The following is a 57,671-nucleotide window of genomic DNA, read 5'->3' as shown; positions in this document are numbered from 1 at the left end:
CGAGGTACACCTCCGCCAGCTCGTCCTTCTCCTCCCCGTCCAAGGCGGCAAGGTCGGGAACGTGGCGATGCGGCACCAAGTGGATCTCCAGGGGCCACCGGGCGGCGAAGGGCACATAGGCGCTGAAATGCGTCCCCTCCGCCACCATCCGGCTGCCGTCTTCGCGTTCTGCACGCAGCAGGGAGCCGGTCAGGGTTTCGCTCCCGTCCTTGGCGTCGTAGTACCTCCGGGCGGCAGCGCCCAGGACGCCGGCGCGGGGTGTGACGTAAGGGTAGGCGTAGATCTGTCCGTGTGGGTGATGCAGCGTCACGCCGATATCGGCGCCCCGGTTCTCAAACGGGAACACCTGCTTGATGCCGGCCATGGCGCTGAGCGCAGCGGTGCGCTGTGCCCACGCCTCGATCACCGTGCGGGACCGTTCCCGGGTCAGTCCGCTGAACGAACCGGTGTGTTCAGGAGTGAAGGAGACAACCTCGCAGCGGCCGTAGGCGGGACCTTTCGTTCCCCATCCCGGATCCGCCGGAACGGGCCCCAACGCAGGGCCGAGGGACGGGAAGCGGTTTTCGAATACCACCACGTCGTAGTCGGAAGCCGGAATCTCTGACGCGTTCGAGTCAGTGGTGGGGCAAATGGGGCATTGGTCCGCCGGAGGCAGGTGTGTCCGTGTCTGCCGGTGGGCAGCCACAGCCACCCATTCCCCGGTGAGGGCGTCGAACCGGATCTCGCCCGGTTCGCCCCTGGGCGGCAGCCCGCGATGGTCCGTGGTGAGTTCCGCGGTCCGGGGCGTGGTGCTGCCCGCATCGTCGAAGTACATCAGTTCCCGACCGTCGGAGAGCGTGGTGGTGGTCATCCCTGTCATGGCAAAAGTTTCTCATAACCGCTCAATAAAGAATAGTTAACAACAAAAAGTAACAGTGACGCTCATGCGGGTGCGGCGCCGCCCGTTGTACGGTAGGCCCATGACTGCCTCTTCCGAACCCGAAAACCAAGGTGCCGCGTCCCTCCCGTCCTGCGCGACCGGCCGCCAATACGAGCTGCGCCGCGGCGATGCCGCGGCCGTGGTCACCGAGCTGGCGGCAGGCCTGCGCTCGTACCACCGGGGCGGTGTCCTGCTCACGGAAACCTACGGCGATGACCAGATCGCTCCCGGCGCCACCGGGATTACGCTGGCGCCCTGGGCCAATCGGGTGGAGGACGGGACCTGGCTCCTGGACGGGAAGGAGCAACAGCTGGACATCACGGAAGTGTCCCGCAACAACGCCAGCCACGGACTCCTCCGGAACACCGGCTACTCCCTCGTGGGGAGGTCGGAACATTCGGTGGAACTTGAAGCCACCATCTTTCCGCAGCATGGGTACCCGTTCCTGGCCCGGCACCGGGTGCACTACCAGCTCACCGACGACTTGGGACTGCACGTCAGGCAGACGCTCATCAACGATTCCACGGCTCCGGCTCCCTTCGTCCTGGGCGCACACCCCTACCTGCGGGTCGGCGACACGCCGGTCGAGGACCTGAAGCTGACAGTCGCCGCCGAAACCCGGCTGGTGGCCGATGACCGCCTGATCCCGCGCAGCACGGCGCCGGTGGACGGAGATACCGACTTCCGCTCCGGCAGCGCGATTGCCAATCTCGCAGTGGATGTAGCCTTGACCGACCTGCGCTACGACGGGGGCAGGGCGCGGCACACCCTGGCCGCCGCCGACGGCGCCGCGGTGTCGCTCTGGCAGGACGAAGCCTGCCGCTATGTCCACGTTTTCGTCAGCACCGAATACCCCGGCCGGACCCGCGCCGTGGCCGTGGAACCGATGACCGGACCAGCGAACGCATTCAACTCCGGAGACGGCCTTCGCTGGCTGGCGCCGGGCGAATCCTTCAGCATCGAATGGGGGATCGACTATGTCCCGGCCCCGGCCGGGGCGTTGGTTTCCCATTAGCGCAAGGCTGCGGAAGTATTGGGTTATGACGCCACATGAGGACGCCGTAACCCAGGCAAACCAACCTTCTGCCCCCGCTGCCCCGCTGAGGGTGCTGACGGATCGTGAACTCGACAAGGACATTCCCTACGGCGTCCGCATTGCGGCGTCCTGGTCGTGGCGGCTGGGACTGATCCTGCTGATGGCAGGAACCCTCGTGTGGCTGCTGAGCAAGATCACGCTCCTGATCATTCCGATCATGGTGGCCGCGCTCCTTGCAGGACTCCTGAGTCCGGTCACGCACTGGTTGAAACGCCGGCGCCTGCCCGCCGGCCTCGCCGTGGCCGTGACGGTCCTGGGCTTTATCGGGGTCATCGCGGGTGCGCTGGCCCTGGTGGGCCGCCAGCTTGCGGTCGGGTTCGGAGAGCTCTGGTCACAGGCCCTCGAAGGCATACGGCAGGTCCAGGACTGGCTGTCCACGGGCCCCCTGCACCTCACGGACGCCCAGGTGGACCAGTACGTCAAGGACGCCAGTGACGCGCTGCAGAACAACAGCAGCAGCATCCTCAGCGGTGCGCTCTCCTTCGGCAGCACCGCCGGACACTTTGCGGCCGGGATGCTCCTGTCACTGTTCATCCTTATCTTCTTCCTGCTGGAAGGAGACCGGATCTGGGCTTTCCTGGTCAGGCTGCTGCCCCGAAAGGCACGGGCAGCGACGTTCGGTGCAGGCCGCAAGGGCTGGGCGTCAATGGTCAGCTATGCGCGCATCCAGATGTTCGTCGCTGCCGTCGACGCGATCGGTATCGGCGTAGGCGCGGCCATAATCGGTGTCCCGCTGGCGCTTCCGCTCGGCGTGCTGGTCTTCCTCGGCTCCTTCATCCCGGTGGTGGGCGCCCTGGTGACGGGCGCCGTCGCCATCCTGCTCGCCTTGGTGGCCAACGGCCCGGTCAACGCGCTGGTCATGCTGGCCATCGTCCTGCTGGTCCAGCAACTCGAGGGCCACATCCTGCAACCCCTGGTCATGGGCAAGGCCGTCTCGCTGCACCCTGTGGCGGTAATCCTCAGCGTTGCGGCGGGCTCGTACCTCGCCGGAATCCCCGGGGCGCTCTTTTCGGTACCCATCCTGGCCGTAGCAAACTCGGCCGTTCGCTACATTGCCGCAAGAACGTGGGAACATGAACAAGTGCCGGTCATCGCCGGAAAGCCCATCACAGCCGGAGCGGGCGGGGACAACACCATTGAGGACGTTGAACCGCAGGCTGCATCCGATGCGGGGCTGGAGGCGGCCGGCGCAACAGCCGAAAACCGCGATGCCCGCACCGCCTCCCGAGAGGGCACCGGAGCCGAATCCAGAGGAGAGTAGTCCGTGAAGATCCTTGAAACCCTTCCCGTCACACTGGACGATGTCCTTGAGGCGCAGAAGCTGCTTGACGGGATTATTGCGCGCACCCCCGTGGAATCGTCCCGCGCGCTGGGCGGCATGGTGGGCGGTGACGTCTACTTCAAATGCGAAAACCTGCAACGGGCCGGGTCATTCAAGGTGCGCGGCGCCTACGTCCGCATGGCGCGGCTCTCCGCGGACGAGAAGAAGCGCGGCGTGGTGGCAGCGTCCGCCGGCAACCACGCCCAGGGTGTAGCCGTTGCCGCCAAGAGCCTGGGCATCAAGGCCCGCATCTACATGCCCCTGGGAGTGGCTCTGCCCAAGCTCGCCGCGACCCGCAGCCATGGCGCCGAAGTGATCCTCCATGGACACAACGTTGACGAGGCGCTGGCCGAAGCACAGCGCTACAGCAATGAGACCGGAATGGTCTTCGTCCACCCGTTCGACAACGTGGACGTCGTGGCAGGGCAGGGGACCGTTGGCCTCGAAATCCTGGAGCAGGTGCCCACCGTCGACACCGTACTCATGGGCGTGGGTGGCGGAGGGCTCCTTGCGGGGGTCGCCGTCGCCATCAAGGCCCGGGCCAGGGAACTCGGCCGCGAGATCCGCATCATCGGCGTCCAGGCGGAGAATGCCGCCGCCTACCCGCCCTCGCTGGCCGCCGATGCCCTGGTGCCGCTGAAGAAGGTTTCCACCATGGCTGACGGCATCGCCGTGGGCCGCCCGGGGCAGTTGCCCTTCAGCATCATCCGCGAACTGGTCGATGACGTGGTCACCGTCAGCGAGGACTCCCTGGCCCGTGCCCTGATCTTCCTGCTGGAACGGGCCAAAATGGTGGTGGAGCCCGCAGGTGCGGTGGGCGTCGCGGCCCTGATGGACGGCAAGATCGAGAACCCTGGAACCACCGTGGCCGTCCTCTCCGGCGGCAACATCGATCCCATGCTGATGCTCAAGGTCATCCAGCGCGGCCTCTCCGCCGCCGGCCGCTACATGACCGTTCGAATGATGCTGGACGACCGTCCCGGCTCCCTGGCAACCATTGCGCGCATCATCGCCGAAAACGATGCGAACGTCACCGGTTTGGACCACACCCGCGTGGGTGGTTCCATCAGCATGGGCGACGTATCCATCACGGTGAACCTTGAGACCAAGGGCCACCAGCACGGTGAGCAGGTCCTCAGCGCACTCCGCGCTGAAGGTTTCCAGCCGATCGTGGTCCATTAGGACAGGGCATGGCCGGACCTGCTGGTAACGGACGCCACCCCGGGCGCCAAACCCTTGCGTCCCGCGCGAAGGGCGGCCTGGCGGTGCTGGGCGGCTTCCTTGCCCTGTTGTTCGCCCTGGAGGTGGCCAACTCGCTGATGATGGGCGCGCTGGTCAGGACATTCGGGCTGCGGCCCAGGAGCGCCGACGGGCTGCTGGACATCTTCACCTTCCCGCTGCTGCACGCCAACCTGAACCACCTGCTCTCCAACAGTTTTCCACTGGTTATCTTCGGGTTCCTGGTGTTCCTGTCCGGGCTGCGCGTCTTCCTGACCGCGCTTGCCTTCAGCTGGCTGGGCAGCGGCCTGACTGTGTGGCTCATTGGCGACGGCGTTACCGTGGGGGCATCCGGCCTGGTCTTCGGGTTGTTCTCATTCCTCCTGGTGCGAGGCTTCTTCAACCGGAGCTGGCGGCAGATCCTGCTCGCCGTGGTCCTGTTCATGGGCTACGGGAGCATCCTGTTGGGCGCCCTGCCGTTCGTTGCCGGTTACGTGAGCTGGCAAGCGCACCTGGGCGGTGCTGCCGGCGGTGTCGTGGCTGCGCTCCTGCTCCGGCCCCGCGTCCCGGCAACCGTGGGGCCCTGAGCAAAGCGCCTGTGTGCCGGCACGGTCGGCTTTAAAACACTGCGGCGGCCCGGCCAGGCCGGCGAAGGCTAGGCTGCGTAGGGCTTGGCGGAGAGGATCTCCACCTTGATGTCTTTGCCGTTCGGAGCGACGTAGCTGAGGGTGTCCCCCTCCTTGTGGCCCACGATGGCGGCACCCAGCGGCGACTTTTCACTGAAGACATCCAGATCCGAGTCGCCGGCGATTTCACGGGAGCCCAGCAGGAACGTCTCTTCGTCCCCGGCGATTTTGGCCACCACGATCATGCCCGGTTCCACGATGCCGTCATCGGCAGGTGCTTCGCCCACGTGGGCATCCCGAAGCAGCACGGTCAGCTGGCGGATGCGGGCTTCAATCTTGCCCTGCTCCTCCTTGGCTGCGTGGTAACCGCCGTTTTCCTTGAGGTCGCCCTCTTGCCGCGCTGCTTCAATCTTCTGGACGATCTCCGCCCGGCCTGCGCCGGAAAGGTGGTCCAGCTCTGCCTTCAGGCGGTCAAAAGCTTCCTGGGTGAGCCAGGCTGCAGAAGCGCTGTTGGTGGTAGACACGGACTTCTCCTCTGGTGGTCCTACATGCAAAAGACCCCGCCATGGTGGCCACTTGTGGAGCAGCAACCAGCTCAGCGGGGTAAAGGTATCTATCCAGTGTAGTCAATCACTTGGAGATAACCCAACCTGGACGAGTCGCCGGTCACATCCCTTATTGCGCCTGGCTGGGAATCCAGCAGCTGTCCACCAGGCCCGACACGGACTCCGACTCAGTGAGCACGGTGACGCGCTGGGCGACTGTCCTGCCGCCGTCGGCCGTTCCATCCGCCGCCGACGGCGGGATGTCGACCACCTTCCAGCCCACGACGGCGAACTTGGAATCCAGTGCCTTGACGGCGCACTTCACGGCGTTTCCGGGCTCGCGGGTGACCTGGAAGTCGACCTCGGCAACGGTGGAATCGGTGGTGCTGTAGCCGATGTCCTTGTACGTCACCCCGGACAGGGAATTCGACGTCGAAACCCATGCCAGGAACCCGATTCCGGCCGCGAGGGCGATGCCGATGCCGGTGCGGGTGGCCTTGGGAGTGAACCGGCGCTTTTTAGCACCATACCGATTGGCTAGGCTAGTGTCTGCGGGCGCGGGTTGGGCCGGCTGGTCCGGGGAAGTCACCAGACCAGTTTAGTGCCCTTTCCGCCGGCTCTCTGCGGCGGCCGTGGCCGCCGGTGGGGCACGACGCCCGCTTCAACATCCTTCGGCTGCCACAAGCCGCGAAACAAGAATAAGGAGCCGTCCTTTCCATGACAGCGTCCAGCAACTCCCAGGTGCCGCTCCGGCTGCTCGCAGTCCATGCCCACCCGGACGACGAATCCAGCAAGGGCGCTGCGACCATGGCCATGTACGCAGCCACGGGCGTGGATGTCATGGTGGCAACCTGCACGGACGGGTCGCGCGGCGACATCCAGAACCCGGCAGTCGAAGGCGAACCACACCCGAAGCGGGACATGGCCGGTGCCCGCAGGCTGGAAATGGCCAACGCAGCCTCCATCCTTGGCATCAAGCAGGCGTGGCTTGGATTTGTCGACTCCGGACTTCCCGAAGGCGATCCCCTTCCGCCGCTTCCGGCCGGTTCGTTCGCCACCTTGCCCCTGGAACGGGCTGCGGCGCCGCTGGTGCGGCTGGTCCGTTCGTTCAAACCGCACGTCATCCTCAGCTACGACGAAAACGGCGGCTACCCCCACCCTGACCACATCATGGCCCACCGTGTGGCTGTGGAAGCTTTCGAAGCCGCCGGCGATCCGGGACGCTACCCGGACGCGGGGGAGGCGTGGGAGCCGAGCAAGCTCTACTACGACCGCGCCTTCAGCCCCGAACGGTTCCGGGCACTGCACTTTGCGCTGGAAGAGGCGGGCCTCCAGTCCCCGTATGCCGAGCGTTTGGCCGCGTGGCTCGAATCCGACGCCGAGGGCCACACCCCGCCGCCGGCGCCGCACCCCACCACCACACAGATCGACTGCGGCGACTACTTCGAAGTTCGTGACGACGCCCTGCGCGCCCACCGGACGCAGGTGGACCCGCTGGGGTTCTTCTTCGCCGTCTCACCCGACATGCAGCGCCGGACCTGGCCCTGGGAGGACTACTCCCTGATCCATTCGAGGGTGCCGTCCGAGCTCCCGGAGAAGGACCTGTTCGCCGGGCTAAGATAGTCAGAGCAGGCTTTTTCTATCAAGCGTAGAAGTCGGGTGCGTCCCAGGCCCGTGCTGTCCGCCTCCTGCTGCATCCGTTCCACCAAAAGGTATCAATCGTGCATTCACTGCTCCTCCGCCTCGCCACCACGCCGACCCCGTTGCCCACTCCAACGCTTCGGGACGGGATCTCCGAGGACCAGGTGACCCCCGGCCTGCTGGGGTTCGTCATGACGGCTTTCTTCGTGGTGGCCACGGCCTTGCTGATCGTCGATATGGTGCGCCGGATCCGCCGGGTGCGCTACCGCGCCCAGGTGGAGGAAGAACGCATGGCGGCCGCAACCGCGGCAGACGTGGAGGCGGCTGACGCGCAGGACGGGCTCGACGACGGCCCGCGCCCGGCAGCGCCGGAGTCCAACGGAAACGGGCTCCAGCGGCCGGGGGAGTAAACCGGCGTCAGGCCAGGACGGCCAGTGCGATGGCAACGAAGTGCGCTGCGAAAGCCAGCACCGTCAGTGCATGGAACAGTTCGTGGAAGCCGAAGTGGTGGTAGCTGAAGTTTGGCTTCTTCAGGGCGTAGAAGACGGCGCCGGTGATGTAGAGAACTCCGCCCACGCAGATCAGGACCGCTGAAGCCGGGCTCGCCTGGAAGAACTGCGGCAGGTAGAACAGGGCGCCACAGCCCAGCGCGATGTAGATGGGCACGTACAGCCAGCGGGGCGCATCGGTCCACAACAGCCGGAACAGCACGCCAAGGATGGCACCGGACCAGATGACCCACAGGAGGATCACCGCCTGCGGGCGTTCCAGGAGCGTCCATGCCAGCGGCGTGTAGGTGCCGGCGATGACGAGCATGATGTTGGTGTGGTCCAGCCGCTTGAGGACCAGCTTGACCCGTGGGGACCAATTTCCGCGATGGTAGACGGCACTAACACCGAACAGCAGCACGCCGGTGGCCGCAAAGACGGCAGAGGTGATCCGCCGGTCCGCGGTAGGGGCCAGCACAACCAGGACGATGCCCGCGGCAAGCGCCAGCGGGGCGGTGACGGTGTGGATCCAACCCCGCCATTTCGGTTTGATCATCAGCAGTTCCGCCAGGCGGACGGCAGCATCATCCACTGCGTTGGGCCCGGGCCCGTCGCCGGGGTTGCTGCCCTCCGGCCCGGACGGCCGGGAACTGTGCGGAGCGTCGCTGTTCATTGGTCCAGAATAACTTACGCATCGGTAAGTTACTCGTTGGTAACTTAGCGTCGGATCCGCCTCCCGGACCCCGGCGCGTCCCGGAGCGCTGCTGGCGGTAGCCTAGGATGTGGATGTACGTACGGCAGGAAAGTCAGGTGAGTGGACGCGTGGAGTTGCCCGGGTTCCTCTATGGCTACTACGAACGCCGGCTGCTGAAGGATCTCCCGCGCGACCGGATTCCCCGCCACATTGGCGTCATGGTGGACGGCAACCGGCGCTGGGCCAAGCAGTTCAACGCCCCCACCAGCCAGGGCCACCAGGCGGGCGCGGACAAGATCCATGAGTTCCTCGGCTGGTGCCAGGAACTCGGCGTCAAGGTGGTCACGCTGTACATGCTGTCCACTGACAACATGAACCGGTCCAGCGAGGAGTTGGACCTCCTGATGGGCATCATCGCCAACACGCTGGACCGGCTCGATGACGACGCCAATATTTCCGTCCACGCGATGGGTGCCCCTGAACTGCTTCCGGACTACTTGGCTGAGCGGCTCAACAAGCTGACTGCGCGGACTCCGGTGCGGGAAAAGATCCACGTCAACGTCGCCGTCGGGTACGGAGGAAGGCGGGAAATTGTCGACGCCGTCCGCGAACTCCTGCACGACGCCGTCGCCAAGGGCATGGACATTTCCAAGCTCGCCGACGACCTGTGCGTCGATGACATCTCGCGCTTCCTCTACACCCGCGGCCAGCCTGACCCGGACCTGGTGATCAGGACATCGGGGGAGCAGCGGCTCTCCGGCTTCCTCATGTGGCAGAGCGCCTACAGCGAGTTCTATTTCTGCGAGGCCCTGTGGCCCGCCTTCCGAAAAGTCGATTTCCTCCGTGCCCTGCGTGACTACGCCGGCCGGCAGCGGCGCTTCGGCGCCTGACACCCCCGGTTCAGCACGAGTTAATCGACGCGCAACGGGAATCGCCGCGTAATGGTTGCGGAAACTTGGCCGGGTGGATTTACGTTATATCCATCAGCAGGCAAAACCGCCGGCTGATCGGGGAGGCCAATACATGGAGCGAAACATCGCACCGGTTGTATGGGAGGCCGGACCCGGCCTCGTGGCCGAGCCGCCTCACCAATAACAATTCCGGGCTGGTGCCCGGGGCTGGAGTCGATGTGGCTACTTCTGAACGACTGCCCGAGGTCCTGGCTGGACAGGGCGGAAAAGCTACCTCTCGCGCCGAGCGCGCCACTTTTGAAACCGGCGCAGCAACTGATGCTGCGGCCGGTTTCGCTGTCTCCGGAAGGGAAGCCGACATCCACACCTTCGTCATCGACACGTCAGTCCTGCTCTCGGACCCCCGGGCACTCCTGCGGTTCGCCGAGCATGAAGTCGTGGTGCCAATCGTTGTGATCACCGAACTTGAGGCAAAACGGCACGACCCCGAACTGGGCTACTTCGCCCGGAAGGCCCTGCGGCTCCTGGACGACCTCCGGGTCAAGCACGGCGGACTGAACCAGGCCATTCCCATTGGTGACGACGGCGGCACCCTGGTGGTGGAGCTCAACCACATTTCGGCGGAGGTACTGCCACTGGGCTTCCGCAGCGGTGACAACGACAGCCGGATCCTTGCCGTCGCCAAGAACCTGGCCAACGAGGGCCGCAATGTCACCGTGGTCTCCAAGGACCTCCCCATGCGGGTCAAAGCGTCCGCCATGGGCCTCACCGCCGACGAATACCGCAACGAGCTCGTCAAGGACTCGGGCTGGACCGGCGTCGCCGAAATCGAAGCCGACGAACAGGAAATCTCTACCCTGTACGGGCACGAACCCGTGTTCATCCCCGCCGCGGCGGAACTGCCCGTCAACACCGGCCTGGTCCTGCTTTCCAACCGCGGCTCGGCCCTGGGCCGGGTGGGGGCGGACAAGCAGGTGCGCCTGGTCAAGGGCGATCGAGATGTCTTCGGCCTCCACGGCCGGTCCGCCGAGCAGCGGCTCGCCATCGACATGCTGATGGATCCGGGCGTCGGCATCGTGTCCATTGGCGGACGCGCCGGCACCGGAAAATCGGCGCTCGCCCTTTGTGCGGGCCTCGAAGCCGTACTCGAACGCCGCGAACACCGGAAGGTGATTGTGTTCCGGCCGCTCTACGCCGTGGGCGGCCAGGAACTTGGCTACCTGCCCGGTTCGGAATCCGAAAAGATGAACCCCTGGGCGCAGGCGGTCTTCGACACGCTCGGGGCCTTGGTCAGCCAGGAAGTGGTGGAGGAAGTCATGGACCGCGGCATGCTCGAGGTCATGCCGCTCACGCACATCCGCGGCCGCTCCCTGCACGACGCCTTCGTGATCGTGGACGAGGCGCAGTCACTGGAGAAGAACGTGCTGCTGACGGTGATGAGCCGAATGGGCCAGAACTCCAAGATCGTCCTTACCCACGACGTCGCCCAGCGGGACAACCTCCGCGTCGGGCGCCACGACGGAATCGCCGCCGTCGTCGAAACCCTGAAGGGACACCCGCTCTTCGGCCACGTCACCCTCACCCGCTCAGAGCGCTCGCCCATCGCAGCGCTGGTGACAGAGCTGCTAGAGGGCTGACCTCACCTAATTAAGGGCCGTGGCCGGGTTCGTCGGGCCACGGCCCTTCGCCGTCGCTTAGACACGACGCATAGGGGCACCTGCGGTCGTTCGGCGAGCTGCGCACATGTCCGGTTCGAGTCCTTCGCGTAGGAGCGCATCGCCGACCAGAGCGTTGCGCAGGTCGCCCAGCGACCGTAGCGGCGCGCCGGGAGGTGTCTAAGCGACGGCGAAGGGCTCGAACCGGACGAACCCGGCCACTGCCCGGCCAACCCAGCCCGGACTTACGCGACCTTCAGGAACTTTGCCGCTGCTTCGTGGCCCTCCACCTTCAGCTTCCATTCGGGGCGATTGAAGGTTTCGGGGGTGAGGCGGACGTGCTGGAGCGTTTCGACCTTGGTACCCCAGGCTTTGCGGGTGATCCCGTTCAGTTCGTAGCCAAGGGAGCGCGAGACGCCCAGGGAGGCGTCGTTCCAGGATGCGGCCTCGGATTCGGCCACGTCGGCGCCCAGCCAGTCAAAGGCCCAGAGCACGACGGCGGCACGCATCTCCGTGCCCAGTCCGCGCCCTTGGACGGACTGCTGAAGCCAGGAGCCGGTGCTGACGGTCTTGAGGCTTGCGAAGTCCTTGGCACCAATGTCCTGGCAGCCGACAAAACGTCCCTCGTGCCAGATGCCAAGCAGCAACGTCCAGTTTTCCGGGGAGCATTCGGCCCTGCACCGCCAGTACCAGCGGGCCATGTTCGGGCCCAGTTCGTCGTCCGGAAGTTCCGTCCAGGGCATACTGAACGGGTTGCGGCCGGCCTCGTGGATGCCGCTGCGGGCCGCTGCCACGGCGGCGGGCACGTCCTGATCGGTGATGGGCCGGAGCTCAAGCCGGGGTGTGGCCAGCCGAAGGTCGAACAGGGGCCAGATGGAACTCAGGGAAGTCATCCGCGAAGCCTAGCTGATCGTCACCGCCGGTACCTGTCACGCTCAGGCGGGGAGGTCCCAGGTGATGTGCCGCCGGACGTCCGTGAGGTTCATGGACTGGGCCAGGAACAGGTCATCAAGCATGTATTCGTCCACGGCAATGATGCGGATCCAATGCCCGTAATCACCGGTCCCCGGTTCCAGTGACCGGCTGGCGACGCAGACCCCGGTGCCCGCGTCCACGCGGAGGCGCGTGCGCCCGGGAAGGCACAGCGGAGCAGCGGCATCCCCCGGGTGGTATGCGGCGTTAGGGACCACCACCGCTTCCAGGGCGGCCCTGCCTTCGTGCTCGACATGGTGGATGTCCTTGATGTCCAGTGCGTTGCTGCCCGGGAATTCGATGGGAACCGGAGCGTTGCCGGCGAGCTCAACGGGGTCCAGGGCGGCCGAGAAGCGTCCGTTGCCGAAACCTGGTTCGCCGTACGCTGCCTCAGGCCTGCGGCGGACTTGTCCGGCGTCGTCATAGACGGGGGTGACCAGATGGGGCGGCAGGAGCCAGGACTTGCGGGTGGAGCTGACGTAGAAGTCACCACGGGAATCGTTGATTCCGGTGGTGCTGTGCAGCACCAGGCCATCCGGACTCTCCAGCCGGAGCGCCCCGGGCCGCCGCAGCCATGCCCGGACGAACGGCGCCCCCGGTCCGGGAGCCGCATCGAATGGCTGGTCCCAGTACTCGAACCTCAGGGACTGCCACTTCCAGGGGGATGACCGGCACAGGTTCCGGAACGCGGCAGCCGGATCCGCGGGTGTGCCAGGAGGGTCCGGAACCGTCCGGCGCCGGGACTCCCAGGTCGACATATCCACAGTTTACGCGGCGGCGCTACGGCCGGTACTGCCGGATCCAGTAGCATCCGAGGGGTGATCGGACGACTGGGCGACCTGTGGCAGTACACCCCCGTGGCCTTCTGGCTGGTGCTGGCCGCCTGCCTCTACTTTGTGGTGATGGCTGTGCGGCTCACCGTTATCGATGTCCGGCACCATCTCCTGCCCAACCGAATCGTGTTTCCCTCCTATGCCGTGGCAGGATTCCTTCTCCTGGCCGCAGCGGCGACGGGCTGGGGCGGGGCGGTGACGGCCGCGGGGGATCCGAACGGCAACCCCATCATGCCTGTTGTCAGGGTGCTGGCGGGGGCCGCGATCCTCTGGCTTTTCTACTTCGTCCTTCGCCTTGCCTATCCGCCCGGGATGGGATTCGGCGATGTGAAGCTGGCGGGCGTGCTGGGCATGTACCTTGGCTACCTCAGTTGGGGACATCTCTTCGCCGGCACCTTCCTCGCGTTCCTGCTCGGCGGCCTTTGGTCGCTGGCGCTCCTGGCGGCCCGCAGGGGAACGCTGAAGTCCGCCATCCCGTTTGGCCCGTTCATGCTTGCCGGGGCCGCGGCCGCCATGCTGCTGCCGGCTTAGGTTTACGGCCTTGGGACGTCTTTGGCCTTGGGTAGGCTGGCATTATGCCTGCACCTGAATACGTCCTGAAACTGCGCAAGAAGATCGGCAACGACCCCCTCTGGGTTCCCGGCGTACGGGGCGTGGTGGTCGATGACGGGGGCAGGATCCTGCTGGCCCAGCGGGCGGACAACCGGCAGTGGGCCCTGATCAGCGGGATGCTGGACCCGGGGGAGCAGCCTGCCCGGGGCCTGGTCCGGGAGATCTTTGAGGAAACGGCCGTGGTGGCGGAAGCCGAACGCGTGGTATCCGTGGGGGCGGTAGGTCCGGTGACCTACCCGAACGGCGACGTCTGCGAATTCCTCGACGTCGTGTTCTTGTGCCGCTACGTGTCCGGCGACGCCAGGGTGAACGATGACGAGTCCCTGGCGGTTGGCTGGTTCGGACTGGACGAGCTTCCCGAGCTCATGCCGGGCCACCTGACCAGCATCCGTCAGGCGCTGACGCCGGCAGGAGCCGTCTACTTCGAGCCGTAGGAGTGCCAAACCCTGTTGGTCTCAGGCGGCCCTGCGGGCCCCGGCCCGCCAGGGCTTCCCCGGGCCTCCGACGACGGTCAGCGGCCCGGGGAGACCAGCTCGCCGTCGTCGTCCTTGGCATGCTCGTCCACACCGGCCTCCGCAGCGCGGGCCGCGGAGCTGGCGGGCAGCCCGGCAGCGAGCCGTTCTGCTTCCTCCCCGCCGACTGCCTCGCCGCGTGCCACCATACCGGCGGTATCCGACAACGGGATCTGCTTGAGCGTCAGGGCCAGCAGCAGTGCCACGGCAATGAACGGCAGCAGATACCAGAACACGGGTGCCAGCGAATCGGCGTAGGCGTTCACGATGGCGTCGCGCAACTGTGAGGGAAGCTGGCTCAACGCCTGCGGGTCCAAGGTCCGGGTGGACTGCCCGGCCTGCTCGGCGGAGGCTCCCGCCCCCGTGAAGGCAGCGGTCAAGGCCTCGGAGAGGCGCGTGGTGAAGATCGACCCGAAGACGGCGACGCCCATGGCGGCGCCAACCTCGCGGAAATAGTTGTTGGTGCTGGTGGCGGTGCCGATCTGGTCCGCAGGGACGGAGTTCTGGACCACCAGGACCACTACCTGCATGATCAGGCCCAGCCCGGCGCCGAACACGAACAGCTGGAGGCAGATGACCCAGATGGGGGTGCTGGCGGCAAGGGTGGTCATCCACAGCATGGCGGCCATGGTGAAGGCGGCACCCAGGATGGGGAACATCTTGTATTTGCCGGTCTTGGAGATCCGGATGCCTGAGTAGATGGACGTGCCCATGAGGCCGGCCATCATGGGCAGCATCAGCAGCCCGGATTCGGCGGCCGACGTGCCCGAGGACATCTGCAGGAACGTCGGGACGAAGGCGATGGCGGAGAACATGCCAAGGCCAAGGGTGAAGCCGATGGCTGTGGCGTTGATGAAGATCCGGTTCCGGAACAGGCTCAGCGGGATGATCGGATCCTCGGCGCGCCGCTCCACCAGCACGAACGCGGCGGCGGAGACCAGCAGGCCGGCGCCGAATGCCCAGGTGAGGGGTGAATCCCAGCCTTCGTCCTTCTTGCCGCCGAAGTCGGTGAAGAAGATCAGGCAGGTGGTGGCCGCGGAGAGCAGGACCACGCCCAGGATGTCGATCCGCTTGTCGGCCTTCTTGTTGGGCAGCGTCAGGGCGAACCAGGCGATGGCGAACGCGGCAACGCCCACCGGAATGTTGATGTAGAAGGCCCACTCCCAGGTGAGGTGGTCAACGAAGAAGCCGCCCAGCAGCGGGCCGGCCACGGCCGACAGGCCGAAGATGGCGCCCAGCGGGCCCATGTACTTGCCGCGCTCCTTGGCGGGCACGATGTCGGCGATGATGGCCTGGGACAGGATCATCAGGCCGCCGCCGCCCAGGCCCTGGATGGCGCGGAAGATGACGAAGCCCCAGAAATCCGTGGCCAGTGCGCAGCCCACGGACGCGAGGGTGAAGAGTGCGATGGCCACCAAAAACAGGTTGCGGCGGCCCAGGATGTCCCCGAATTTGCCGTAGATGGGCATGACGATGGTGGTGGCCAGCAGGTAGGCCGTGGTGATCCAGGCCTGGTGTTCCACGCCGCCCAGCTTGCCCACGATGGTGGGCATGGCGGTGGAAACGATGGTTTGGTCCAGGCTGGACAACAGCATTCCGGCGATCAGCGCGGAAAAGATGATCCAGATGCGTTTTTGCGTCAGCAGGAGTGGGCCTGCCGGCGCCTTGGTGGTGGCGGTACTCATGATTGTCCTTCTGCGGCGGTGGGGTCCGGAATGTCGAATGGCTGGGAGAAGAGCAGGCTGGCAGCGGAGATGTTCTCCAGGAGCAGGTCCCGGTACGGGCGTGTGTTGCCGTCGGAGAAATAGGCCATGCTGCTCTTGCGGGCGATGGTGCTCAGGAGGACCACGGCCATCTGCACCACCGGGTGGTCCGGGGCCACGCCTTCGCGCCGTGCCACGTCCTTGGCGAACTGGGCTTCCCGCTGCTCGGTGACGCCGATGATGCGGAGGATGAGCTGCGGTTCCTTGCGGACCACGCCTATCAGTTGCCGGGTATCTTCCTCGGACTCCGTCATGTCCTCGGCCAGGCGCAGGGAGAGCCGGACAAGGTCCCAGAAGAGGGTGGGTGAGATGGCACCGGCGGGTGAATCCGAACCGCCGGCCACGAATTCGTCGATGACCGCCGACGGGACGTCATCGTCCGCGTGGCCGATGATGGCGTCTTCCTTGGTGGGAAAGTAGTTGAAAAAAGTCCGGCGTGAGATATCCGCCGCCTCGCAGACTTCCTCCACGGTGTAACCGTTGAGCCCGTGCTCGGCGGTCATGCTGCGGGCAGCGGCGGTGATGGCGCGCCGGGTGGCGGCCCGTTTGCGTTCGCGGAGTCCGGGATCCGAAGTTGCACTGTTACTCACAAAGTAAAGTTTTGCACTAAGTGAAAACAAGTGCAAGTTTTTCTGGGAGTCGGCAGGGGCTTAAACGGACGACGGCGGCCGGCACCTTTCCTGCGAAAGGTGCCGGCCGCCGTCGGACGCCACCTTTCCTGCGAAAGGTGCCGGCCGCCGTCGGACGCTGCGGCGGGTTATGCCTTGTGCGCCGGAGCCGTCATGGTGGTGACGTCCAGGGCCTTGTCCAGGTCTGCCTCTGAAACCTTCCCGTCGCCCTCGCCCACGAAGCCAAGCTGCTCGGTGGCCTGGCGGATGGTCAGGCCCTCCTTGACGGCGGTCTTGGCGATCTTGGCGGCGTTCTCGTAGCCGATGTACTTGTTCAGCGGGGTCACGATCGAGGGGGAGGCCTCGGCCAGGAAGCGGGCGCGCTCCACGTTGGCGGTGATGCCGTCGATCATCTTGTCCGCCATGACCCGGCTGGTGTTGGCCAGCAGCCGGATGGACTCAAGCAGGTTGGCGGCCATGACCGGGATGCCCACGTTGAGCTCAAACGCGCCGTTGGTGCCGGACCAGGCGATGGCGGTGTCGTTGCCGATGACCTGGGCTGCCACCATGATGGACGCCTCGCAGATGACCGGGTTGACCTTGCCCGGCATGATGGAGGAGCCTGGCTGCAGGTCCGGGATGGCGATTTCGCCGAGGCCGGTATTGGGGCCCGAGCCCATCCAGCGGAGGTCGTTGTTGATCTTCATGAACGAGATGGCGATGTTGCGCAGCTGGCTGGAGGCCTCGATCAGGCCGTCGCGGTTTGCCTGTGCTTCGAAGTGGTCGCGCGCCTCGGTCAGCGGCAGGCCGGTGTCCGTGGCGAGCAGTTCGATGACGCGCTCCGGGAAGCCTGCGGGGGTGTTGATGCCGGTCCCCACGGCGGTACCGCCCAGCGGAACCTCGGCGACGCGGGGGAGCGAGGCGTTGATCCGCTCGATGCCGTAGCGCACCTGCGCGGCGTAGCCGCCGAACTCCTGGCCCAGGGTGACCGGGGTGGCGTCCATGAGGTGGGTGCGGCCGGACTTGACCACGTCCTTGAACTCGACGGCCTTGCGCTCCAGCGACTCGGCCAGGTAACCCAGTGCGGGGATCAGGTCGTTGATAAGCGCGGAGGTGGCGGCGACGTGGACCGAGGTGGGAAACACGTCGTTGGAGGACTGTGAAGCGTTGACGTGGTCGTTCGGGTGGACCACCTTGTCACTGCCGGCAGCCTTCAGGGCGCGGGTGGCCAGCTCTGCCAGGACCTCGTTGGTGTTCATGTTCGAGGAGGTGCCGGAGCCGGTCTGGAAAACATCGATGGGGAAGTCGCCGTCGTACTTGCCGGCGGCCACCTCGTCGGCAGCGTCTGCAATCGCCTTGGCCAGCTCGCCGTCGAGCACGCCCAGTTCTGCGTTGGCCTGGGCGGCAGCCTTCTTGACCCGGGCCAGCGCCTCAATGTGGGTGCGTTCCAGGGTCTTGCCGGAAATGGGGAAGTTCTCCACTGCCCGCTGCGTCTGCGCGCGGTACAGTGCGTTCACGGGGACGCGGACTTCGCCCATCGTGTCATGTTCAATGCGGAACTCTTCAGTGGAAGTCATGGGGCTAGCTTATGGCGATCAGGGGCCCCATCGAAAACCGTTAAGGGGGCCGCACGGAGGTCCCGTGCAGCCCCCTTGGCGGTGTGGCTACAGCTCGCCGATTCCGTAAACCAGGTCAGCGCGGCCTTCCGCCAAGCGGTAGGAAAGGCCGACGACGGCGGTGCGGCCGCCCTCGATTGCGTCGGAAATCACACGGGAGCTGTCCGCCAGGCGCTGCGAGGTCTGCTTGACGTGCTCCACCACCATGTCGTTGACCTCGTGCTGGTCGTTGCGCAGCGAGGTCAGGACAGAGGGCGTGATGCGCTCGACGAGGTCGCGGATGAAGCCTGCCGGCATCTCGCCGGTTTCCACGGCGTCCTTGGTGGCTGTCACGGCGCCGCAGCTGTCGTGGCCGAGGATGACAATCAGGGGCACGTTGAGCACTCCTACGCTGTACTCCAGGGAGCCCAGGACGGCGTCGTCGATCACTTGGCCGGCGGTGCGGACCACGAAGACGTCGCCCAGGCCGACGTCGAAGATGATTTCCGCCGCGAGCCGGGAGTCGGAGCAGCCGAAGATCACCGCGAACGGATTCTGCGTCTCCACCAGCGATGAGCGGCGGGATGCGTTCTGGTTCGGATGGGAGGACTCGCCGTTTACGAAACGTTCGTTGCCTTCGCGCAGGCGGCGCCAGGCCAGTGCAGGGGTCAGGTTAGTCGTCACGGCCCCACCTTACGGCGTGGGGGCCGCCGAGGGTGAAACTGTGACGGCCGGGCTGCTGTCCAGGGAGGTCACGACGGCGGCCGCCAGCGTGGAGAATTCGTCCAGTTGGGCGGCGCCGGAGAGGATGACGGTGCTGCCCCGGTAGTTCAGGATCATCGACTTTTCGCCCTTGCCGGTGTCACGCAGCTCCCAGTCCTGGCCGCCGGCGTTCCGGGTACCCGTCACGGGGGCGTTCTTGGTCTGCTGGAGGAGCCAGGTGGGGTTGGAACTCTTGGTCTGTACGAGGGCGATGAATGAGGTCTTGGGCGTCAGGTAGCCGACTTCCCACGTGGGCACGCCGCTGCCCGTCCCGGCCTCCCACCGCGCGTAGTTGGCGCGGAAGGCGTTGCCGGTATCCGGTGCGACGGGTGTGAATCCGGCCACATCCGCGGCGTTCCGGGCCACCGACGCGACGTCGATGTCCGGCCGGTAGCCGTCACTTTTCGGTTGCGGGTTCATGAGGACCACGGGCAGGAACGCGGCAATGCTGAGGACCAGGGCAATGATCATTCCGATCACCGAGGCGTTGGCCCGTTTGGCGGCCGCCGCCGGAATGACGGGCTTTACGGGGGTTTCCGCACCGGCCTTTGCTGCCTCGGGCCGCCCTTCGGGCTGTGCCTGGCCGGAATTGGGGCTGGTGGCTTCCTGCATGTCATTCACTTCTCTATAGTCGCCCATCCCGGAGCCGTAGTTCCATTCGGGGGTCAGCAGGCCGCGGAGGCGGATGTCCGGGCACATTGCGCCGCAGCGTCATGGGCCGCCCGCCGAGCGGCGCCGCGACTATGATCGGTACCAGAGGAATCACCGCTCTGCTGCACCGGCAAGCGGGTTCAATGATCGCCACTCGAAGAAGAGGTTCACGTGTCACCAGCGTCCATGACCCAGAAGTACTCCACGATTTCACCGTCCCTTGCGGTGGGCCACGACGAGCCGGACCGCAACCTTGCCCTTGAACTCGTCCGCGTCACCGAGGCCGCGGCCATTGCCGGCGGCCACTGGGTTGGCTTCGGCGACAAGAACACCGCTGACGGTGCGGCCGTCGATGCCATGCGCTCCTTCCTGCAGACGGTCCACTTCAACGGCGTTGTGGTCATCGGCGAAGGTGAAAAAGACGAAGCCCCCATGCTGTTCAACGGCGAACGCGTCGGCGACGGCACCGGCCCCGAGGTGGACGTGGCCGTGGACCCCATTGATGGAACACGGCTGACCGCCCTGGGCATCAACAATGCGCTGGCCGTCCTGGCCGTCGCCGAGCGGGGCTCCATGTTCGACCCCTCCGCCGTGTTCTACATGGAAAAGCTCGTCACCGGTCCCGAAGCGGCGGACATGGTTGACCTGCGCCTGCCGGTCAAGCAGAACCTGCACCTGATCGCCAAGGCCAAGGGCGTGAAGGTGAACCAGCTCAACGTCATGATCCTGGACCGGGACCGGCACCGCCCGCTGGTGGAGGAAATCCGCGAAGCCGGCGCACGCACCAAGTTCATCATGGACGGCGACGTCGCCGGGGCCATCGCGGCGGCCCGCTCCGGCACCGGCGTGGACGCCCTGATGGGCATCGGCGGTACCCCTGAGGGCATCGTGGCCGCCTGCGCCATCAAGTCCCTCGGCGGCGTCATCCAGGGCCGCCTCTGGCCCACCAGCGACGAAGAGAAGCAGAAGGCCATCGACGCCGGCCACGACCTGGAGCGCGTGCTTTCCACCAATGACCTCGTCTCCAGCGACAACTGCTACTTCGCCGCGACGGGCATCACCGACGGAGACCTGCTCAAGGGCGTCCGCTACTCCAAGGACAAGGTCCTGACCCAGTCCATCGTGATGCGTTCAAAGTCGGGAACCATCCGCTTCGTGGACGGCGAGCACCAGGCCAGCAAGTGGGAGGGCTACGCCCGCAAGAGCTGATCCGCATCCGGAAACGGATACCAGGGCCCCGGGGCGCCATGCGCGCTGCCGGGGCTTTGGCGTTAACGCCTTGGTATAGGGTTTAAGCCATGATTCCTGCCGTTGTGCCCTGTATTGACCGCGCCCTCTGGGACGAATATGTCGACCGGTTCCAGGGCCACCCGCAGCAGCTGTGGGGCTGGGGAGAGACCAAGGCGATGCACGGCTGGTCCGTGGACCGGGTCCTCGTCAAGGCCGGCGACGAAACCATTGGCTGTGCCCAGCTCCTGGTCCGGAAGCTGCCTGCACCCTTCCGCGCCCTGGTCTACATCCCGCGCGGTCCGATGTGCACCGTGGAGAATGCGCAGGAGGTGCTCAACCGGCTGGCCGAGCACGCAGCTCTTCGGCACCGCGGCGTTGCCCTCAGCATCGAACCCGACTGGGACCGCGGCTCTGCCTTCGCCGGTGCCGTCGCCGCAGCCGGCTTCCGGGAATCGGCCAACACCGTCCTGATCCCCAGGACACTGATCCTGGACCTCACCCGGTCAGACGATGAACTGATGGCGGAGATGTCCAAGTCAACGCGGGCCAACATCCGCAAGGCGATGCGCAGCGACGTGGAATTCCGCAAGGTCAAGAACGACTCCGAGCTGGAGCAGGTGCTTGCGATCTACCACGACACGGCGGAACGTGCCGGGTTCGGCATCCACGAGGACCAGTACTATCGCGACATCTTCCGGAACCTGGGGGACGCCTCGCCCATCGTCGCAGCCTTCGACGGCGAACAGATGCTTGCTTTCACGTGGCTTTCCCGCAGCGGCACCACCGCGTTCGAACTTTATGGCGGCGTGTCCGCCGAGGGCCAGAAGCAGCGCGTGAACTACGGGGTCAAGTGGGCGGCATTGCAGTTGATGCGGGAAGACGGCTGCAGCCGGTATGACTTCAACGGCCTCCTCAACGACGGCATCTCCGACTTCAAGAAGCAGTTCGCCAAGCATGAGGACATGCTCCTGGGGACCTGGGAAAAGCCGTTGTCGCCGTTCTACCCCGCGTACTCCACAGCCATGCCGCTGGCCCGCAAAGGCCTCCAGGCGGCCCGCCGGCTGGTCAAGGGCGCGGCGGGCCGGGCGCAGGGGCTGATGAAGCGGCGCTAGAGTCCGGTAGTCACGGCGAAGGCCAGGGCAGGCTCGCTGCTGCCTGCTGCCCGGTGGACGTTGACCGGGGCCTCGGCAGCGGCCACGAACGCGCTGGAACCGCGGGACAGTTCCAGGTCGCCCTTGGGTGAGTCCAGGTAGACGGCACCGGCCACCACTATGACCACGGCGGCGCCGGACTGGGCCAACGGGACGGGGCCGGAGTCCGGGCCCAACTCGATGCGCTGAAGCTGGAACTCCCCGAACGGCGGCCGGTACACCTCCTGGTCCATCATGGTCCTCCCGGCGTCCAGCATCGGAACGGCCACCGGGTGGAAGTCGATGGTCTTCAGGAGCTCCGGCACATCGATGTGCTTGGGGGTCAGGCCGCCGCGCAGGACGTTGTCCGAGGACGCCATGACCTCCACGCCGAGGCCATGGAGGTACGCGTGGACGTTTCCTGCCGGCAGGTAGACGGCCTCGCCGGGCTGCAGGGAGATCCTGTTCAACAGCAGCGAGATCAGGACTCCGGGATCGCCGGGGTACTTCTCATTGAGGCTGATGACGGTTCCGAGCTCGGCCTCGTACGGCGCCAGGGGAGCTCCTGAAAGCAATGCTGCCACCACCAGGGCCGTAGCCTCGGCCACGGCCTGCCCGCCGGTGATGAGCCGTTCGAAGGCATCGTGCAGGCCGGCGCCTTCATCTCCCGCGGAGAGGTCGGACAAGAGGTCCTGCACCAGGACAGGGCACTCATCCGGTGACGGGAAGGTCCCGGCAACGTGGTCCAGGATCTTCCGGGTCTCGGCCGCCGGGCGGAACCCGCACAACGCCTCGAACGGCGTGAGGGCGAAGATCATTTCCGGCTTGTGGTTGTCGTCCTTGTAGTTCCGGTTGGCGGCATGGGGGTCGAGCCCTGCATCCTTTTCCCGCGCGAACCCGGCCCTTGCCTGCTCCAGGCTGGGATGGACCTGGAGGGACAGCGGCTGGGCTGCGGCCAGGATCTTGGCCAGGAAAGGCAGCCGCGGGCCAAATGCGGCCACTGATTCCGCACCCAGGAAATGCTCAGGGTCGGTGGCGATCAGGTCGTCGAGCGGGCGTCGTCCGCCGTCCTCGGAAATGTGGGCCACCGACGGCGAATCAGGGTGCGCGCCGATCCACAGTTCGGCCTCGGGCCGCCCGGATTCGGGGCGGCCGAGCAGCGAGGCGATCGCCGTCGTCGAGCCCCATGCGTAATCCCGAAGGACGTTCTCGATCTCGTACAAGGATGTTCCGTTTCCCTAGGTGTGATGGGACGGCTACAGTGCGGCGCACTGGCCGTTGGTGGCCACGAGGTTGCGGATGGCCTGCTCGTTGCCCTGGCGCTTGAAATCGTCCAGCATCTGCTCCGTGATCGGCTCACCGTCGGGGGTGGTGGTCACCGGTGTGAAGTCCGACGGCGCCGTGGACTCCTGCGGCAGTCCTCCGGTCATTGCCCGGGAAAGCCCGGCCGGTCCTGCCGCCTGGACGTGCCCGGCACCGGCTGCCGGTGCGTTGATCGTGTCGTCGGACGCCCCTGTTGCCTGGGCTCCTGACGCCGACGCCAGCAGCTGGTCCACACGGTCGTGGATCTGGTCGAAATCGGGGTTGGTGGAGAATGCGGGGTCGAAGTCCGGCGGCCCGATGGTGAGCCGCTTGACCTCCTTGCCCTTGGCCTTGATGGCCAGGTCCACAAAACTGCCCAGCTGGGTGGAGGAAATGTTGGACTCCACAACCTTGGTGCCGGCGTTGGCAATGTCCTCGAATTTTGACAGCAGGGTGGCCGGGTCCAGCTGCTTGAGCATGGCCTGCTGCACGCACTGTTGGCGGGCGATGCGGGCGTAGTCGTCCACGAACTCGCGTGAGCGCCCGTACCAGAGGGCGTGGTAGCCGTCCAGGGTGTTGTCGCCGGCCGGTATCCAGCCCAAGGGCATGCCGTGGATACCGTTGGCTTCATCGATGGTTTCACCGCTGATGGGCACCCAGCCGCCCGCCTTGATCCTGATGCCGCCCATGGCATCGATCAACTTGGAAAAGCCGTCCATGTCCACCAGGACGTAAGCCTGGATGTCCATGCCAAGCGTGCCGGATACTGCCTCCAGGGTGGCCTGCGCCCCAGGGTCCGCCACGCCCGGGTAGAGATTGGCGTGCTCGTTGGTGACCTCGGTGTTGATGGCGTTGATCAGGCATTCGTCCCCGCAGTCGTAGCCGTCGGGGTAGATGGCGCGCATGGGCGAGTTTGCGCTGAATTGGGCGTTCTGGAAGTTCCGGGGGATGGAAATGATGGCTGTCTGGCCGGTCTTGGCGTCAACGCTCAGCACGGAAAGGCTGTCGGGGCGGCGACCGGTGCGGTCGTCTCCGGCGTCGCCGCCCATCATCAGGAAGTTGTACCTGCCGTCCACTGGCTCAATGGCGGGCCCGGACGAGAAAATGCTGCCGATCGCATTACGGCCCACGTTCAGAAGGTAGGCGGCGTAGCCCAGGGACCCGCTGCCAAGGACCAAGGCCAGCACCAGGGCGATCCCGACGGCGGGGCGGGCCGGCGGTGCCAGCAGGACCGGGCGGATGATTCGCAGGGTGTTGACGAACAGCAGGGCCCAGCCAACAGCCAGGGCCGTCAGCAGGATCACCAGGACCAGTGACGTGACGGGGTTGGTGAACACGTTGATCACCAGCGTCCGGTCCAGCATTAGGAGGACCACTGCCAGGACCAGGAGTGCCCAGACGCAGAGCGTGGTGCGCAGCGCGATCCTGCCCAGCTTCCGGTCGCCGGCCACGAGCTGGGCGCTCCCCGGTACCAGCAGCGTCAGGAGGACCAACACGAAGGCCCGTTTGGTGCGGACTGCCGGGGAAGCGCCGGCCGGGTAACGGACCGGATCAGTCAAAACCGCTCCGGTGCCCGGCTGCTGCGTGCTGCTGGCCATGCCCGCCGCCCTAACGGCTGCCCCGAAGTGAGCCGGACACGTCAGGGAAGACTTCGCTGACTTTCTGCCGCAGGTTGGCGCCCTTGCGCGAGGCGACGGCGTTGAGGTCGGCAGCGAAATCCAGGAGGTCGGCGCGCAGTGACGCAGCGAGTTCGTCCGTACCGGAGGCAAGCATCCGCACGGCCAGGAGGCCCGCATTGCGTGCACCGCCGATGGATACCGTTGCCACCGGCACACCCGCGGGCATCTGGACGATGGACAGCAGGGAGTCCATGCCGTCAAGGGTCTTGAGCGGGACGGGGACGCCGATGACCGGCAGGGGAGTAACGCTGGCCAGCATGCCCGGCAGGTGCGCGGCGCCGCCGGCCCCGGCGATGATGACGCGCAGCCCCCGCTCGTGAGCCGTCTGGCCGTAGCGGATCATCTCGGTCGGCATCCGGTGGGCGGAGACGACGTCAGCTTCGAACGGGATGCCGAATTCGGCGAGGGCCTCGGCCGCCGCCTCCATGACGGGCCAGTCCGAGTCGGAGCCCATGACCAGGCCCACCAGGGGGCTGGCACCGGGACCGGCGGCTGGGGTGGCTTCGGCGCTCATGCGTTCTCCTCGAAGATAGGTGATGGTTCCTCGGCGCCGGCACGTCCATCACGGATGATGGCCGCCACCGCCGTTGCCCGGCGCCTGACCGAGTCAACGTCCGTCGTCGAACTTCCCACCAGGTTGACATGGCCGATCTTACGTCCGGGCCGCACGGATTTGCCGTAGCAATGGACCTTGGCGGCCGGCTCGCTGGCCAGGGCCATCGGGTAGGCGGAGAAGAGGTCCTGGTTTTCCCCGCCCAGGAAATTCTTCATCACGGTGACGGGGGCCAATGCGTCGGTGGCGCCGAGTGGGAGGTTGAGGATGGCGCGCAGATGCTGTTCGAACTGGCTGGTGATGGAGCCATCCTGGGTCCAGTGGCCGGTGTTGTGTGGCCGCATGGCCAGTTCGTTGACCAGGAAGCCGGCGCCCGAGCCCGGCGTCTCGAAAAGTTCAACAGCGAGGACGCCGGTGACGTTGAGCTCCGCTGCGATACGCAATGCGGCGTCCTCGGCGGCTGCGGCCACCTCCAGCGGGATGTCCAGCGCGGGTGCGATCACCTCGTCACAGACACCATCCACCTGGATGGTGTGGACCACCGGCCAGGCCCGGGCTTCGCCATCAGGTGTCCGCGCCACCAGGGCGGACAGTTCGCGGGTGAACTCCACCTTCGCTTCGGCCAGCAAGGGGCTCATGGCGGCGAACCATTCGGCGGCGCCGGCAGCTTCCTCTGCGGAGGCAATAATCCGGACGCCCTTGCCGTCGTAGCCTCCGCGCGGCATTTTCAGCACCACGGGCCAGCCCGTTTCCTCGCCGAAGCTGACCAGGTCTGCGACATTGGCCACTGACGCCCAGGCGGGGTTGGGTAGTTCCAACCGGTCGATGGCGGCGCGCATGACCAGCTTGTCCTGTGCATGGACCAGGGCGTCCGGTCCGGGCTGTACATTGACCCCCGCTTCCTGGAGCGCCCTGAGGTGCGCCGTGGGCACGTGCTCGTGGTCAAACGTCATCACGTCCAGGCCCCGGGAAAATTCCAGGAGGGTCTGCAGGTCCTTGTAATCGCCCACCGGCGTAGCCGGTACGGCAGAGACCGCGGAAACGTCCTCGCCTTCGGCGAGGACACGGAGTTCGAAGCCGAGTGCTGTAGCGGCAGGGGCCATCATTCGCGCAAGCTGGCCGCCGCCAACTACACCTATTACTGGAAAAGTCACGTATGCCAGCCTACCGAAGACGCACCATATCGCGCTTTTACGGCCCGGCGGGAGCGTGACATTTTCTGCTGCGGGCCGGCAACGGGGGCAGTCCGGGGCCAGTCCAAAGCTTTGGGGGCTAAAATGGGTCCTTGGCCGAGTGGCCCACAGTTCGGACGGCCATGGAGGGTCATGTTTAGCGCACTTGCAGATCGTATCCGGGGGCTTGCCTCGCTCTTCTGGCGGGAAGTGGCCAAATTCGGGGCCGTGGGCGGTGTGGCATTCGTCATCGACAACGGGCTGACGTACTACCTGATGCACGGCCCGATGTCGGACAGCGAAGCGAAGGCGCGCTTCGTGGGCGCCACCGTGGCCACGGTCTTCTCGTGGATCGCAAACCGTTTTTGGACTTTCCGGCACCGGCGCCAGGCCAATGTTCTTCGCGAGTTCGTCATGTTCGTCATCATCAATGGCATCGGGATCGGGATCTCCACCGGATTCACCGCGCTGGCCAAGTACGGGATGGGTATCGACGACAAGAACCTGCTCTTCCTGGCAGGGGTCGCGGGCATCCTCGTCGCCACTGTTGTCCGGTTCTTCGCGTACCGCTTCCTGGTGTTCAACCAGGAGCTGGACCAGGAGCCGGAGTTCTCGCACGACCACGAACTCATCGAAGCGCACCCGCACCGGGAGTCCGCGCGCGCCGAACGTCCCGCTTCCGCCCCTGTCGACGGTGGCCCGAAGGCCTAGGACCCGCGCCTGCTAGCTGCCGTGGATGCGTTCGTCGGCCAGCAGTTTGTCCGTGAGTTCAACATCCGGGTGGGTCAGGACCACGGAGCCGCCGTGCTGCCAGGCGCCCAGCGCGTTGGACAGCGCTGACTCGAGGCCGTTGCCCGCCGGAATGTGGAGGCGGACGCCCTCCCCATGGGATGCACCAAAGTCCGTGAGCAGGTCCTTGTGCTCCACCGGGCGCCCGTCGCCCGTCAGGAGCGCGCGGGCTGAGGGATCAGGATCCGTGTGCGGCATGAACACGTCCGCGTGGGACCGTACCTCTGCCGCGTAGTCGATGCAGCCACCCGGAAGTTCCCCTGGCCAGCGCATGGCGAGGGCGGGCAGCGCGACGGCGATCACGGCGCCGTGCCCGCTTGTCGCCTCACCAGGGGCGGCTGTCACCGTAAAGTCCGCCGGTCCGCCGTCGAACACTGCTTCCAGGCCAAGCTGCCAGCTGGCCAGCGCCCAGACCAAGGCCTTCCAGTGCGCCGGAAGCGCAAGTCCGAGGCGCATGCCCGGCTCCGCGTCGAGCTCGTCCTGGAGCAGGTTGCTGGTCTTGGCCACCCAGTTGTCCAGGACCCGGCCCGACAATTCAACCCGTTCCGAGTCCGGCCCGTACCAGGTCAGGCGCGGTGCCGTGGAGTTGCCGGAACGGAGGTTGCGCATCAGGGTGATGGCGGGGATCGATGTCATGGCTTCATCCTGCCATCCTGGCATCCCCGGGTCACCAGCACCTGGACGCTGCGTCCCCATCCGCAGGCGGAGTGATGTTTATCACGTGGCCTACTAAGGGTGCTTGCCATTTTGGCACTTAGCGGGTATTTTTCCCGTCGTGGCGCTGTTTTTGCGGCTTTCACGGCCGGAATATGCTGCTTCCGGCCCGCGCCACGCCGAAGCCGGCAAAAAACCCGGGCGTGGCGTGCGCAAAGTTCTTGGGTCTCACTGTCTATTATCCCGGCTACGGCTTGACTCACCCTAGTTACACGCGTGTAATTAGGTATCTAAAGCAATTGCGTAAATACCGGCACACAACCGAGTGTCCACGTATCAAGGCAGTGGCTGCAACGTCAGGAGGGTCGCCGTGGGGCAAGCAGAGCGTATCCAGGAAGATGCCGTCGTAGCCGGCCAGGCAACGGCAAAGTACCGTGCGCGGGGGGTGCCAAGCGATTGGTACGTTGACCCCGCCGATCCTGATGCTGCGGAACGGTACAAAAGGAACTCCGGCAGTGTCCTCGAGGATCAGGCCACGGCGTTCCTCGCGGCGCACGAGGCCCTGCTGGACGGCGCGGAACCGGAGGACGACCTGGATCCGCCCATGGAGCTGGCCGCCGGCGGAAGCGTGCAACCGGTGTGGATCGGACTGCCGCTCCAACAGGACTTCGATGACGAAGGCGAACTGGGCTGGCAGACTGACGCTTTGTGCGCCCAGACTGACCCGGAGGCGTTCTTCCCGGAAAAGGGCGGTTCCACCCGCGACGCCAAGAAGGTGTGCGGCGCCTGCAACGTACGGTCGCAATGCCTGGAGTACGCGCTGGCCAACGACGAACGGTTCGGCATCTGGGGAGGCCTTTCCGAGCGTGAGCGCCGGCGGCTTAGGAAGCGAGCGATCTAATTCTTCAGGATGTCCATGTCACTGCCGTTGTGGTCGCCCACAACGGAAGTGCCTATCTGCCCAGAACCCTGTCAGCCCTGGCTGGCCAGACCCGGCCTGTCGACCGTGCCATCGGCGTTGATGCCGGTTCTGCCGACGACTCCCACAGCCTGCTTCGGGAATCCCTGGGCGACGCCAGCGTCCTGGCCTACCCCCGGACCAAGGGCGGTATGGGTGCGGCCATCTCCGCGGGCCTCGCCGGTTTGGTTCCTAAAGCCGGGTCGGGCGGCGACAGGACGGAATGGATCTGGCTGCTGCACGACGACGCGGCCCCGGCCCCGGATGCCCTCGCTGAACTCCTCGGCGCCGTGGAGCGTGCGCCTTCCGTGACCGTGGCCGGCTGCAAGCAGCTCGACTGGCACTCGCCGCGCCGGCTCATCGACGTCGGGCTTTCCACCAGCCGGTGGGCTGAGCGGCTCACCCTGATCGACGCCGATGAGCTGGACCAAGGCCAGTACGACGGCCGCACCGACACTTTCGCCGTCAATTCCGCGGGCATGCTGGTCCGCCGGGACGTTTGGGAGCAACTGGGCGGTTTCGATCCCGCCCTGCCTGGCAGCGGCGACGACGTTGACTTCTGCTGGCGGAACCGGCTGGCCGGCCACCGCGTCGTGGTAGTCCCCGCGGCCCGCATGTTCCACGTCGCGCACCGGCCCCACGCGTTGGGCAACCCCGCAGCAGCCCGCAAGGCACAGGTACACCTGCGGCTCAAGCACAGCCCCCTCTGGATGGTGCCGGTCCACGGCCTTGGAGCGTTGCTGGGCAGCCTCTTCAAACTCGTCCTGAGCATCGTGGTCAAGGATCCCGGCCACGGCATTTCACAGCTCCTGGCCACCTGTGCGGCCCTGGGCCGTCCACGGTCGGTGGCAAAAGCCCGAAGGGCGGCCAAACGGACCCGGCGGATCCGCCGCTCGGTGATCCGCAAGCTGCAAACACCACGCCGTGAAGTGTGGAGCCACCGCCGGTCCCTGATGGAGGCACTGGGATCGGACGGATCCGGCGCTGACCACCTGGTGCAGGATCCGCTCGCCCACCAGCCCACCGGTGACGCCGCTGATGACTTCGCCGCCCTCGCCACCGCCAAGAGGGGATGGGTGGGCAACGGCGCCCTCGCTGCCGTCATCATTGCGTCAATCGCCTCGCTCCTCGCCCTCACCGGATTGTTCCGGGCCAATGCCGTCACCGGCGGCGGCCTGATCCCGGTATCGGCGGGTTTGGGCGACATCTGGCACAACGCCTCCGGCTGGTGGATCAGCCTGGGAGCCGGACTTCCCGGCCATGGCGACCCCTTTGACTATGTGCTGTGGATTATCGGTGTCCTGGGTGGCGGCGATGCCAACCCGGCCATGGCGTGGCTCCTCCTCCTGGGCGCCCCGCTCTCCGGCCTTACCGCCTGGTTTGCGGCAGGCGGCCTGACGGCCCGGCGCCGGCTCCGGCTCGCAGCCGCCATTTTCTGGGCGGCTGCCCCGGCACTGCAGGTTGCCCTCAACCAAGGCCGCGCCGGCGCACTCATAGCGCACATGATGATTCCGCTGGTGGTCCTGGGCCTGCTGCGGGCTACTGGTTCAGCCGTGGGCCATGGCAGCTTCAGCCTGGAAGCCCCCGCTGATGCACGTCCGGCCGACCAAGCGCCTGCCAAACCCGGCGTCAACGGCATGCCATCCTGGACTGCCTCCGCCGCAGCCGGCCTGGCGCTGGCCGTCACGACGGCCTCCGCCCCTTCCCTGCTTGTCCCGGCCGTTGTGCTCATAGTCCTCTGCGGCGTCCTGTTGGGCCGGCGGGGGAGGACCGTGTGGTGGGCCCTGCTGCCCAGTGCGGCCCTGTTCGTGCCGTTCGGCCTTTCCACCATCGACCGGCCGCGCGCACTCCTGGCCGACCCCGGACTCCCGCTTGGCTTCGATGCCGCGCCTCTGTGGCAGCAAATTATCGGACAGCCCCTGGCGTTTGACCCTGCGGGCGGGCTGCAGGGGCTTGGCCTGTTCTCCGGCGGACCGGTGCCGTGGGCGCTGCTGATGGCACTCCTGATCTCGGTCCCGGTCGTGGCCCTGGCCATCGTTGGCCTCTTCGTCGCGGGACGCCCGGTCCGGGCCGTTCGCTGGTTCTGGATCGTGGCACTGGTGTCACTGGCCAGCGGATGGCTGACCAGCCACGTGGCCACGGGCATCAACGCCGAGTCCCTGGTAACCCCCTTCCCGGGACCGGCGGTTTCGGCTGCCTCCTTCGCCCTGCTGTCCGCGGCAATCCTGGGCGCCGGCCAGGTCATGTCTGCCGTTGACCGCAGATCCGCTGCCGGGTCCAAGGCCACCACTGCGGCACGCGCCGGGCTGGCAGTGGGCCTGGTGATGCTTCTGGCCGGACCTTTGGCCGGGATGGCTGCGTGGTCCGCCCAAAACCTCCTGCGTCCGGCCGCCGCCCCCGCGCCTGCAGCACCGGCCGGCACTCCCGGCCCATCCGGCTCCGGGACCGACCGAGCACTGGGCTCCGCCCGGCTGGTGGAGGCCGCGAACGCACGGTCCCTGCCTGCTACGGCGATCGACCGCGGTACCGGACCCGAACAGACCCGCACCCTGATCATCAGCACCAATGAGGACGGCACCTATAAGGCTTCCCTGATGCGGGGGGCCGGTACCACCCTGGACAACCTCTCGGCCATTGCCTCCGCCCGCACCATCATCGGCGCCCCGGGCGCGGAAGAGGTCCGCGACGACGACGACGTCACAGGCTCCGTCCGCCGTGTCGTCGCCACGCTGGTTGCCGGCCAGGGAGTGGATCCCCGTGCCGACCTCGAACAACTGGGCGTCGGCTTCGTGGTGCTGCGGGCCGCAGACACGGCAGCCCAACTGACAGCCAGCCGCATGGATGCCGTACCCGGCCTGGTGGCAGTGGGTCAGACGGACGTCGGCTGGCTCTGGCGCATCAGCCCATCGAACCAGGCGGTCCTGCAGGCTGCGGACGTCGCCCACCGCGTCCGTATCGTGGATCCGCGCGGTGCCACCACAACCTCCGTCCCCTCCAACAAGGACGGCGTTGACGCTGCCGTCCCAACCGGTCCGGAGGGCCGTCTGGTGGTGCTTGCCGAGCGGGCGGACCCGGGCTGGAGCGCCTGGCTCGACGGCCGCAAGCTGACCTCCACCACGTCCGGCTGGGCCCAGGCCTTCACCCTTCCGGCCTCGGCCGGCCAGCTCACGGTCCGCTACGACAACCCGTGGGCTTTCTGGGCCGCTGCAGGCCAAATCACGGTGATCGGCCTGACCGTCATCCTCGCTGTCCCGATGCCGACGCAACGGCCGCGGACCGGCCTCTCACGCGACGAGGGCTCCCTGCGTAAGGAACACCAAAATGCATGAGCACACCCCGCCGGCGGATTCCGGGGCTCCCGCGCCGGTCCAGGCACCGGCTCCAGTCCACAGCGAAAACGGTGGTAACGCCAAACGGACCGGCCGCGGTTCCACCCGGGTGCCTCGCGTCAGCGGGCGGGCAGCGGCGGTAGCCGGAGCAGCCGCAGGGGTGCTCATCCTCGCGGGTGGTGGAGCCGTAGTGGCTGCGGGGTCGCTGGTGCAGGGGCCGGCGTCGAGCCGTGTCCTTCCGGTGGTGCGGGCAGCTGTTCCGGCAGGAGCCAGTGTTGGCGTGTGCCCGGGCCCGGCGAGGCTGCTGGAGGGTACGGGCACAGGCACCGACGCCCAGTTCCGGCCGGAGTCGGCCACCGCCGCAACCAAGGTCACCGCGGCCGTGCTGGGCGCCGGCGGCGTTCTGCCTGCGAGCCGCCTGACCCGCCTGGACGGGACGGCCGTCGTTGAGATCGCCAAGGACGCCGGGAAGCCTCCGGCGGCCGGCGCACCACAGGAGCTCCTCGCCGGAGTGGTGGCGGACCGGGCCGCAGACCAGGTCAACGTCCTCAGCGCCGACGCCGTGGCCAACCAGAACGCGTCCGCGGCCGGTGCCATGAAATACACCGCCACCGACGGCGACTTGCAGGGGAGTGCGGCAGCCACCTGCGGACAACCTTCCAACGACCAGTGGCTGGGAGGTGCCAGCACCACAGTGGGCCGCACTTCCGTCCTGGCATTGACCAACGCTTCCAGCACCCCTGCCACGGTAAGCCTGGAACTGTACGGTGGCGCAGGGCAGATCCAGGCGCCGGGCAGCCGAGGCCTGCTGGTGGCTCCCGGCACCACCCGCAGCGTCGTCCTTGCCGGCCTGGCCCCCAACGTTCCCCAGCTCAGCGTGCGCGTACGCAGCGCCGGCGGACCCGTGGCCGCCTCGATCCAGCAAAGCGTCCTGCGCGGCCTGACCCCGGGCGGCGTGGACTTCATTGCGCCCGGGGCGGCACCGGCCGTCCGCCAGGTCGTGCCAGGAGTGGATATCCAGGATCCGGCCGGGCTTGCCGCGCTGACGTCCCGCAACGGTTACGGGGATGCCGCCCCGGCGCTCCAACTGACGGTTCCGGGCGCTTCGGACGCCGTGGTGGAGATCAAGCTTTATGGACGGGACGGCCAAACCGCGCTCCCAGCCGGCGGAGTGGTCACCGCCAAGGCCGGCTCCGTCACGGAAGTGTCCCTGGCCGGGGTTCCGGCGGGCCAGTACACCATTGCCGCCTCATCGGACGTTTCCTTCGTGGCAGCCGCCCGAATGAGCCGCGGCCTTCAAGCCGGGCAACCCTCGGATGTGGCGTGGGCGGGATCCGCCGTGCGGCTGGGCAGCCAGCATGTTGTTCCCGTCCCCAAGGGCGGCTTGCGCCAGCTGGTGTTCGGGGCCCTGGACACGCGGGCCACCATTACCTACGCGCCAATCACCGCCGATGGCAAGGTCAGGCCGGCCGCCACCGCGGACATCGCCGGCGGAACCACCGCCACCATTACCGTTCCGGACCAGGCTGACGGTGCCGACGTCGTCGGGTATGTGGTGTCGGCGTCGGGGGATGCCGCCTACGGTTCCGTGCTGTTGGGCCAGGACGGTCGCAACGACGTCTCAACCCTGGCTTTCCTGCCGGCTGCCGCCGGACAGGAAACCGTCCCGGTTACCCTGGGCTACTAGGATTCCTGACAGCCGGCACGCCCGGTGGAGACCCGGGTGGCGGGCTCAGTAGCGGCGGCGGTAGACCGGGTCCAGGGTCTCCGGGGCTACGCCGAGCATCTCCGCGGTGTGCTCCACCACGACGTCGTGGACCAGGTCCTGGAGCTCCTCCACGCTGGAGCAGGCGTTCTCAACAACGCGGCGGTACACCGTAATCATGGGCCCCTCGCCACCAGCGGCGGGCGTATAGGCCCCCATGGGGGCAGTGCTGCCCTTGGCGGCCAACTGTTCGAGGTCCGGCGGGATTTCGTCGACGCCGAACCGGACGCCGTCAAGGGTCTTGCCCCAAATGTCATGGAGCCGCTGCGCTGAGTCCAGGACCAGATCGTCGAAGCGGTCGCCGCGGGTCCGGTAGCCGGGGTGGGTGGGGAGCATTACTTCGCCGCGCAGGCCGCGTCCGTGGCGGTTCCGGCGCCGCCGCAGGAAGCTCCTGCCGGTGGTTTCCACGCCCGGCGCAGCCGACGCGTCCGGGTCAGCCAACCGGACCGAAAAACCTGATTCATGGTTCGATGACTGCATATACCGACTCTAAACCCGGGGGCGGATTTACGCGATATATTCCCCCGGCGGCCCGTCCGCGTCGGGGACCGCAGCCAATGCACGGCTTTCGAGGGATATAAGGGTAGTCTGTGATGTCGTGGGAGCTATCCGTCAATGTTCAAGGTCCGCCTGCCGCCAGTCGGCGGTAGCCACCCTGACGTACGTGTATGCGGACTCCACGGCCGTGCTCGGTCCACTGGCCACCTACGCCGAGCCGCACTGCTACGACCTCTGTGAACAGCATGCGGGCTCGTTGACCGTTCCGCGCGGTTGGGAAGTTTTGCGGCTGGCTATGCCGTCCACCCCACAGCAGCCCGGCCCGGACGACCTCCTGGCCCTCGCCAACGCCGTCCGTGATGCCGCGGCGCGCCCGTCGGAGCCACAGCCGCCCACCCAGCGCGGGCACCATTCCGCCCTCGAAGCGCCGGCCGGAACCGAAGGAACCCGGCGGGGCCACCTGCGCGTCCTTCGGGAACCTTCCTGACCTGGATCTGGCGGTAGGCTGGTTGCTGCACATCTTTTCCGCTACCGGCGCGAGCGCGCCCGCCAGGGAGCAAGAACACATGCCAAAGATCAGTCCCGAGCTGTTGTCCGTCCTGCGCTGCCCCGTGACCGGCTCGCCCTTGGTCCAGGAAGGCGAAGAACTGGTGGCCACCACGGCAGATGAAGCAGGCGTCAAGAACCGGTACGCCATCGAAGACGGTATTCCGTTGCTCCTTCCGCCGGAACTGCTGGCGGCAGCGGCAACGGCGGGCTCGGACCAGCACGATCCTACCGCGGCCGGGCAATAGATCCACCTGCACCAGCCCGCACCGAGAAACAGCAGAACGGGGACCAGGACCCCGCCTCAAGCAAAGGACCATTCATGACTTTTGAGTACAAAGTTGCCGATATCTCCCTGGCGGAAGCCGGGCGGCACCAGATCCGCCTGGCGGAGCACGAAATGCCCGGCCTCATGTCCCTGCGCGAAGAATTCGGGCCAACGCAGCCGCTCAAGGGCGCCCGGATCGCAGGCTCCCTGCACATGACGGTGCAGACCGCGGTGCTGATCGAAACCCTCACCGCGCTGGGCGCCGAGGTCCGCTGGGCCTCCTGCAACATCTTCTCCACCCAGGACGAGGCCGCAGCGGCAGTTGTCGTGGGCAAGGGCACCGTCGAGGATCCGCAGGGCGTGCCCGTTTTCGCCTGGAAGGGCGAGACCCTCGAAGAATACTGGTGGACGGCCGAACAGATCCTCACCTGGCCCGGTGCCGAGTCCAACCCCGAACTGGGTCCCAACATGATCCTGGATGACGGCGGCGACGCCACCATGCTGGTCCACAAGGGTGTCGAGTTCGAGGCCGCGGGCAACGTCCCCTCCGCCGACCCCGAAGATTCCGAGGAGTACGGTATCTTCCTCGAGGTGCTCCGCCGCTCCCTCGCCGCGGACCCGCAGAAGTGGACCCGCACGGCGGCCACCATCAAGGGTGTCAGCGAAGAGACCACCACCGGTGTCCACCGCCTGTACCAGCTCGCGGACCAGGGCAAGCTGCTGTTCCCGGCCATCAACGTCAATGACTCCGTCACCAAGAGCAAGTTCGATAACAAGTACGGCATCCGACACTCCCTGCCCGACGGCATCAACCGTGCCACCGACGTGCTCATGGGCGGCAAGGTCGCCGTCGTCTGCGGGTACGGCGACGTCGGCAAGGGCGCCGCAGAGGCCCTCCGCGGCCAAGGCTCACGGGTGATCGTCACCGAGATCGATCCCATCTGCGCGCTTCAGGCAGCCATGGACGGCTACCAGGTGGCCAAGCTGGAATCAGTCCTGGCACAGGGCGACATCTTCATCACCACCACGGGCAACAAGGATGTCATCATGGCCGAGCACATGGCGGGCATGAAGAACAAGGCCATCGTGGGCAACATCGGCCACTTCGACAACGAAATCGACATTGCCGGCCTTGCCCGCGTTCCCGGCGTGAAGAAGGTTGAGATCAAGCCGCAGGTCCATGAGTGGGTCTTCGACGCCGGCAGCGACGCCGAGCGCTCCATCATCGTGCTGTCCGAGGGCCGGCTCCTCAACCTGGGCAACGCCACGGGCCACCCGTCCTTCGTGATGAGCAACTCGTTCGCGAACCAGACCATCGCGCAGATCGAGCTGTGGACCAAGAAGGACCAGGACGAGTACGGAAACAAGGTGTACGTCCTGCCCAAGGTCCTGGACGAAAAGGTCGCCCGCCTGCACCTGGACGCTCTGGGCGTGGAGCTCACCGAGCTGACCAAGGACCAGGCTGAATACCTGGACATCGACGCGGCCGGCCCCTACAAGCCTGAGCACTATCGTTACTGACACGTGAGGGCCCGGGCGCAGCAACGCGCCCGGGCCGTTATTTTCTGCACGTAGGATCGACACTATGGAGCCTGAGGAAAAGCCCCGCCGCCGGGGGAGCGTAAAGAAGATTCTCGCCGTAGCAGCCGTCTGTGTCCTGGCTGCCGTGGGCGGGGTTTTCGCCGCCGTCGCACCGGGCCTTGCTGGGGGTCCGCTCGAATCTGAAGCCTCCTCCGCACTGCGGACGTCCCCCGGAATCGCTTCCCCCATCGTGCCCCCGGTGACCCTGGATGCATCGCCGGCCAACGGCGCCAAGCAGGTCAACCCCGCGGCGCCGGTTTCCCTGAAAGTGGCCAACGGGACCATCCAGCGCGTCACCCTTACCAGTACTGCCGGGAAAATCGTCGAAGGCAGCATCGACCCCAACGGGACGGCATGGTCCGCCTCCGGCCCCCTGGAGTTCAACACGGACTACAGCTACACGTACGTGGTCAAGGACTCGGCCGGACGCGAAACCAGCACCACCCAGGCCTTCAACACAGTGTCCAGCTCGCATGAGGCAGATGCCGCCATCTACCCGCTCAACGGCATGAAGGTGGGCGTCGGGCAGCCCTTGCAGATCATCTTCAGCGAGCCGGTAGTCAACCGCGACGCCGTCGAAAAGGCCATCAAGGTCACCACCACGGCAGGCCAGAGTGGTGCGTTCCACTGGTACAGCGACACCATGGTCCGGTACCGGCCGGAAAACTTCTGGGCAGCCAATTCCACCATCACCATGGACATGCAGCTCTTTGGTGTCGACCTGGGCAACGGCCAGATCGCGAACTTCAACAAGAAGGTCAACGTCTCGATCGGAGACAAGAAGGTGGCGGTCGCGGATGCTACCGCGCACACGTTCACGCTCAGCGTCAACGACCAGCCGGTCAAGACGCTGCCGGTCAGCATGGGGGACAAACGGTTCCCTTCGGCCAAGGGATACGCGGTGCTGATGGAGAAGAACAGGTTTGACCATTTCCGGGCCTCGACCATCGGGCTGAAACCCGGTGACCCCGCCTACTACGGTGAAGCCGACGTCGAATACACCATCCGCCTCACCCTGAGCGGCGCCTACATCCACCAGGCGCTCGAATCCGCCTACCCCTACATCGGGAACACCAACGTCTCCCACGGCTGCATCGGATTCCTGCCCGATGGCGCAGCCTGGGTGTTCGACAACATGGGAACCGGAGACGTGGTCCAGATCATCAACACCGAGGGCGACTACGCGGCCAACACTGACGGCTACGGCGACTGGAACATCCCGTGGAACGAGTACGCCAACTGAGTCAGCCGTTGAACGGCAGCCGCTGGAGCCGTTGACCCACCGAGGAATTTCGGCGGCGCGATTCAGAAAGCCTGGTGAACTCCCGGTTCCGGCGCTCGGCGACGACGGCGGCCAGGAAGTGGTCAGGGCCGGTCCCCGGGGGCGGTGCGGGGGATACGTGCGACGACAGTTCGGAGGCGATCGCCGCGGCCATCTGCGCCCTGGACTGCGGCGCCATCCGGCCGGCCTGGCGAATGAACTGCGCCGCCCTGCGGGCCGTGGCGTCCGGAATCCGGCCGATGTCCGCGGCCGCTGCCCAGGGCTGCAGGTGCGGCGGCACGAACACGCGGATTGCTTCGTCGGCAGGCACCCGGCTGCGGACCGCGTAGGTGCCGGCCAACATATCGCCCAGGCGGCGGGATTTGTCGTTGAAGAGCGCCACCGCGCATGCCAGGCCGCCGAACGTCAGGTAGATTTCGAGGAATCCCGTCAGTCCCCGGATCAGCGCGTGCCGGAACCTGATACTGCCGCCGTCCTCGCGGACAACCCGTAGGCCGGTGGCTAACTTGCCCAGCGACCTGCCCCGGCTCAGGGTCTCGACCCCCACCGGGACGACGACGAGGCAGAACACCGCGGCGGTCAGGGCCAGCGCACGCGCGGCGGCCTCATCCAGGTCCCTGCCGGCGGCGGCCAGGCCAAACATGAATCCCACCAGCAGGACCACGTGGAAGACGACGTCGATGACCAGGCCCAGAGCGCGGGCGGCGAAGGTGGCCGGCCGAAGTTCGAGGACGACTGCTTCGCCGGTGATGATTGGACTCACTGCGTCCCTGCCCTTCGCAGCTGGTGATGCGGACGACCGCATGGGTGCGGACGGTCAAAGTCTAATGCCGGGCGCTAGGCTGTAGCCGTGGATATGGACGCCTTCTCCGCCGTGAACGCGGACAAGTGGTCGCGGCTGAAGGAGCTCGCTGCCAAACGCAGGCTCACGGGTGCCGAGGCCGATGAACTGCTGGCCCTGTACCAATCCGTGTCCGGGCACCTGTCACTGGTTCGTTCCATTGCACCCGAGAGTGCATTGTCGGCCTCGCTCTCCGCCACGCTCGCCTCGGCCAGGACCCGCTTCACCGGTGCCCGGTCCAACGCGATGGCAGACCTTGCGAGGTTCTTCGTGGCGGCACTGCCGGCTGCGCTGTACCGGCTGAGGTGGCTCACGATGGCCTGCGGGGCAGTCTTCGTCCTCGTCGCTGCCGCCTACGCGGCGTGGATCGGAACGTCCCCGGATGCCCTCCGTGCGGTGGCATCCGAATCCGCCGCCGCGCAGTATGTCGACCAGGACTTCATCAACTATTACTCGGAAAATCCGGCAGCATCCTTCGCCGGGGCCGTGTGGACCAACAACGCCTGGATCTGCGCCCAGGCGGTGGCCCTCGGAATTACCGGCGTCTGGGTGCCGATGATCCTGTTCAACAACGCACAGGGCGTGGGAATTGCGGCCGGGATCTTCGCATCTGCCGGCAAATCCGATGTTTTCTTCAGCTACATCCTGCCGCACGGCCTGATGGAGCTCACTGCCGTCTTTGTGGCCTCCGCTGCCGGCCTGCGCATCTTTTGGGCAATGGTCTCACCGGGTCCGCGGACCAGGAGCCGCGCCGTGGCGGAAGAGGGCAGGTCGCTGGTTACGGTGGCCCTGGGGTTGGTCCTGGTGCTGTTCGTCTCGGGCCTCGTGGAAGGTTTCGTGACGCCCAGCCCGCTGCCGGCTTGGGCCAGGATCGGCATCGGCGCGGCGGTTCTTGCTGCGTACTGGCTTTATGTCCTGGTGTGGGGCCGTCGGGCTTACCTGGCAGGGGAACGCGGCGACCTTCGCAGCGAAGACGCGGGCTATACGGAAATCGCTGCCTGAATCGTTGTAATCCAGACGGGGTGGTTCCTCGCCCAGCCGAAGTTCCGGACGGTAGGCTCGAGGGCAGAATGAATCGCGCCGGCAGACTTGGACCGGTGCGGAACCTGACGGAAGTGACGCTGCTGTGAACGACGAAACACCGGCCCGCGCCAAAAGCGAAGCGCCGCAGCCGGAACCGATCCTGGACACCTCCGGGGATTCCGACGAGCCCGCGTTTTCCTGGCTGACACCTGCCGGTGGTAAGACTTCCGGCCGGGAAGACGCTGTACAGGAAACCAAAGCACCGCAGGCGGACAGCAGGGCGGGCCGCCGGGCGGCGGAATCCGCCGTCGGCTCCTCCGGCACGGGATCTTCGGCCGACGGTTCCTCGCAGGCGGCGGCCGGGACATCCGTTAAGGAGCCGCGCGGCTCAGCCGGCCAGGTCTTCAAGGAACCGCTTCCCACCTCCGCCCTGCACGTCCGTCCGCCCGAGGAAGAAGTGGAGCGCCGCAACGCCCAACGCGAAAGCGCCGCGAACGCCAAACCGGTTGCCCCCCGCGTCATGCAGGTCCTGCTGGCCGTCATCTACCCCTTCATCCTCCTCATCCTGGCCGTCCGGGCAGTGACCAGCCCGCTCTTCCTCTGGGTGGAATACAACCGTCCCGGTTTCCCCGGCGACGGATACGGCTTCAGCACTGACGACAGGATGACCTACGGCTCCTACGCCGTTGACTACCTGAGTAACTGGGCCGGCCCGCGGTACCTGGGAGACCTGGTGCAGCGCGGCGGCGAAAAGCTCTTCAAGGACGGCGAGGTCAGCCACATGGCTGACGTCAAGACGGTCATCCTCTCCACCTTCGGCGCCGGCACCGCGCTGCTCATCCTCGCCCTGATCGCCCTCGTGTACCTGCGCAGGCGCAGCACCGGCGGAATCCGGCGCGCCCTCTTCGCCGGTTCGATCATTACCCTCGTCCTGATCCTGGGCCTGGGCACGCTGGCAGCCTTGGGCTGGCAGCAGTTCTTCACCGAATTCCACCGGATCTTCTTTGCCGACGGGTCCTGGACCTTCAGCCTGGATGACACCCTGATCCGGCTGTTCCCGAGCCAGTTCTGGATCGACGCCGGCATCGGCATCGGCGGCATGGTGCTCCTGGCATCCATCATCACGCTGGTGCTCACCTGGCCCACGCGTCGCCGCCGCGGTATTGTCCGGGAGGACACGGACGCCGAGGAGCCGGTGCCGGCGGATCAGCCGTAAATCCTGGCGATCTCCGCCTCATACTGCTGGACCACGGCGGCCCGCTTGAGTTTCAGTGATGGCGTCAGGTGTCCGGACTCCACCGTGAACTCGGTGTTGAGAAGCGTAAAGGTGCGCACTGACTCGGCTTTGGACACCAGCTGGTTGGCCAGGTCCACCGCTTCCTGGACGGCGGCGAGGACCTGGGGATCGCTGGTTGCCTCGCTGAGGGGGAGCGGCGGGAGGCCACGCTCCTCCCGCCAGTTGGCCACGCCTTCCGGGTCAAGGGTAAGCAAAGCGGACACGAACGGCTTCCCGTCTCCCACCAGCACCGCATGCCCCACCAGCTGATGGGTCCGGATCTTCTCTTCCAGCGGCCCAGGCGCCACATTCTTGCCGCCCGCGGTGACCAGCAGGTCCTTTTTCCGGCCGGTGACGGTGAGGAAACCGTCCTTATCCAGCACACCAAGGTCCCCGGTCCGGAAGAAACCATCCACGAACGCCTCCGCGTTCGCGGCCGGGTTTGCGTGATAGCCACGGAACACGCCAATTCCCTTGACCAGGATCTCTCCGTCTTCGGCCACCCGGATGGTGGTACCCGGAACGGGGATCCCCACCGTTCCCACCTTGGTGCGGGTCGGCGTGTTGGCCGTGCACGGTGCCGTGGTTTCGGTCAGCCCGTAGCCTTCCAGGACGGGAATGCCCACGCCCCGGAAGAAGTGTGCGTCCTCCAAAGCCAGGGGACTGGCCCCCGACACCGTGTATCCCACCTCGCCGCCCAGCGCCTGCCGCAGCCGGGGATAGACCAGCCGGTCAAACAGTCCGTGCCGCACGCGGTTGAGCAGGCCAGGGCCCGGTCCCTCGCCCCGGTTCTGCCGGTCTTGCTCCTTTGAGTATTCGATTGCTGCCGCCGAGGCCGCGTCGAACAGCCGGCCCTTGCCCGCAACCGCGGCCTTATGGGCCGCCGTTGCCCGGACCTTCTCGAAGATCCGCGGCACCACCAAAAGGAACGTCGGCCGGAACGAACCCAGGTCCTCCAGCAGCTGCGCCGCGCCCGGGGTGTGCCCCAGGGTTGCCCCTGCGGTGAGGCACACCACCTGCACAGCCCGAGCCAGCACATGGGCCAACGGAAGGAACATCAGTGTGCGAGGCTGGCCTTGCTGCAGGATTTCCGGCAGGAAAGCGACGATGTTCTTGGCCACCAGCGCGAAGTTCCCATGCGTGATTTCACATCCTTTGGGCTTGCCGGTGGTGCCCGACGTGTACACCAGGGACGCGAGATCGGCCAGGCCGGCATGGCTGCGCTGCCTTTCCAGCTCGGTGTCGCTGACGCCGGCACCGGCCGCGGCAAGGCTGGCAAGGTCCGGGGCCTCGCCGTCGTAATCCATCCGCACCACGTTGACCAGGCGGTCCCTGAGGACGTCGGAACCTGCCAGGACTCCGGCCACAAGCTGCACCGTCGCACGGTCGCCGGCGAACACGCGGCGGACCCCTGCGTCCTGGATGATCCACTCCACCTGGCTGGCGGATGACGTTTCGTAGATCGGCACCGTAACGCCGCCGGCGAACCAGATGGCGAAGTCCACCAGGGTCCACTCGTAGGAGGTGCGGGCCATCACCGCTACCGTGTCGCCGGGTTCAAGGCCGCCGGCGATGAGCCCCTTGGCCAGCGCGCTGACGTCCTGGAGGAACTTCTGCGCGGAAACGTCCACCCAACCGTTTGGGCCCTTGCGCCGGTACAGCGCGTGGGCGGGGTTTGCGGCATGCTGCTCCAGCAGCAGGTCAGTCACGTTGCTGTTGGCATCAAGCTCAACCAGCAGTTCCGTGCTCGCTTCTCTCACAGCAGGTCTCCGTTTCCGCTGCCACGCCGCGGCGGCGGCTCCAACAGGTCTCTAGTGCCATCCTGCCCTAGATCCAGGACGGCATCCACATCCGGACTTTCCAGTCGACATAGGGGATGACCTCGGCGGTCCAGATCGGGTAGAAGAACGCCGACAGCAGGATTGCGGCGGCCAGGTAGAGCGCCACCAGGTACAGGCCCGAGCGCCGCCGCCAGGGCGGGTCCGTGGCGCGGCCCAGCACCAAGCCCAGGCAATACACCAGGGCGAGGATCAGGAACGGCTCAAAGGACACCGCGTAGAAGTAGAACATGGTGCGCCCGGGGTACATGAACCACGGCAGGTATCCGGCTGCCACGCCCGCCAGTACTGCGCCCGCGCGCCAGTCCCGGCGGCCCGCCCACCAGAACAGCAGGACCACCAGCGAGATGGCCGCCGCCCACCAGATCAGGGGGTTGCCCACAGACAGGATGGCCGAGGTGCACTTCTCCACAGTGCAGCCCGGGGTGCCCTGTGGCGGGGATTCATAGAAGAACGACGTCGGCCGTCCCATCACCAGCCAGCTCCAGGGACTCGCCTGGTACGGGTGCTCGGAGCTCAGGCCCTGATGGAACTTGTACGCTTCGAGGTGGTAGTGGATGAGGGACCTGACGGAGTCCGGGAGCCAGCCCCATTCGGTGGAAGGGTTGCTCTCGGCCCAATGGCGGAAGTAGGCGTTGTCCGAGAGGAACCAGCCCGTCCACGTGGCCGAGTAGACGATGCCGGCAACGGGTACCAACGCGCCGAAGGCCGGAATGCCGTCCCGGATGACACCGCCACTGATCCAGCCGCGGATGCCCGCGACCCGGCGTGCGTTCAGGTCCCACAGCACCGTGAGGATGCCGAACCCTGCGAGGAAGAAGAGGCCGGACCACTTGGTGCCCACTGCCAGGCCAAGGCAGATCCCGGCGGCGATCCGCCACCAGCGGACGCCAAGCCATGGCCCGGCCAGCAGTGCCCCGCCCGGCGGCTGTCCGCCGTGCGCGGCAGCAATCCGCGCCAGCCGGGCCGCCAGCCGGCGGCGCCCGTCGTCCCGGTCCATGAGCAGGGCGCCGAATGCTGCAAGGATCCAGAACGCCAGGAAGACGTCCAGCAGCGATGTGCGGGACATGACAAGGTGGTGGCCGTCGACGGCGAGGAGCAGTCCGGCCGCGCCCGCCAGCGGAAGCGAACGGAACAGTTTCAAGGCGATCAGCGAGACGAGCAACACCGTGAGGGTTCCCGTGAGCGCCGCGGCGAAGCGCCAGCCGAACGGATTCTCCGGCCCGAAGAGCCACATACCTGCCGCGATCATCCACTTGCCCACCGGCGGGTGCACCACGTATTCGGGCGTATTCAGCAGGACGTCCGGATTGCCGGTATTGAACGAGTCGTTGGCTTTGTCCGGCCAGCTGCGCTCATAGCCGCTGATGAGGTAGGAGTAGGCGTCCTTGACGTAGTAGGTCTCGTCGAAGACCAGCTTGTGCGGTACCTCGAGCCGCACGAACCGGAGGACCCCGCCGATGAGCGCCGTCAGGACCGGAACCAGGATGAACCACAGTCGCAGGGACGCCGGGTGGTCCCGCCAGGATGCGTGTGCGCCCAGGAGCCGTGCCGTCAGGGCCTGGACGGTGAACGCCTCCTCCGGCCGGCTGACCCACCGAAGGGCGTGTTCCCCGCGCTCCGTAGCAGTCACCGCGGCTGCGGCCGGGGAGGGCGGCGGGGTGGGTTCACCGGCGCCGGCCGGCCGCGTCGAGGTCTGCGTCACGAGCCCCATGCTACCTTTTGCGGCTGGAAGACCCGGCAGCAGTAGGCTTGACGGGTGGACCCGAACCCCAGCCCCCTTCCTGATCCAGGCCCGTCAACGACGGGACGGATCGTCCTTGCCGCCACCCCGATCGGGAATACCGGTGATGCCTCTGCCCGGCTCGTGGAACTGCTGGGTACCGCCGACATCGTGGCGGCAGAGGACACCCGACGCTTGCACCGCCTGGTCCAGAGCCTGGGCGTGGAAGTGTCCGGCCGCGTCATCAGCTACCACGAGCACAATGAGGCGACCAGGACGGCAGAGCTCCTTGACCAGGTGCGGGCCGGCAGCACGCTGGTCATGGTGACCGACGCAGGCATGCCGGCCGTCTCGGACCCCGGCTTCCGGCTGGTGGAGGGCGCCATCGCGGCCGGGCTTCCAGTCACCGCCGTCCCGGGTCCCTCCGCGGTCCTCACGGCACTGGCCCTGTCCGGCCTGCCCACGGACAGGTTCTGCTTTGAAGGTTTCCTCCCACGTAAGGCCGGCGAACGCGCGTCGCGCCTGGCCGACCTCGCCGCGGAACGCCGCACCATGGTGTTCTTCGAAGCTCCGCACCGCCTCGAAGCCATGCTCCGGGCGCTGCGCGAACGGTTCGGTCCGGACCGGCCTATCGCTGTGTGCCGGGAACTGACCAAGACGTACGAGGAAGTGATCCGGGGAACCACCGGCGAACTGCTCCAGTGGGCCGAAGAGAACGAGGTCCGCGGCGAGATCGCCGTTGTCCTCGGCGGGGCTCCGGAACAGGCGGCGGGCAAGCCGGAGGACCATGTGGCCGCCGTCAACGAGCTGGTGGCCCAAGGCATCAGGTTGAAGGAAGCGGTTGCCGCCGTGGCCGAGGACGTCCGGGTCAGCAAGCGCGAGCTCTACTCGGCAGTGCTCGCCGCCCGGTAGCAGCCTCTCCCGGCATGCCTTCGAATCTGTGCAGATGCACAGCGTGGGGCTGATGTGGCAGTGCGCAACGGCGTAGACCGGGGGAGGGGCCCGCAGTAGTCTGGCTGTTAATCAGCCCAATGATCCCGGTCACTCCGGCCGCGGCGCGGGGCTGCCAGAAACCCTACTGACGAGGGAGTCATCGTGACTGTCACTGCACAGCCGGCCGTTACCGCCGAGCGCGAAACCCGGCTTTTGGCCTCTGTTCCCACCGGGCTGCTTATCAACGGTGAGTGGCGCGACGCCGCCTCAGGCAAGACGTTCGACGTCGAGGATCCCGCCACCGGCAAGGTGCTGCTGAGCATTGCCGACGCCGGCGCGGACGATGCCGCTGCGGCCTTGGACGCTGCCGCTGCGGCCCAGGAATCCTGGGCCAAGGTGCCCCCGCGTGAACGCGGTGAAATCCTCCGCCGCGCTTTCGAGCTGGTCACCGAACGGGCCGAGGACTTTGCGCTGCTGATGACCCTGGAGATGGGCAAGCCGCTGGCAGAAGCCCGCGGTGAAGTCACCTACGGAGCCGAATTCCTGCGCTGGTTCTCCGAAGAAGCCGTCCGGGCCTTCGGCCGGTACTCGGTCTCCCCGGACGGCAAGTCCCGGCTGCTGGTGACCAAGAAGCCGGTGGGCCCCTGCCTGCTGATCACTCCGTGGAACTTCCCGCTGGCCATGGCCACCCGCAAGATCGCCCCGGCGGTGGCCGCAGGCTGCACCATGGTGCTGAAGTCCGCCAACCTGACGCCGCTGACGTCCCAGCTGTTCGCCGCCGTCATGCAGGAGGCCGGCCTGCCCGCCGGGGTCCTGAACCTCATCCCCACCTCCACGGCCGGAGAGACCACCGGGGCCCTGATCAAGGACTCCCGGCTGCGTAAGCTCTCCTTCACCGGTTCCACCGAGGTGGGCCGCCGGCTGCTCTCCGACGCCTCCGGAACTGTGCTGCGCACCTCCATGGAACTGGGTGGGAACGCCCCGTTCCTGGTTTTCGAGGACGCGGACCTGGACGCGGCCGTTACCGGTGCGATGCTGGCAAAGCTGCGCAACATGGGTGAGGCCTGCACCGCAGCCAACCGGTTCATCGTGCACGAATCCGTGGCCGCCGAATTCGCCGAGAAGTTCGCGGCGAAGATGAAGGACATGACCACCGCCCGCGGCACCGAACCCGAGTCCAAGGTGGGCCCGCTGATCGATGCCAAGAGCCGGGACAAGGTCCACGAACTGGTCTCCGACGCCGTCGCCTCCGGCGCCAAGGCGGTGCTGGGCGGGGCACCGGTCGAGGGCCCGGGCTACTTCTACCAGCCCACCATCCTGTCCGGCGTCTCCGAAGGCACCCGTATCCTCTCGGAGGAGATCTTCGGGCCTGTCGCCCCGATCATCACCTTCTCCACCGAGGACGAGGCCGTGCGGCTGGCCAACAACACCGAGTACGGGCTGGTGGCGTACGTCTTCACCAAGGACCTCAACCGCGGCCTCCGGATGGGTGAGCGGCTCGAGACGGGCATGCTCGGCTTGAACGCCGGCGTGATCTCCAACGCTGCCGCACCGTTCGGCGGCGTCAAGCAGTCCGGCCTGGGACGCGAAGGCGGACTCGAAGGCATCGAGGAGTACCTCTACACCCAGTACATCGGCATCGCCGACCCCTACGCGGGATAGCTTCGGCGGTTCCCATGACGCACGTGCCGGCCGGGATCTTTCCCGGCCGGCCTTTTTGCGTTCAGCCCCTGCCCCGCCCGCGAACGCCGTCGTCCGCCGCTGCTTCCCGACGCCCCGCCACCGGTGCCCCGGACGTTGCGGCGGCACGGCTCTTTCGGGAATGGGCGGCCGCACGGGCGGCTTTCCGGATGCCGCTGCCGGCTGCCCGGAACGGCAAGCCCAGCAGCAGGCCCAAGCGGCGGATGACGGACGGCGGAAGCCACTCCGCCCGCAGGCGGCGCGGCAGGGTGGCGTTCTGCCGGAGGGAGTCCACGAGCGCGGTGACCCCGGCCTGGATGTCCTGGCCGGCAGGGTGACCCCGCAGGCTGGTTGCCGGGGAGCTGTTGTCCGGCCGGCCATACCGGTGGTGCTCGAAGGCGGATGTCAGGAACGCCACGGCCTGGTGCGCTTCATGGTCCAACCCGCCGGGTTCACCCAGCAGTGTTTGCCGGAACCTGGCGGAATACGCCCGTGGAGTCTCGCTGGGTGCGGCTCGAACGCCGTAATCGGTGCCAAGGTCCGTCAGCTCGTTCCACGCCAACGGGACGGCCTGGCCCGGGGACCTCGGATTCAACCGGCGCGTCCTGGTCCCGGAACGGACCAGGTGCGGCGCGGCTGCCAGGAGCAAGGCGCCCAGCACGCCTGCGGTCCCGAGGAGCCACGGCAACACGCCGGCCGAACCGCCCTCGCCGCCGCCCGTCCCGCCGGGGAGCGGCAAGGCCGTGGCGCTCGGGGTAGCGGAGGGCGCCGGGGCAGCGTCAGGGACGAGGCCGTCATTGTTGCCCAGGGTATCCGGGACGGCGGGCACCGGCGCGTCGGTGGCGTAGTCCGGGACCACGCCCCGCGACGGCGTAGGTTCGAACGGCACCCAGCCCAGGCCCTGGAAGTACAGCTCGGGCCACGCGTGGGCGTCACGGGCGTCCGCTTCGTATTCCGGGAGCGCACCCTGCCCGGCCACGGTTATGGTCGCCCCGGTCAACCGGCCCGGGGCATATCCCACGGCAATCCTGCTGGGGATTCCTTCCAGCCGCGCCATCACGGCCATGGCGGAGGCGTAGTGGATGCAGTATCCGCTCTTTTGCTGCAGGAAATCCGCCAGGACAGAGAGCCCGTTCCCGTCATAGCCGCCCTGGACCGGGGACTGGAGGGAATAGGTGAACTCGGACGAGCGCAGGTATCTCTGGAGGGCCATCGCTTTCTGGTACGGCGTCCCTGCAGTGCCGGCCACCGTCTTGGCGGTGGCCTTGACGATGTCCGGGACATTTCCCGGAATCCGGCTGAAATCGTCAGGGATTCCCCGGACGGGGCCGGACGCCTGGGCGAGGAGCGCGGCCGAAAGCTTTGGCTCGGTCGACGTCACGACGTACTCCTGGCGCCGGGTGGTGGTGTCGGTGCCCTTGATGCTGAGCGTGGCGGGGTCCCAGGTCCACTCGCCGCCGAGGCCCCGGATGGTTTCGGGCGCATATGGGACCGGCAGGTAGGGGCTGGTGAAGGAACCGGTGTCGACGGCGGTGACCAGGCGCACCTGCTCGTCCGCGAGGACTGCGTAACCGGGATCGATCCGCCCGTCCAGCGGGACCCGGGACGCGGTGCGGTCATCCGGACCCCACGAGTCGCCGTCGAAATTGTCCACGGTGACAGAACGCAGGTAGAGCGGCGTGGGGGAATTCGTGGCATAGGTGATCCGACCGCTCCCGTCCGGTGCGCGCAGGCTGCTGCCCAGCGTGATCATCGGGTTCAGGCCGGTGGCGCCGCCCCACGGGTTGAGCCTGGACCCCTGCGGGAACGTGCCTTGGTCGAAACCGGGCATCGCCAGGGGCAGCAGCAGGGTGGCCACCATGGCCGCGGCTCCGGTCAGGGCTGCCCGCCTTGCCAGGCCGGGGCTGCGGGGCGCGCCGGACTGGAGCTGTCCGTCCGGGGCAAACCGCTGGCTGCAGGCCAGGATCAGCAGGTACCCGGCCGCCGTGGCAGCGAAGCTCCACACGCCCACGCTCTGGGGCTTGATCATGGCGGGAACCACCAGCAGCGCCAGCAGGCCAACCCCTGAGGCGGCGGGCATGCGGAGGGGCACGGCCAGGGCGTCGACCAGGATGACGGCGAGGCCCAGCACCGCACAGACCACCATCACGATTCCGGCGTTGGGAGCCACCGGCGCTGTCTCCGACAGGACGGTTTCGCTGGCCCGCCGCATCAACCGGTCAAGGTCGGGGAGCGTGGCGCCGGTCGGAATAACCCACAGGAAACTTGAGCCGCGGAAGAACGTCAGCGTGAGGACGGCAGCCAGTGAGATGAATCCGCCTGCCGTGACCAGGAGGGGCTGGGCTCGGACCGAACGCAGGGCCGCCAGGGCCACGCTGACCGTCAGCACGGTGGTCAGGACGGGCCAGAACCAGTTCCAGCCCCGAAGGACGCCGTTTAGAGACAAGGCCGCTCCGCAGACAGCCACCGAAATCGCCAACGCCATGGCCCACGGATAAGCGCCGGCCTGCGGACGCCGGGCCGGCGGTTCGGGCTGGTTGCGGGCTTCATTCCCGATGCCTGAAGGCCGGGCTGGTGCCATTGTCATGTGGCTACTCCTGCTCCACGGCGGACCTCGGACGCAGGGGCCACGGGCACGGCAGGGTCTTCGTCGAACTGTCCCCAGGCCGCCGCCAGAGCGGTGCGCGGCGTCACGGCGGCAGCGCGCCAGCCGTTCTGCTGCAGAACGTCCAACACGCCGTGGAAGTCAGCCGGCTTGTCCACGGCCAGGAGGGCGAATGCGTTGGTTCCGTAGGCTGCGGCCGGCGCCAACGCCGTCGCCTCCTCGGCACTGATCCTTCCCAGCACGGCGATCAACGGTCCGCGCATCCTGTGTGCGCCCAGTTTGTCCATCAGGTGGTCGTCAAAGGCCGGTGGCTCCTGGTCCGCGCCCGGGGGCTGCCCTCCGCCGGCGGCCCGGCGCCGGCTGCTCCGGCCCTGGGCGTCCCGGGCCGCAGTGTCCCGCCGAGTGTGGGATGGCCCGGACAGATGGACCGCGGCGAGGCTCTCGGCTATGGACTGCAGCCCGGAGGTGCCACTGAACTCGTCGGCCCCAGGTTCCGGGGACGACGGTGAATGCAGGAAAGCCGGGTTGCCGCCGGCATCGAGGATCCGGAGGCTGTAGTTGCGTTCAGCCAAGTGGGCGCTGACGGACATGGCGGCGACGACCGACCATTCAAATGTCTCGCTGGTGGCCAGTCCGTGCCCGTGTCGCCCCGGCAGCCCTGGCATCGTCATCCCGGAGGGGCCGCCGAAGGCAGCGGAACGGTGATCCAGGATGATGGTGGCTTCCGGCGTGGTGACGGATTCCTCCTGGCGGACCATGAGCTCGCCGTGCCTCGCCGTGGCGGCCCAGTGGACCCGGCGCATGGGATCCCCGTGCCGGTATTCGCGGGTCATGACGTCGTCGTCGCTCGGATTTGCGCGGGTGCGCGTGGCGGTGACGCCGTCGTTGCCCCGCGCTCCGTCCAGCGCCGTGGCAGGCAGCACGACGGCGGCCGGCGTCACGGTGAGGATGTCGCCGTCGTCGATGGCCTGGCGGTGCAGCGACAGTCCGAACGGGTCGGTGAACTCCGCCGTGACCGGCCCGATCCGGAACAAGCCGCGGTAGCCGGACGTCAAGTGGTATTCGTAGCGGCTGGTGCCGCCAGTTGCGGAACGGGAAGGAAACCGGAAAGCCGGCGCCTGGCCGAAGTGCGGGGGCAGGCGCTCCTCCATGATCACCTGGCCGGTTCCCGGGCCTGTCCTGCCCACCGCCAAATGGACGATGGTTGGCGCGGATGTTTCCACGGGTGAGGGATTGAACTCGCGGTACACCCGGAATTTCGGTTTCACCAGCCGGATTCCTGCCAGGGACACCAGCGGCAGCACCAACAGCAGCAGCGCCAGCGTTAACAGGTCCCGGCGCCCCATGACCTGCGCGGCGGCCAGTGCGAACGCCCCGGCGGCAAGCATGCCCCAGCCACGCCTGGTGAACAGGTGCCGGGGAAGCTTGTCCAGGAACGCCATGGTCCGCCCCTAGCGGTTCCTGCCGCCGGCCGCCGCCGCGGGCCGCGTTGCCTGGCCCGGGGGCGCCTGCGGAACGGGCAGGCGCGAGAGGATTCCCTGCAGGACGCTGTGCGGGTTTTCGCCAGCGCCGGCAGCCTTGCGCTCGACGATGATCCGGTGTGCCAGCACGGCCTCGGCGACGCCTGCGACATCGTCCGGCAGGACAAAATCCCTTCCGTCCAACGCAGCCGTGGCTTTGGCCGCACGCAGCAGCTGGAGCATGGAACGGGGGCTCGCCCCCAAGCGGAGCAGCGGACTTTCCCGGGTGGCGCGGCCCAGTGACACCGTGTATTCCTTCACGGCTTCGGACACGAAGACCTGCTGGACGGTGGTGGTCATCGCCGCCACGTCAGATGCCGTCACCACCGGGCTGACGGCGGCCAGCGGCGATACCGCCTGGTGGGTCTCAAGCATTTCGATCTCGGCTTCCTTGTCCGGATAGCCCATGGAGATCCTGGCCATGAAGCGGTCCCGCTGGGCCTCGGGCAGGGGGTACGTCCCTTCCATCTCGATGGGATTCTGGGTGGCCACCACCATGAAGGGTTCATCAAGCTTGTACGTGTTGCCGTCCACCGTCACCTGGTGCTCCTCCATGCATTCCAGCAGGGCGGACTGGGTCTTGGCGGAGGCGCGGTTGATTTCATCGCCGATCACGATGTTCGCGAACACGGCGCCGGGCCGGAATTCAAAGAGCCGGGAGGCCTGGTTGTAAATGGACACCCCGGTGACGTCCGAGGGCAGCAGGTCGGGGGTGAACTGGATGCGGTTGACGGTGCAGTCGATGGTCCGGGCGAGCGTCTTGGCGAGGAGGGTTTTTCCGACGCCGGGCACGTCCTCAAGCAGCAGGTGGCCCTGTGCGAGCAGGACAGTCAGCGCCAGCTTGGCGGCATCCGATTTGCCGTCGATTACCGTGTTGACGGTGGTAAGGATGCGTTGGGCCGCTTCATGGAACGACTCCGGGTCCATGGCGGCGGCCCGGTGCCCGTTCAGCCGGCTGACGGCATCCGCGACGCCGGCCAGGTTGAGGTTCGGTGCGCTCCCATTGTTGGCAGTGCGTCGGTGGGGTTCCATCGGCAACCTTTCAGCCCGGGTTTCACCTGGACGGGACAGCAAGCCTGCCTTCGCCCGTCGGTGGGCGTGCGCGTGTGTTCGTTCCAGACTACTAACACAACTGCCGTGCCTGACAGAGAGTTCCGGCAAATATGCCACCGCTTTCGGCGGATAGGCTGGGTGGATGTGCAATCCGCTGACTCCCGCCGCCTATCGGGCACCTGACACAGGCCCCTTGGACCCGGAAGCTCCGCCCCGCAAGCAGTATCCGCCCGCGCCTGAACCGTTGCCTGTACCCGTGATGGACAACCACACCCACCTGGACTTTCCTGATGGAACGGCGCCGGTGGGAATCAAGGCCGCGCTTGATGCCGCAGCGGCCGTGGGGGTCCAGGGAGCGGTCCAGGTGGGCTGCGACCTGGCGTCGTCGCGGTTCACGGTGGAAGCCGTGGACCAGGACCACCGTCTCCTGGGCGCCGTGGCCCTCCATCCCAACGATGCTCCGCACTATGCCGCCAGGGGCGAACTTGAGGCGGCCCTGGCAGAGATCGAACGCCTCGCGGCGCATCCGCGGATCCGCGCGATCGGCGAGACGGGGCTGGACTTCTACCGCACGGAAGGCGAAGGACTGCGCCACCAGGAGCACTCGTTCCGGCGCCACATCGACATCGCCAAGCGCCTGGACCTCACCCTCCAGATCCACGACCGGGACGCACACGGCGACGTGGTGCGGGTGCTGAGGGAGGAAGGCGCCCCGGGGAGGGTGGTGTTCCACTGCTTCTCCGGCGACGAGGAGCTTGCCAGGACCTGCAACGACCAGGGCTGGTGGATGTCCTTCGCCGGGACCCTGACCTTCAAGAACGCCGCGAATCTTCGGGCCGCGCTCGCCGTCGCCGACCGCCAACTCATCATGGTGGAAACAGATGCGCCGTTCCTGACCCCGCATCCGCACCGGGGGCGGCCAAATGCCAGCTACATGGTCCCGTACACGGTCCGGGCCATGGCAGAATTGACAGGCTCCGACCTCGCCGGGCTGTGCAACACCATCAGTGAAAATACCGTGCGGGCATACGGATCCTGGACCTGAAATCCCACCCCGTCCCGTGATCCTGGGCAATACCTGGTATGCAAAAATGTTGGTCGCTTTATAACGCTACGGTTACAGTGGACAACTATTAGCCGGGGTCGGGGAAGGCCAACGGATAATTTCGCTCCATTCGCAGCCGCTCCGGGCACGTCAGTTCCCGGCCATGCCGCTGCGCGGAGTGTGGCGGTGCATCGATGCCCGGACGGTCTATTTGAGGTTGTTCCGGGCATTCCCTTGCGCGATTCCCCGTGCCCGGATGGACCTAGAGTTACGGGCAATCGTGATCAAGTTCTTCACAACGGACGGCAAGTTCAGCTATATCAAGGTTGGCGCCCAACTTCTGGTGCTCTGCGGCCTCGTCGCGGGCCTCGTGGCTTTCGTGGGCAATAACAAAACAATCACGCTCAACGTGGACGGCAAAGCCTCGTCCGTGCAGTCCTTTGGTGGAACAGTGGCGCAGGTGGTCAAGAGTGCCAACCTGGACCTCAAGCCCGGCGACCGCGTATCGCCGTCCTTGGATTCATCCGTGCAAAACGGCACCGTCATCAACGTCAACCAGGCCAAAGAGGTCAAGGTCAGCCTTGACGGGGCCGAAAAGACCGTCAACACCACCGCCCAGGACGTGGAAGGCCTCGTCAGCGAGCTCGGCGTTGCCAGCGCATCGGCCGTCTCGGCGCCCAAGGATGCCACGCTCGCACTGGCCGGCTCCTACGTCTCCATCTCCACACCCAAGACCGTCAGCATCGTGGCCGATGGCAAGGTGAACACCGCCACCACCACTGCCGCAACCGTAGGCAAGGTCCTTGAGGATTCCGGTGTCACCCTCGGCGCCAGCGACCGCTCCTCCCAGCCGGCCAACGCCAACGTGGTGAACAACATGGTCATCAAGGTCTCCCGGGTGGACACCAGCAAGACTGCCGTTACCAGCGAAGACGTGCCCTTCGACACGGTCACCGCCGAGAGCGCCGACATGCTCAAGGGTGACAAGCAGGTGACCCAGGCCGGGGCGGCCGGAAAGATCGAGCGCACCTTCAAGCTGGTCCTCGTTGACGGCCGGGAAGCGTCGCGCACCCTCGTGTCCGAGAACGTGGCGGTGCAGCCCGTAACCGAAAAGGTCACCGTGGGCACCAAGGCCAAGCCCGCCGTCCAGGCGGCGCCCGCGGCAGCAGCCGCCAACCCCGGGGCAGCGGCGCCGGCCATGATGAACGAAGCCATGTGGGACAAGATCGCCCAGTGTGAATCCAGCGGAAACTGGAGCATCAACAGCGGCAACGGCTACTACGGCGGCCTCCAGTTCGACATCCGCACCTGGATCGGAGCTGGCGGCGGCGCGTACGCCCCGAACGCCAGCCTCGCCACCAAGGCGCAGCAAATCGACATCGCCAACCGCGTCTACGCCCAGCGCGGGCTCTCACCGTGGGGTTGCGGCTGGGCAGCCAGCAGCTGATTCAGCGGACGAACACGACGCCCACAGCGTGGCCGGGCCCGGATATCCGGGCCCGGCCACTGCCGTTAAGCCGACAGGGCGGAGCTGCCGCGCGGGATAGGATACCTAGGTGACTGAACCCATCCCTGCCGTGCCCGCACCGTTGTTCGGTGCCTCCGACATCCGCCGGCTGGCAGAGGAAATCGGGATCAGGCCGACTAAAACCTTGGGCCAGAACTTCGTTATCGACGGCAACACCATCCGGCGGATCGTCTCCGCCGCCGGAGTGGGGCCGGATGAAACCGTCCTCGAGGTAGGCCCGGGCCTCGGCTCCCTGACCTTGGGGCTGCTCGATGCGGCGGCGGCCGTTGTCGCCGTCGAAATCGACCCCGTCCTGGCCGCGAAGCTTCCGGAAACCGTCAAGGCATGGCGCCCTGCCGCCGCCAACGCGTTCCACCTGGTCAACGACGACGCCATGAAAGTCACCGAACTGCCGGTCCAACCCACCGCACTGGTGGCCAACCTGCCCTACAACGTGGCGGTTCCGGTGGTACTGCACCTGCTGCAGCATTTCCCAAGCCTGCGGCACGGGCTGGTGATGGTGCAGGACGAAGTAGCGGACCGGCTGGCCGCGGGCCCGGGGTCCAAGACCTACGGGGTGCCGTCGGTCAAGGCGGCGTGGTACAGCCAGATGCGCAAGGCAGGCGTCATCGGCATGAACGTCTTTTGGCCCGCCCCCAAAATCCACTCCGGCCTGGTGGCCTTCACCCGCCGCGAGCCGCCGGCCACCACTGCCACCCGTGAGCAAGTGTTTGCCGTGGTGGACGCCGCGTTCGCGCAGCGCCGCAAGACGCTGCGGGCAGCCCTCGCCGGCTGGGCAGGCGGAGCGCCGGAAGCGGAGCGCTGCCTCGTGGCTGCCGGCGTGGACCCCACTGCCCGTGGCGAGGTCATCGATATCCAAGCCTTCGCCAGGATCGCCGAAGCCAAGGAATCACGGTTGTGAACGCCCCGGCAGGACGCTTCGCGGCCAGGACGGTCCGGGTCAAAGCACCCGGCAAGGTCAACGTATCCCTGGCGGTGGGCCCGCTCCGCCGGGACGGCTACCACTCCGTTGCCAGCGTCTACCTCGCGGTATCCCTCTACGAGGAAGTTGCCGCCACCAGCACCGCGACGCCGGGAATCACGCTCAGCCTCAGCCCCGAAAGCACCCTGGACCTCGACGCCGTCGACATTCCCCTGGACAGCAACAACCTGGCCTACAAGGCAGCCGCTATCATGGCTGACGTCTCCGAGCACGCCACCGGCGTACACCTGGAAATCACCAAACGCGTCCCGGTCGCCGGCGGCATGGGCGGCGGGTCAGCCGACGCCGCCGCCACGCTCCTGGCCTGCGACGCCCTGTGGAACAGCGGACTCTCCCGCGAAGAATTGGCCCACCTTGCCGCGGAACTGGGCGCGGACGTCCCCTTCTCGCTGCTTGGCGGCACGGCCGTGGGCCTTGGCCTGGGCGACAAACTGTCCCCGGCCCTGGCCAAGGCGCAAACCCACTGGGTGCTGGTGGCGGCAGACTACGGACTGTCCACCCCGGAGGTGTACCGCACCCTGGACAGGCTGCGGGACGCCGAAGGCATCACCGCGGACGAGCCCACCGGCGTCGACCCGCACATTGTGGCGGCCCTGCGCAGCGGCGACGCCGAATCCCTGAGCCGTGTCCTGGTCAACGACCTGCAGCGTGCCGCCATCTCCTTGGCCCCTGCATTGCGCGATACGCTGGGTATCGGCGAATCCCACGGCGCGATCGCTGGGATCGTTTCAGGTTCCGGCCCCACCGTGGCCTTGCTCGCCGACGATCCCGTGGCGGCCGAAGCACTGGCCGAGGACCTGCGGCACCAGGGACTGGCGGCCCTTCACGTGCACGGCCCCGTCCACGGCGCGCGCATCATCTCCGACACACATCTCTAGACCCCTTATATTTCGGCAGCAGAAAGCAGTTCCTTTTGGCACACCTTCTTGGCGGCGAGAACCTCACAGTTTCCTACGCGACCCGCACCGTCCTGGACGGCATCACCCTGGGCCTTGAGGAAGGCGACCGGATCGGCATGGTGGGCCGGAACGGCGACGGCAAGTCCACCCTGATGCGCCTGCTGGCACTGCGTTCCACGCCCGACTCCGGCCGCGTCACCAAGCGCGGCGACGTCAACGTGGGGTACCTGGACCAAAGCGACGTGCTCGACGGCGACCTGACCGTCGGCGCCGCGATCGTGGGCGACCAGGCGGATTACGAATGGGCGCGCAACCCGCAAATCCGCGAGATCATGGGCGGGCTGGTGTCCGACGTCGACTGGCATGCCAACGTGCACGCCCTCTCCGGCGGCCAGAAGCGGCGGGTGGCCCTGGCAAAGCTCCTGATCGAGGACCACGACGTCATCATGCTCGACGAACCCACCAACCACCTCGATGTCGAAGGAGTTGCCTGGCTTGCCCGGCACCTGAAGACCCGCTGGCGGGCCAACCAGGGCGCCTTCCTGGTGGTCACCCACGACCGCTGGT

General features: G+C 66.9%; 52 protein-coding genes (2 of these 52 running past the window's edge). 29 read left to right on the top strand and 23 right to left on the bottom strand.

The features are described from left to right. On the bottom strand, positions 1–859 hold the 5' portion of the coding sequence (galT, locus tag DC347_RS14800; protein WP_109863471.1) for a galactose-1-phosphate uridylyltransferase. 296 nt of this gene lie to the left of the window's left edge; the window shows 859 of its 1,155 coding nt (coding positions 1–859); its start codon is at positions 857–859; the stop codon falls past the left edge of the window. A 100-nt stretch (positions 860–959) separates the two neighbouring features. On the opposite strand from galT, the gene DC347_RS14795 reads away from it, so the two are divergent. From DC347_RS14795 to DC347_RS14780, 4 genes are read left to right on the top strand one after another with little or no spacing between them, the layout of a single operon-like run. Continuing rightward, positions 960–1,934: an aldose 1-epimerase family protein gene (locus tag DC347_RS14795; RefSeq protein WP_109863470.1), complete on the top strand. Its 975-nt coding sequence runs from the start codon at positions 960–962 to the stop codon at positions 1,932–1,934. A gap of 25 nt (positions 1,935–1,959) precedes the next feature. Then, positions 1,960–3,276 carry an AI-2E family transporter gene (locus DC347_RS14790; RefSeq protein ID WP_240617806.1) on the top strand — a complete coding sequence of 439 codons (1,317 nt, stop codon included), beginning with the start codon at positions 1,960–1,962 and terminating at the stop codon, positions 3,274–3,276. Positions 3,277–3,279: 3 nt separating this feature from the next. After that, the gene (gene ilvA, locus DC347_RS14785; RefSeq protein WP_109863468.1) at positions 3,280–4,518 is read left to right on the top strand and encodes a threonine ammonia-lyase; all 1,239 of its coding nucleotides are present in this window, start codon (positions 3,280–3,282) and stop codon (positions 4,516–4,518) included. A gap of 8 nt (positions 4,519–4,526) precedes the next feature. Beyond that, entirely contained in the window at positions 4,527–5,141 is a 615-nt protein-coding gene (locus DC347_RS14780; RefSeq protein ID WP_109863467.1) for a rhomboid family intramembrane serine protease, read from the top strand. A gap of 68 nt (positions 5,142–5,209) precedes the next feature. On the opposite strand, the gene greA is transcribed toward DC347_RS14780, so the two are convergent. Next, complete coding sequence (greA, locus tag DC347_RS14775; RefSeq protein ID WP_018761893.1) at positions 5,210–5,704, bottom strand: transcription elongation factor GreA; 495 nt, start codon at positions 5,702–5,704, stop codon at positions 5,210–5,212. Positions 5,705–5,855: 151 nt separating this feature from the next. Continuing rightward, the gene (locus DC347_RS14770) at positions 5,856–6,314 is read right to left on the bottom strand and encodes a DUF4307 domain-containing protein (protein ID WP_109863466.1); all 459 of its coding nucleotides are present in this window, start codon (positions 6,312–6,314) and stop codon (positions 5,856–5,858) included. 128 nt (positions 6,315–6,442) lie between these two features. On the opposite strand from DC347_RS14770, the gene mca reads away from it, so the two are divergent. Both mca and DC347_RS14760 read left to right on the top strand, forming a co-directional pair. After that, positions 6,443–7,348 (top strand): mycothiol conjugate amidase Mca, encoded by a 906-nt coding sequence (gene mca, locus DC347_RS14765; RefSeq protein WP_018761891.1) that lies wholly within the window; start codon positions 6,443–6,445, stop codon positions 7,346–7,348. 98 nt (positions 7,349–7,446) lie between these two features. Further along, the gene (locus DC347_RS14760) at positions 7,447–7,776 is read left to right on the top strand and encodes a hypothetical protein (RefSeq protein WP_109863465.1); all 330 of its coding nucleotides are present in this window, start codon (positions 7,447–7,449) and stop codon (positions 7,774–7,776) included. Between the two features lie 7 nt (positions 7,777–7,783). Here DC347_RS14760 and DC347_RS14755 read toward each other — a convergent pair whose 3' ends face one another. Next, on the bottom strand, positions 7,784–8,425 hold the full coding sequence (locus DC347_RS14755) for a hemolysin III family protein (RefSeq protein ID WP_043424022.1): 642 nt from the start codon (positions 8,423–8,425) through the stop codon (positions 7,784–7,786). A 251-nt stretch (positions 8,426–8,676) separates the two neighbouring features. On the opposite strand from DC347_RS14755, the gene DC347_RS14750 reads away from it, so the two are divergent. Both DC347_RS14750 and DC347_RS14745 read left to right on the top strand, forming a co-directional pair. Further along, entirely contained in the window at positions 8,677–9,438 is a 762-nt protein-coding gene (locus tag DC347_RS14750) for an isoprenyl transferase (protein ID WP_018761888.1), read from the top strand. A gap of 239 nt (positions 9,439–9,677) precedes the next feature. After that, the gene (locus DC347_RS14745; protein WP_109863464.1) at positions 9,678–11,096 is read left to right on the top strand and encodes a PhoH family protein; all 1,419 of its coding nucleotides are present in this window, start codon (positions 9,678–9,680) and stop codon (positions 11,094–11,096) included. Positions 11,097–11,359: 263 nt separating this feature from the next. Here DC347_RS14745 and DC347_RS14735 read toward each other — a convergent pair whose 3' ends face one another. Together DC347_RS14735 and DC347_RS14730 are read right to left on the bottom strand one after the other, a co-directional pair. Further along, positions 11,360–12,007 (bottom strand): GNAT family N-acetyltransferase, encoded by a 648-nt coding sequence (locus tag DC347_RS14735; RefSeq protein ID WP_109863463.1) that lies wholly within the window; start codon positions 12,005–12,007, stop codon positions 11,360–11,362. A 42-nt stretch (positions 12,008–12,049) separates the two neighbouring features. Then, positions 12,050–12,844, bottom strand: coding sequence for a hypothetical protein (locus tag DC347_RS14730; RefSeq protein WP_109863462.1), 795 nt, complete (start codon positions 12,842–12,844; stop codon positions 12,050–12,052). A gap of 60 nt (positions 12,845–12,904) precedes the next feature. On the opposite strand from DC347_RS14730, the gene DC347_RS14725 reads away from it, so the two are divergent. Further along, positions 12,905–13,450 carry an A24 family peptidase gene (locus tag DC347_RS14725; RefSeq protein WP_109863461.1) on the top strand — a complete coding sequence of 182 codons (546 nt, stop codon included), beginning with the start codon at positions 12,905–12,907 and terminating at the stop codon, positions 13,448–13,450. 44 nt (positions 13,451–13,494) lie between these two features. After that, on the top strand, positions 13,495–13,965 hold the full coding sequence (locus DC347_RS14720; protein WP_109863460.1) for an NUDIX domain-containing protein: 471 nt from the start codon (positions 13,495–13,497) through the stop codon (positions 13,963–13,965). 77 nt (positions 13,966–14,042) lie between these two features. Here the strand turns inward: DC347_RS14720 and DC347_RS14715 are convergent, their stop codons facing one another. From DC347_RS14715 to DC347_RS14695, 5 genes are all read right to left on the bottom strand, one after another. Beyond that, positions 14,043–15,728 (bottom strand): MDR family MFS transporter, encoded by a 1,686-nt coding sequence (locus tag DC347_RS14715; protein ID WP_109863459.1) that lies wholly within the window; start codon positions 15,726–15,728, stop codon positions 14,043–14,045. Then, positions 15,725–16,396 carry a TetR/AcrR family transcriptional regulator gene (locus DC347_RS14710; RefSeq protein WP_109863458.1) on the bottom strand — a complete coding sequence of 224 codons (672 nt, stop codon included), beginning with the start codon at positions 16,394–16,396 and terminating at the stop codon, positions 15,725–15,727. Before DC347_RS14710 ends, DC347_RS14715 begins: the two co-directional genes overlap by 4 nt. A 167-nt stretch (positions 16,397–16,563) precedes the next feature. Further along, a complete protein-coding gene (locus tag DC347_RS14705) occupies positions 16,564–17,991 on the bottom strand; it encodes a class II fumarate hydratase (protein ID WP_109863457.1) in 1,428 nt (475 codons plus the stop codon). A gap of 87 nt (positions 17,992–18,078) precedes the next feature. Beyond that, positions 18,079–18,693, bottom strand: a complete 615-nt coding sequence (locus tag DC347_RS14700; protein WP_018761879.1) for a carbonic anhydrase — start codon at positions 18,691–18,693, stop codon at positions 18,079–18,081. A 9-nt stretch (positions 18,694–18,702) separates the two neighbouring features. Further along, on the bottom strand, positions 18,703–19,470 hold the full coding sequence (locus tag DC347_RS14695; protein WP_240617805.1) for a DUF4245 domain-containing protein: 768 nt from the start codon (positions 19,468–19,470) through the stop codon (positions 18,703–18,705). Between the two features lie 138 nt (positions 19,471–19,608). Here DC347_RS14695 and glpX point away from each other — a divergent pair, with 138 nt between their 5' ends. Further along, positions 19,609–20,631 (top strand): class II fructose-bisphosphatase, encoded by a 1,023-nt coding sequence (gene glpX, locus DC347_RS14690; protein WP_018761877.1) that lies wholly within the window; start codon positions 19,609–19,611, stop codon positions 20,629–20,631. An 89-nt stretch (positions 20,632–20,720) separates the two neighbouring features. Then, the gene (locus DC347_RS14685) at positions 20,721–21,764 is read left to right on the top strand and encodes a peptidoglycan bridge formation glycyltransferase FemA/FemB family protein (RefSeq protein WP_109863456.1); all 1,044 of its coding nucleotides are present in this window, start codon (positions 20,721–20,723) and stop codon (positions 21,762–21,764) included. Here the strand turns inward: DC347_RS14685 and manA are convergent. The 4 genes from manA to DC347_RS14665 are packed head-to-tail and all read right to left on the bottom strand — an operon-like array spanning position 21,761 to position 26,470. Continuing rightward, complete coding sequence (manA, locus tag DC347_RS14680) at positions 21,761–23,005, bottom strand: mannose-6-phosphate isomerase, class I (RefSeq protein WP_109863455.1); 1,245 nt, start codon at positions 23,003–23,005, stop codon at positions 21,761–21,763. The two genes, DC347_RS14685 and manA, sit on opposite strands and share 4 nt — an antisense overlap. 33 nt (positions 23,006–23,038) lie before the next feature. Beyond that, positions 23,039–24,682 carry an LCP family protein gene (locus tag DC347_RS14675; protein ID WP_109863454.1) on the bottom strand — a complete coding sequence of 548 codons (1,644 nt, stop codon included), beginning with the start codon at positions 24,680–24,682 and terminating at the stop codon, positions 23,039–23,041. A 10-nt stretch (positions 24,683–24,692) separates the two neighbouring features. Then, positions 24,693–25,277 carry a 5-(carboxyamino)imidazole ribonucleotide mutase gene (gene purE / locus DC347_RS14670; RefSeq protein WP_018762930.1) on the bottom strand — a complete coding sequence of 195 codons (585 nt, stop codon included), beginning with the start codon at positions 25,275–25,277 and terminating at the stop codon, positions 24,693–24,695. After that, a complete protein-coding gene (locus DC347_RS14665) occupies positions 25,274–26,470 on the bottom strand; it encodes a 5-(carboxyamino)imidazole ribonucleotide synthase (RefSeq protein ID WP_109863453.1) in 1,197 nt (398 codons plus the stop codon). The genes purE and DC347_RS14665 overlap by 4 nt, the downstream gene beginning before the upstream one ends. 171 nt (positions 26,471–26,641) lie before the next feature. Between DC347_RS14665 and DC347_RS14660 the strand changes: the two genes are divergently transcribed. Further along, the gene (locus DC347_RS14660) at positions 26,642–27,199 is read left to right on the top strand and encodes a GtrA family protein (protein ID WP_018762932.1); all 558 of its coding nucleotides are present in this window, start codon (positions 26,642–26,644) and stop codon (positions 27,197–27,199) included. Between the two features lie 12 nt (positions 27,200–27,211). Here DC347_RS14660 and DC347_RS14655 read toward each other — a convergent pair whose 3' ends face one another. Then, entirely contained in the window at positions 27,212–27,913 is a 702-nt protein-coding gene (locus DC347_RS14655) for a TIGR03089 family protein (protein ID WP_109863452.1), read from the bottom strand. A gap of 388 nt (positions 27,914–28,301) precedes the next feature. On the opposite strand from DC347_RS14655, the gene DC347_RS14650 reads away from it, so the two are divergent. The 3 genes from DC347_RS14650 to DC347_RS14640 are packed head-to-tail and all read left to right on the top strand — an operon-like array spanning position 28,302 to position 33,905. Further along, a complete protein-coding gene (locus tag DC347_RS14650) occupies positions 28,302–28,832 on the top strand; it encodes a WhiB family transcriptional regulator (RefSeq protein WP_018762934.1) in 531 nt (176 codons plus the stop codon). Continuing rightward, positions 28,832–32,218 (top strand): glycosyltransferase, encoded by a 3,387-nt coding sequence (locus tag DC347_RS14645; RefSeq protein WP_255414784.1) that lies wholly within the window; start codon positions 28,832–28,834, stop codon positions 32,216–32,218. Before DC347_RS14650 ends, DC347_RS14645 begins: the two co-directional genes overlap by 1 nt. Continuing rightward, complete coding sequence (locus DC347_RS14640; protein WP_109863450.1) at positions 32,211–33,905, top strand: DUF5719 family protein; 1,695 nt, start codon at positions 32,211–32,213, stop codon at positions 33,903–33,905. Before DC347_RS14645 ends, DC347_RS14640 begins: the two co-directional genes overlap by 8 nt. 45 nt (positions 33,906–33,950) lie before the next feature. On the opposite strand, the gene DC347_RS14635 is transcribed toward DC347_RS14640, so the two are convergent. Beyond that, complete coding sequence (locus tag DC347_RS14635; protein ID WP_026264921.1) at positions 33,951–34,463, bottom strand: metallopeptidase family protein; 513 nt, start codon at positions 34,461–34,463, stop codon at positions 33,951–33,953. A gap of 118 nt (positions 34,464–34,581) precedes the next feature. Here DC347_RS14635 and DC347_RS14630 point away from each other — a divergent pair, with 118 nt between their 5' ends. The 4 genes from DC347_RS14630 (at position 34,582) to DC347_RS14615 (ending at position 38,119) form a co-directional block, all read left to right on the top strand. Beyond that, the gene (locus DC347_RS14630) at positions 34,582–34,968 is read left to right on the top strand and encodes a DUF3499 domain-containing protein (RefSeq protein ID WP_026264922.1); all 387 of its coding nucleotides are present in this window, start codon (positions 34,582–34,584) and stop codon (positions 34,966–34,968) included. A 79-nt stretch (positions 34,969–35,047) separates the two neighbouring features. Beyond that, positions 35,048–35,275: a Trm112 family protein gene (locus DC347_RS14625; RefSeq protein ID WP_109863449.1), complete on the top strand. Its 228-nt coding sequence runs from the start codon at positions 35,048–35,050 to the stop codon at positions 35,273–35,275. Between the two features lie 74 nt (positions 35,276–35,349). After that, a complete protein-coding gene (gene ahcY / locus DC347_RS14620) occupies positions 35,350–36,816 on the top strand; it encodes an adenosylhomocysteinase (protein ID WP_109863448.1) in 1,467 nt (488 codons plus the stop codon). 64 nt (positions 36,817–36,880) lie between these two features. Continuing rightward, complete coding sequence (locus DC347_RS14615) at positions 36,881–38,119, top strand: Ig-like domain-containing protein (RefSeq protein WP_018762940.1); 1,239 nt, start codon at positions 36,881–36,883, stop codon at positions 38,117–38,119. 1 nt (position 38,120) lies between these two features. Here DC347_RS14615 and DC347_RS14610 read toward each other — a convergent pair whose 3' ends face one another. Beyond that, the gene (locus DC347_RS14610; RefSeq protein ID WP_109863447.1) at positions 38,121–38,921 is read right to left on the bottom strand and encodes an RDD family protein; all 801 of its coding nucleotides are present in this window, start codon (positions 38,919–38,921) and stop codon (positions 38,121–38,123) included. Positions 38,922–39,008: 87 nt separating this feature from the next. On the opposite strand from DC347_RS14610, the gene DC347_RS14605 reads away from it, so the two are divergent. Both DC347_RS14605 and DC347_RS14600 read left to right on the top strand, forming a co-directional pair. After that, entirely contained in the window at positions 39,009–40,001 is a 993-nt protein-coding gene (locus tag DC347_RS14605; protein WP_206073945.1) for a stage II sporulation protein M, read from the top strand. 124 nt (positions 40,002–40,125) lie between these two features. Further along, on the top strand, positions 40,126–41,238 hold the full coding sequence (locus tag DC347_RS14600) for a TIGR01906 family membrane protein (RefSeq protein ID WP_018762943.1): 1,113 nt from the start codon (positions 40,126–40,128) through the stop codon (positions 41,236–41,238). On the opposite strand, the gene DC347_RS14595 is transcribed toward DC347_RS14600, so the two are convergent. After that, positions 41,229–43,058, bottom strand: a complete 1,830-nt coding sequence (locus DC347_RS14595) for a long-chain fatty acid--CoA ligase (RefSeq protein ID WP_109863445.1) — start codon at positions 43,056–43,058, stop codon at positions 41,229–41,231. The genes DC347_RS14600 and DC347_RS14595 overlap by 10 nt on opposite strands. 67 nt (positions 43,059–43,125) lie before the next feature. After that, a complete protein-coding gene (locus tag DC347_RS14590) occupies positions 43,126–44,850 on the bottom strand; it encodes a dolichyl-phosphate-mannose--protein mannosyltransferase (protein ID WP_109863444.1) in 1,725 nt (574 codons plus the stop codon). Between the two features lie 45 nt (positions 44,851–44,895). On the opposite strand from DC347_RS14590, the gene rsmI reads away from it, so the two are divergent. Together rsmI and DC347_RS14580 are read left to right on the top strand one after the other, a co-directional pair. After that, on the top strand, positions 44,896–45,771 hold the full coding sequence (gene rsmI / locus DC347_RS14585) for a 16S rRNA (cytidine(1402)-2'-O)-methyltransferase (protein WP_109863443.1): 876 nt from the start codon (positions 44,896–44,898) through the stop codon (positions 45,769–45,771). 183 nt (positions 45,772–45,954) lie between these two features. Continuing rightward, positions 45,955–47,454 carry an NAD-dependent succinate-semialdehyde dehydrogenase gene (locus DC347_RS14580; RefSeq protein ID WP_109863442.1) on the top strand — a complete coding sequence of 500 codons (1,500 nt, stop codon included), beginning with the start codon at positions 45,955–45,957 and terminating at the stop codon, positions 47,452–47,454. A gap of 61 nt (positions 47,455–47,515) precedes the next feature. Here DC347_RS14580 and DC347_RS14575 read toward each other — a convergent pair whose 3' ends face one another. From DC347_RS14575 to DC347_RS14565, 3 genes are read right to left on the bottom strand one after another with little or no spacing between them, the layout of a single operon-like run. Beyond that, positions 47,516–50,059, bottom strand: a complete 2,544-nt coding sequence (locus DC347_RS14575; protein WP_109863441.1) for a DUF3488 and transglutaminase-like domain-containing protein — start codon at positions 50,057–50,059, stop codon at positions 47,516–47,518. Next, positions 50,056–51,519: a DUF58 domain-containing protein gene (locus DC347_RS14570; protein ID WP_109863440.1), complete on the bottom strand. Its 1,464-nt coding sequence runs from the start codon at positions 51,517–51,519 to the stop codon at positions 50,056–50,058. The genes DC347_RS14575 and DC347_RS14570 overlap by 4 nt, the downstream gene beginning before the upstream one ends. A 9-nt stretch (positions 51,520–51,528) precedes the next feature. After that, entirely contained in the window at positions 51,529–52,629 is a 1,101-nt protein-coding gene (locus DC347_RS14565) for a MoxR family ATPase (RefSeq protein ID WP_018762950.1), read from the bottom strand. Positions 52,630–52,792: 163 nt separating this feature from the next. Between DC347_RS14565 and DC347_RS14560 the strand changes: the two genes are divergently transcribed. The 5 genes from DC347_RS14560 to DC347_RS14540 form a co-directional block, all read left to right on the top strand. Beyond that, entirely contained in the window at positions 52,793–53,695 is a 903-nt protein-coding gene (locus tag DC347_RS14560) for a TatD family hydrolase (RefSeq protein ID WP_026264927.1), read from the top strand. A 280-nt stretch (positions 53,696–53,975) separates the two neighbouring features. Further along, a complete protein-coding gene (locus DC347_RS14555; protein WP_109863439.1) occupies positions 53,976–55,142 on the top strand; it encodes a resuscitation-promoting factor in 1,167 nt (388 codons plus the stop codon). A gap of 109 nt (positions 55,143–55,251) precedes the next feature. After that, positions 55,252–56,124, top strand: a complete 873-nt coding sequence (rsmA, locus tag DC347_RS14550) for a 16S rRNA (adenine(1518)-N(6)/adenine(1519)-N(6))-dimethyltransferase RsmA (RefSeq protein WP_018762953.1) — start codon at positions 55,252–55,254, stop codon at positions 56,122–56,124. Continuing rightward, on the top strand, positions 56,121–57,083 hold the full coding sequence (locus DC347_RS14545; protein WP_109863438.1) for a 4-(cytidine 5'-diphospho)-2-C-methyl-D-erythritol kinase: 963 nt from the start codon (positions 56,121–56,123) through the stop codon (positions 57,081–57,083). Before rsmA ends, DC347_RS14545 begins: the two co-directional genes overlap by 4 nt. A 35-nt stretch (positions 57,084–57,118) precedes the next feature. Beyond that, a protein-coding gene (locus DC347_RS14540) for an ABC-F family ATP-binding cassette domain-containing protein (protein ID WP_109863437.1) crosses the window boundary here: on the top strand, positions 57,119–57,671 show its 5' end (the start). 1,280 nt of this gene lie beyond the right edge of the window; the window shows 553 of its 1,833 coding nt (coding positions 1–553); the start codon lies at positions 57,119–57,121; its stop codon lies beyond the right edge, outside the window.

It is taken from the genome of Pseudarthrobacter sp. AG30, assembly GCF_003116525.1.
Lineage (GTDB): Bacteria > Actinomycetota > Actinomycetes > Actinomycetales > Micrococcaceae > Arthrobacter.
The sequence above is the reverse complement of the archived record's forward strand: the minus strand, read 5'-3'. Positions and strand labels throughout refer to the sequence as shown.

Bases quoted from the DNA above. Each gene is read 5' to 3' on its own strand.
- DC347_RS14655 (WP_109863452.1), bottom strand. From the start codon at position 27,913: ATGACATCGATCCCCGCCATCACCCTGATGCGCAACCTCCGTTCCGGC.
- glpX (WP_018761877.1), top strand. From the start codon at position 19,609: ATGACCCAGAAGTACTCCACGATTTCACCGTCCCTTGCGGTGGGCCAC.
- mca (WP_018761891.1), top strand. From the start codon at position 6,443: ATGACAGCGTCCAGCAACTCCCAGGTGCCGCTCCGGCTGCTCGCAGTC.
- DC347_RS14720 (WP_109863460.1), top strand. From the start codon at position 13,495: ATGCCTGCACCTGAATACGTCCTGAAACTGCGCAAGAAGATCGGCAAC.
- DC347_RS14695 (WP_240617805.1), bottom strand. From the start codon at position 19,470: ATGTGCCCGGACATCCGCCTCCGCGGCCTGCTGACCCCCGAATGGAAC.
- ahcY (WP_109863448.1), top strand. From the start codon at position 35,350: ATGACTTTTGAGTACAAAGTTGCCGATATCTCCCTGGCGGAAGCCGGG.
- DC347_RS14590 (WP_109863444.1), bottom strand. From the start codon at position 44,850: ATGGGGCTCGTGACGCAGACCTCGACGCGGCCGGCCGGCGCCGGTGAA.
- DC347_RS14685 (WP_109863456.1), top strand. From the start codon at position 20,721: ATGATTCCTGCCGTTGTGCCCTGTATTGACCGCGCCCTCTGGGACGAA.
- DC347_RS14715 (WP_109863459.1), bottom strand. From the start codon at position 15,728: ATGAGTACCGCCACCACCAAGGCGCCGGCAGGCCCACTCCTGCTGACG.
- DC347_RS14565 (WP_018762950.1), bottom strand. From the start codon at position 52,629: ATGGAACCCCACCGACGCACTGCCAACAATGGGAGCGCACCGAACCTC.
- DC347_RS14575 (WP_109863441.1), bottom strand. From the start codon at position 50,059: ATGACAATGGCACCAGCCCGGCCTTCAGGCATCGGGAATGAAGCCCGC.
- DC347_RS14625 (WP_109863449.1), top strand. From the start codon at position 35,048: ATGCCAAAGATCAGTCCCGAGCTGTTGTCCGTCCTGCGCTGCCCCGTG.
- DC347_RS14640 (WP_109863450.1), top strand. From the start codon at position 32,211: ATGCATGAGCACACCCCGCCGGCGGATTCCGGGGCTCCCGCGCCGGTC.
- purE (WP_018762930.1), bottom strand. From the start codon at position 25,277: ATGAGCGCCGAAGCCACCCCAGCCGCCGGTCCCGGTGCCAGCCCCCTG.
- DC347_RS14795 (WP_109863470.1), top strand. From the start codon at position 960: ATGACTGCCTCTTCCGAACCCGAAAACCAAGGTGCCGCGTCCCTCCCG.
- DC347_RS14705 (WP_109863457.1), bottom strand. From the start codon at position 17,991: ATGACTTCCACTGAAGAGTTCCGCATTGAACATGACACGATGGGCGAA.
- DC347_RS14635 (WP_026264921.1), bottom strand. From the start codon at position 34,463: ATGCAGTCATCGAACCATGAATCAGGTTTTTCGGTCCGGTTGGCTGAC.
- DC347_RS14570 (WP_109863440.1), bottom strand. From the start codon at position 51,519: ATGGCGTTCCTGGACAAGCTTCCCCGGCACCTGTTCACCAGGCGTGGC.
- DC347_RS14660 (WP_018762932.1), top strand. From the start codon at position 26,642: ATGTTTAGCGCACTTGCAGATCGTATCCGGGGGCTTGCCTCGCTCTTC.
- DC347_RS14560 (WP_026264927.1), top strand. From the start codon at position 52,793: ATGTGCAATCCGCTGACTCCCGCCGCCTATCGGGCACCTGACACAGGC.
- DC347_RS14615 (WP_018762940.1), top strand. From the start codon at position 36,881: ATGGAGCCTGAGGAAAAGCCCCGCCGCCGGGGGAGCGTAAAGAAGATT.
- DC347_RS14780 (WP_109863467.1), top strand. From the start codon at position 4,527: ATGGCCGGACCTGCTGGTAACGGACGCCACCCCGGGCGCCAAACCCTT.
- DC347_RS14735 (WP_109863463.1), bottom strand. From the start codon at position 12,007: ATGACTTCCCTGAGTTCCATCTGGCCCCTGTTCGACCTTCGGCTGGCC.
- DC347_RS14790 (WP_240617806.1), top strand. From the start codon at position 1,960: ATGACGCCACATGAGGACGCCGTAACCCAGGCAAACCAACCTTCTGCC.
- DC347_RS14730 (WP_109863462.1), bottom strand. From the start codon at position 12,844: ATGTCGACCTGGGAGTCCCGGCGCCGGACGGTTCCGGACCCTCCTGGC.
- DC347_RS14675 (WP_109863454.1), bottom strand. From the start codon at position 24,682: ATGGCCAGCAGCACGCAGCAGCCGGGCACCGGAGCGGTTTTGACTGAT.